This window comes from Paenibacillus alkaliterrae, assembly GCF_021532375.1.
Lineage (GTDB): Bacteria > Bacillota > Bacilli > Paenibacillales > Paenibacillaceae > Pristimantibacillus > Pristimantibacillus alkaliterrae.
The window spans coordinates 1-57671 of record NZ_JAKGAP010000004.1; the positions used below are offsets into that span (position 1 = coordinate 1).

At 49.2% G+C, this 57671-nt stretch carries 54 protein-coding genes and 1 pseudogene (1 of these 55 running past the window's edge); 13 read left to right on the plus strand and 42 right to left on the minus strand.

From position 1 onward, the window contains the following. Positions 1-553: 553 nt before the first annotated feature. The gene (locus L1N85_RS27040) at positions 554-688 is read left to right on the plus strand and encodes a hypothetical protein (RefSeq protein WP_268818114.1); all 135 of its coding nucleotides are present in this window, start codon (positions 554-556) and stop codon (positions 686-688) included. A 779-nt stretch (positions 689-1467) separates the two neighbouring features. On the opposite strand, the gene L1N85_RS02150 is transcribed toward L1N85_RS27040, so the two are convergent. Further along, on the minus strand, positions 1468-1641 hold the full coding sequence (locus tag L1N85_RS02150; protein WP_235234461.1) for a hypothetical protein: 174 nt from the start codon (positions 1639-1641) through the stop codon (positions 1468-1470). Then, positions 1625-2302, minus strand: coding sequence for a hypothetical protein (locus L1N85_RS02155; RefSeq protein ID WP_235234463.1), 678 nt, complete (start codon positions 2300-2302; stop codon positions 1625-1627). Before L1N85_RS02155 ends, L1N85_RS02150 begins: the two co-directional genes overlap by 17 nt. A 219-nt stretch (positions 2303-2521) precedes the next feature. On the opposite strand from L1N85_RS02155, the gene L1N85_RS02160 reads away from it, so the two are divergent. From L1N85_RS02160 to ilvD, 5 genes and pseudogenes are all read left to right on the plus strand, one after another. Continuing rightward, positions 2522-3004, plus strand: a complete 483-nt coding sequence (locus L1N85_RS02160; protein WP_235234465.1) for a transposase — start codon at positions 2522-2524, stop codon at positions 3002-3004. A 708-nt stretch (positions 3005-3712) separates the two neighbouring features. After that, complete coding sequence (locus L1N85_RS27815; RefSeq protein WP_407946306.1) at positions 3713-4249, plus strand: IS630 family transposase; 537 nt, start codon at positions 3713-3715, stop codon at positions 4247-4249. Between the two features lie 163 nt (positions 4250-4412). Next, positions 4413-4687 (plus strand): annotated as a pseudogene (locus L1N85_RS27820) (IS630 family transposase). Positions 4688-4916: 229 nt separating this feature from the next. Further along, entirely contained in the window at positions 4917-5168 is a 252-nt protein-coding gene (locus L1N85_RS02170; RefSeq protein WP_235234466.1) for a hypothetical protein, read from the plus strand. Positions 5169-5463: 295 nt separating this feature from the next. Then, complete coding sequence (ilvD, locus tag L1N85_RS02175; RefSeq protein ID WP_235234467.1) at positions 5464-7149, plus strand: dihydroxy-acid dehydratase; 1686 nt, start codon at positions 5464-5466, stop codon at positions 7147-7149. A gap of 63 nt (positions 7150-7212) precedes the next feature. Here the strand turns inward: ilvD and L1N85_RS02180 are convergent, their stop codons facing one another. Beyond that, positions 7213-8616 carry a polysaccharide deacetylase family protein gene (locus tag L1N85_RS02180; protein ID WP_235234469.1) on the minus strand — a complete coding sequence of 468 codons (1404 nt, stop codon included), beginning with the start codon at positions 8614-8616 and terminating at the stop codon, positions 7213-7215. A gap of 169 nt (positions 8617-8785) precedes the next feature. Here L1N85_RS02180 and ytvI point away from each other — a divergent pair, with 169 nt between their 5' ends. Continuing rightward, complete coding sequence (gene ytvI / locus L1N85_RS02185) at positions 8786-9940, plus strand: sporulation integral membrane protein YtvI (protein ID WP_235234472.1); 1155 nt, start codon at positions 8786-8788, stop codon at positions 9938-9940. Between the two features lie 86 nt (positions 9941-10026). Here the strand turns inward: ytvI and L1N85_RS02190 are convergent, their stop codons facing one another. The 15 genes from L1N85_RS02190 to cymR all read right to left on the minus strand — a co-directional run bounded on the left by L1N85_RS02190 (position 10027) and on the right by cymR (position 25850). Continuing rightward, positions 10027-11934, minus strand: coding sequence for a peptidoglycan D,D-transpeptidase FtsI family protein (locus L1N85_RS02190; RefSeq protein WP_235234473.1), 1908 nt, complete (start codon positions 11932-11934; stop codon positions 10027-10029). A gap of 120 nt (positions 11935-12054) precedes the next feature. Further along, positions 12055-14271 carry a methyl-accepting chemotaxis protein gene (locus tag L1N85_RS02195; RefSeq protein ID WP_235234474.1) on the minus strand — a complete coding sequence of 739 codons (2217 nt, stop codon included), beginning with the start codon at positions 14269-14271 and terminating at the stop codon, positions 12055-12057. 132 nt (positions 14272-14403) lie between these two features. Next, positions 14404-15666: a peptidase U32 family protein gene (locus L1N85_RS02200; RefSeq protein ID WP_235234476.1), complete on the minus strand. Its 1263-nt coding sequence runs from the start codon at positions 15664-15666 to the stop codon at positions 14404-14406. A gap of 18 nt (positions 15667-15684) precedes the next feature. Continuing rightward, on the minus strand, positions 15685-16617 hold the full coding sequence (locus L1N85_RS02205) for a peptidase U32 family protein (protein WP_235234478.1): 933 nt from the start codon (positions 16615-16617) through the stop codon (positions 15685-15687). 61 nt (positions 16618-16678) lie between these two features. Beyond that, the gene (gene mltG, locus L1N85_RS02210) at positions 16679-17710 is read right to left on the minus strand and encodes an endolytic transglycosylase MltG (RefSeq protein ID WP_235234610.1); all 1032 of its coding nucleotides are present in this window, start codon (positions 17708-17710) and stop codon (positions 16679-16681) included. Positions 17711-17930: 220 nt separating this feature from the next. Continuing rightward, complete coding sequence (locus L1N85_RS02215; RefSeq protein WP_235234479.1) at positions 17931-18242, minus strand: DUF1292 domain-containing protein; 312 nt, start codon at positions 18240-18242, stop codon at positions 17931-17933. Then, positions 18242-18541: a DUF1292 domain-containing protein gene (locus L1N85_RS02220; RefSeq protein WP_235234481.1), complete on the minus strand. Its 300-nt coding sequence runs from the start codon at positions 18539-18541 to the stop codon at positions 18242-18244. The genes L1N85_RS02215 and L1N85_RS02220 overlap by 1 nt, the downstream gene beginning before the upstream one ends. An 8-nt stretch (positions 18542-18549) precedes the next feature. Continuing rightward, on the minus strand, positions 18550-18966 hold the full coding sequence (gene ruvX / locus L1N85_RS02225) for a Holliday junction resolvase RuvX (protein WP_235234482.1): 417 nt from the start codon (positions 18964-18966) through the stop codon (positions 18550-18552). 3 nt (positions 18967-18969) lie between these two features. Then, on the minus strand, positions 18970-19251 hold the full coding sequence (locus L1N85_RS02230) for an IreB family regulatory phosphoprotein (RefSeq protein WP_235234484.1): 282 nt from the start codon (positions 19249-19251) through the stop codon (positions 18970-18972). A gap of 38 nt (positions 19252-19289) precedes the next feature. Then, entirely contained in the window at positions 19290-21923 is a 2634-nt protein-coding gene (gene alaS, locus L1N85_RS02235; RefSeq protein ID WP_235234485.1) for an alanine--tRNA ligase, read from the minus strand. Positions 21924-22274: 351 nt separating this feature from the next. Continuing rightward, positions 22275-23345 carry an AI-2E family transporter gene (locus L1N85_RS02240; protein ID WP_235234486.1) on the minus strand — a complete coding sequence of 357 codons (1071 nt, stop codon included), beginning with the start codon at positions 23343-23345 and terminating at the stop codon, positions 22275-22277. Between the two features lie 153 nt (positions 23346-23498). Next, a complete protein-coding gene (locus L1N85_RS02245) occupies positions 23499-23696 on the minus strand; it encodes a hypothetical protein (protein ID WP_235234488.1) in 198 nt (65 codons plus the stop codon). Positions 23697-23699: 3 nt separating this feature from the next. Beyond that, on the minus strand, positions 23700-24245 hold the full coding sequence (locus L1N85_RS02250) for a PRC-barrel domain-containing protein (protein ID WP_235234491.1): 546 nt from the start codon (positions 24243-24245) through the stop codon (positions 23700-23702). 17 nt (positions 24246-24262) lie between these two features. Next, complete coding sequence (locus L1N85_RS02255; RefSeq protein ID WP_235234494.1) at positions 24263-25417, minus strand: cysteine desulfurase family protein; 1155 nt, start codon at positions 25415-25417, stop codon at positions 24263-24265. Between the two features lie 13 nt (positions 25418-25430). Continuing rightward, positions 25431-25850 (minus strand): cysteine metabolism transcriptional regulator CymR, encoded by a 420-nt coding sequence (gene cymR, locus L1N85_RS02260; protein ID WP_235234495.1) that lies wholly within the window; start codon positions 25848-25850, stop codon positions 25431-25433. 162 nt (positions 25851-26012) lie between these two features. Here cymR and mnmA point away from each other — a divergent pair, with 162 nt between their 5' ends. Then, positions 26013-27146 carry a tRNA 2-thiouridine(34) synthase MnmA gene (gene mnmA, locus L1N85_RS02265; RefSeq protein WP_235234499.1) on the plus strand — a complete coding sequence of 378 codons (1134 nt, stop codon included), beginning with the start codon at positions 26013-26015 and terminating at the stop codon, positions 27144-27146. A gap of 77 nt (positions 27147-27223) precedes the next feature. Here mnmA and L1N85_RS02270 read toward each other — a convergent pair whose 3' ends face one another. Next, the gene (locus L1N85_RS02270) at positions 27224-28567 is read right to left on the minus strand and encodes a hemolysin family protein (protein ID WP_235234504.1); all 1344 of its coding nucleotides are present in this window, start codon (positions 28565-28567) and stop codon (positions 27224-27226) included. 374 nt (positions 28568-28941) lie between these two features. On the opposite strand from L1N85_RS02270, the gene L1N85_RS02275 reads away from it, so the two are divergent. Together L1N85_RS02275 and L1N85_RS02280 are read left to right on the plus strand one after the other, a co-directional pair. Further along, positions 28942-29523 (plus strand): copper resistance CopC family protein, encoded by a 582-nt coding sequence (locus L1N85_RS02275; RefSeq protein ID WP_235234505.1) that lies wholly within the window; start codon positions 28942-28944, stop codon positions 29521-29523. Then, positions 29523-30608: a copper resistance D family protein gene (locus L1N85_RS02280; protein ID WP_235234513.1), complete on the plus strand. Its 1086-nt coding sequence runs from the start codon at positions 29523-29525 to the stop codon at positions 30606-30608. Before L1N85_RS02275 ends, L1N85_RS02280 begins: the two co-directional genes overlap by 1 nt. A gap of 154 nt (positions 30609-30762) precedes the next feature. Here the strand turns inward: L1N85_RS02280 and L1N85_RS02285 are convergent, their stop codons facing one another. Then, on the minus strand, positions 30763-32073 hold the full coding sequence (locus tag L1N85_RS02285) for a replication-associated recombination protein A (protein ID WP_235234516.1): 1311 nt from the start codon (positions 32071-32073) through the stop codon (positions 30763-30765). A gap of 204 nt (positions 32074-32277) precedes the next feature. Between L1N85_RS02285 and tlp the strand changes: the two genes are divergently transcribed. Next, entirely contained in the window at positions 32278-32493 is a 216-nt protein-coding gene (tlp, locus tag L1N85_RS02290; protein ID WP_235234518.1) for a small acid-soluble spore protein Tlp, read from the plus strand. Between the two features lie 192 nt (positions 32494-32685). Here tlp and L1N85_RS02295 read toward each other — a convergent pair whose 3' ends face one another. From L1N85_RS02295 to L1N85_RS02355, 13 genes are all read right to left on the minus strand, one after another. Next, complete coding sequence (locus tag L1N85_RS02295) at positions 32686-33348, minus strand: YdeI/OmpD-associated family protein (RefSeq protein ID WP_235234519.1); 663 nt, start codon at positions 33346-33348, stop codon at positions 32686-32688. After that, complete coding sequence (locus L1N85_RS02300) at positions 33345-34100, minus strand: tRNA threonylcarbamoyladenosine dehydratase (RefSeq protein WP_235234520.1); 756 nt, start codon at positions 34098-34100, stop codon at positions 33345-33347. The genes L1N85_RS02295 and L1N85_RS02300 overlap by 4 nt, the downstream gene beginning before the upstream one ends. 29 nt (positions 34101-34129) lie before the next feature. Next, positions 34130-35944 (minus strand): aspartate--tRNA ligase, encoded by a 1815-nt coding sequence (gene aspS / locus L1N85_RS02305; RefSeq protein ID WP_235234521.1) that lies wholly within the window; start codon positions 35942-35944, stop codon positions 34130-34132. Positions 35945-35990: 46 nt separating this feature from the next. Then, complete coding sequence (gene hisS / locus L1N85_RS02310; RefSeq protein WP_235234523.1) at positions 35991-37238, minus strand: histidine--tRNA ligase; 1248 nt, start codon at positions 37236-37238, stop codon at positions 35991-35993. A 683-nt stretch (positions 37239-37921) separates the two neighbouring features. Further along, positions 37922-38089 carry a hypothetical protein gene (locus L1N85_RS02315; protein ID WP_235234525.1) on the minus strand — a complete coding sequence of 56 codons (168 nt, stop codon included), beginning with the start codon at positions 38087-38089 and terminating at the stop codon, positions 37922-37924. Between the two features lie 92 nt (positions 38090-38181). Further along, positions 38182-38625 carry a D-aminoacyl-tRNA deacylase gene (gene dtd, locus L1N85_RS02320; RefSeq protein ID WP_235234530.1) on the minus strand — a complete coding sequence of 148 codons (444 nt, stop codon included), beginning with the start codon at positions 38623-38625 and terminating at the stop codon, positions 38182-38184. 62 nt (positions 38626-38687) lie between these two features. Continuing rightward, positions 38688-40868: a RelA/SpoT family protein gene (locus L1N85_RS02325; protein ID WP_235234532.1), complete on the minus strand. Its 2181-nt coding sequence runs from the start codon at positions 40866-40868 to the stop codon at positions 38688-38690. 196 nt (positions 40869-41064) lie between these two features. Then, positions 41065-41595, minus strand: a complete 531-nt coding sequence (locus L1N85_RS02330; protein ID WP_235234537.1) for an adenine phosphoribosyltransferase — start codon at positions 41593-41595, stop codon at positions 41065-41067. 35 nt (positions 41596-41630) lie between these two features. After that, a complete protein-coding gene (gene recJ / locus L1N85_RS02335) occupies positions 41631-43658 on the minus strand; it encodes a single-stranded-DNA-specific exonuclease RecJ (protein ID WP_235234540.1) in 2028 nt (675 codons plus the stop codon). Positions 43659-43690: 32 nt separating this feature from the next. Further along, positions 43691-44608 (minus strand): cation diffusion facilitator family transporter, encoded by a 918-nt coding sequence (locus tag L1N85_RS02340; protein ID WP_235234545.1) that lies wholly within the window; start codon positions 44606-44608, stop codon positions 43691-43693. Positions 44609-44676: 68 nt separating this feature from the next. Further along, entirely contained in the window at positions 44677-45597 is a 921-nt protein-coding gene (gene secF, locus L1N85_RS02345) for a protein translocase subunit SecF (protein WP_235234547.1), read from the minus strand. Next, positions 45587-46819 carry a protein translocase subunit SecD gene (gene secD / locus L1N85_RS02350; RefSeq protein WP_235234548.1) on the minus strand — a complete coding sequence of 411 codons (1233 nt, stop codon included), beginning with the start codon at positions 46817-46819 and terminating at the stop codon, positions 45587-45589. Before secD ends, secF begins: the two co-directional genes overlap by 11 nt. Positions 46820-46902: 83 nt before the next feature. After that, a complete protein-coding gene (locus L1N85_RS02355; RefSeq protein ID WP_235234549.1) occupies positions 46903-47142 on the minus strand; it encodes a post-transcriptional regulator in 240 nt (79 codons plus the stop codon). 261 nt (positions 47143-47403) lie between these two features. On the opposite strand from L1N85_RS02355, the gene spoVB reads away from it, so the two are divergent. Further along, a complete protein-coding gene (gene spoVB / locus L1N85_RS02360) occupies positions 47404-48963 on the plus strand; it encodes a stage V sporulation protein B (RefSeq protein ID WP_235234551.1) in 1560 nt (519 codons plus the stop codon). A 50-nt stretch (positions 48964-49013) separates the two neighbouring features. Here spoVB and L1N85_RS02365 read toward each other — a convergent pair whose 3' ends face one another. Beyond that, complete coding sequence (locus tag L1N85_RS02365; protein ID WP_235234552.1) at positions 49014-49775, minus strand: DUF421 domain-containing protein; 762 nt, start codon at positions 49773-49775, stop codon at positions 49014-49016. A gap of 229 nt (positions 49776-50004) precedes the next feature. Here L1N85_RS02365 and L1N85_RS02370 point away from each other — a divergent pair, with 229 nt between their 5' ends. Continuing rightward, positions 50005-50397 (plus strand): TIGR04086 family membrane protein, encoded by a 393-nt coding sequence (locus L1N85_RS02370; protein WP_235234553.1) that lies wholly within the window; start codon positions 50005-50007, stop codon positions 50395-50397. Positions 50398-50449: 52 nt separating this feature from the next. On the opposite strand, the gene yajC is transcribed toward L1N85_RS02370, so the two are convergent. The 8 genes from yajC to L1N85_RS02410 form a co-directional block, all read right to left on the minus strand. Continuing rightward, entirely contained in the window at positions 50450-50761 is a 312-nt protein-coding gene (gene yajC / locus L1N85_RS02375) for a preprotein translocase subunit YajC (protein WP_235234556.1), read from the minus strand. Positions 50762-50775: 14 nt separating this feature from the next. After that, complete coding sequence (gene tgt, locus L1N85_RS02380) at positions 50776-51912, minus strand: tRNA guanosine(34) transglycosylase Tgt (RefSeq protein ID WP_328285140.1); 1137 nt, start codon at positions 51910-51912, stop codon at positions 50776-50778. A 19-nt stretch (positions 51913-51931) separates the two neighbouring features. After that, positions 51932-52978, minus strand: coding sequence for a tRNA preQ1(34) S-adenosylmethionine ribosyltransferase-isomerase QueA (gene queA, locus L1N85_RS02385; protein ID WP_235234564.1), 1047 nt, complete (start codon positions 52976-52978; stop codon positions 51932-51934). Positions 52979-52988: 10 nt separating this feature from the next. After that, complete coding sequence (locus tag L1N85_RS02390) at positions 52989-55112, minus strand: SpoIID/LytB domain-containing protein (RefSeq protein ID WP_235234566.1); 2124 nt, start codon at positions 55110-55112, stop codon at positions 52989-52991. Between the two features lie 58 nt (positions 55113-55170). Continuing rightward, a complete protein-coding gene (gene ruvB / locus L1N85_RS02395; RefSeq protein WP_235234568.1) occupies positions 55171-56172 on the minus strand; it encodes a Holliday junction branch migration DNA helicase RuvB in 1002 nt (333 codons plus the stop codon). 19 nt (positions 56173-56191) lie between these two features. Further along, complete coding sequence (gene ruvA, locus L1N85_RS02400) at positions 56192-56827, minus strand: Holliday junction branch migration protein RuvA (protein ID WP_235234574.1); 636 nt, start codon at positions 56825-56827, stop codon at positions 56192-56194. Next, positions 56824-57327, minus strand: coding sequence for a crossover junction endodeoxyribonuclease RuvC (gene ruvC / locus L1N85_RS02405; protein ID WP_235234575.1), 504 nt, complete (start codon positions 57325-57327; stop codon positions 56824-56826). Before ruvC ends, ruvA begins: the two co-directional genes overlap by 4 nt. 214 nt (positions 57328-57541) lie before the next feature. Further along, positions 57542-57671 carry the 3' portion of a small acid-soluble spore protein H gene (locus L1N85_RS02410; RefSeq protein WP_235234577.1) on the minus strand. 50 nt of this gene lie beyond the right edge of the window, so only the last 130 of its 180 coding nucleotides appear in the window; the start codon falls outside the window, past its right edge — the gene reads right to left on this strand; its stop codon occupies positions 57542-57544.

A 57671-nucleotide genomic window follows, 5' to 3' on the forward strand; every position in this document is an offset into this window, starting at 1 on the left:
CTATAGCCCGAAGCTGAATCTGATCGAAGGGCTCTGGGGCTGGCTTAAGGAATCGGTCATTAATAACGTCTTTTTTAATACAGTTCAGAAGATTCGCAAGGCTGTTCAAGGCTTCATCCATGAGATCAACAAAACACCCGAAGTGACCGTCGATAGGCTTTGTGTTCAATTATAAATCTCTATTGCCGGGTATATAGGTTTGCGAACGAGAGTTCATGAAGGTTTCTATTGTTGATAAATCATTAAGAGGGGATGAAGAATATTATTGTCCATATTGTTCTCACTTTGACAATACATTGGGTTTCAACACAGTCAATCAGCAGACGTATATTCAAGCTTATTTACAAACCGTTGTTGCTGAGATCATTAATAAGACAGATTCTGTTGACGGACGGAGACTGCCTTTTTCTCACTAATTGAAGATCTCGCCGATGCGGTAGAGACGAAGGCGATGGATGATAAAACGGCATTGCGCGATACACGCAACGGTAAGCTCGTCGATACGAATATCGTCGCGCCGACCCGCCAACACATTTTCAACTAGAGATTGGATATGGATGTGGATGGCGAGTCGAACTCCATCGGTGAAATTTTGCCGAAAGCGGTATCGGTTGCTAAACCGGAGTTTGCGCGCAGCGAGATGATTACGGTCGAGAAGACTTACAAGGTTGAACAGGAGGCCATTTAGAAGTTTAATCCGGTCAAAATCGTGCTGGTGACGAACACATTCAAAGAAAATAAATTAGGCTACGCAACAGGCAGTCAAGTCATGCCATATGCGGGAGGCACTCATCCATTCATGGAGGGCTCGCTCTTCATGATAACGGACTACGTATTGAAGCGAGCGGAATTAATTATCATATTTGGGTAACGCCTTACAAGAGGGATGAGTTTTATTCGGAGGGGAAATTTACGACCCATAATACAGATACCTACTTGGTCTATGGACGCAGCAAAACCGCAACATTGAGAACAAGGATACGGTTGTATGACTCACATCGGGAACGACGCATGTCATGAGGCGGAGTAATTTCCGATCATGCCTACGGAATGGGTAACGGCGATGATTAAGCGTAATAAGCATCCGTTTATTTGCCGACGGGGCATATGAACGGACTGTTTCTATTATCGTCGCGCTATATCGCTTGCTGGTTCGATGTCCTCCTAAAGCGCAGAAGAGCGAGGATAGAGAGAACAGGGCGATTTTAACCTGCGTGAAAATAAGCTTCGCATTCTGGCGAATCGCAAGAATGCCTTCCTAGGTCACCGGAGCGTGGTCTCGTCGGACGAAGAGGCTGGGCGACCTGTCAGCTTTCTTGTAGAAGTTCGGGCATTCGTGCAGCAGGTGTGCATTGCACAGCGCATGGCCTTGTCTGCAGGCTATCGCTACTATTACCTTCGCTATGAACCCTAGAGATAGTGCTTATGTTAGCCGCACAAAAAAAATTCACTTTATTCAGCGCCTAGTCATTTTTCTTTGGTTTTTCGCAAAGATAAAAGGAAAATCGTAAGAAGAACTAATGAAAGAACAATAAAAGCCAATCCTACATAGAAATGAAATCCTGATTGATTTAAAGTTTTGTATCCTCCTAAAAAAAATCCAAATATTGAGAATCCTATAAGACTATAATCTTTTTTCATACTGGTTTCCGCCTTTTATAGTGCTTGGGCTATAAGATTGAGCTTTCAAATAGTTGAATTTTATTTCCATCTCTCTTTTATTGCTCAATGAAGTTCTAACTCGTATCTTCCAAAGCTTACTTTTAGAAAAATGATTAATACTGAAACAACAAAAATATGATTTCTTATATTCACGTTCTTTAGTTGAAGCCTCAATAATAACAGGTATTATATCAAATATTTCGTCCTCTGAATATATTTCTAACAACATTAAAAAATCAAACTTGACATTTTCGAGATCACACCATATATTCACTAGTTCTTGCGAATTATTCAAATTATTTATTCTATTAAATGGATGGTACAGTTTGGATTCATTGGAATAAACCAAGTTTTCACAGCAAAATAAATCAGAAATGATAATTGAATTTACATTTTTAGTAATGTTTTCATTCGTAGAATAAATAACTTTATTTCTCATCATAAATTTTTTTCTAATATCCGGTATTATAATATTTTCATTTATTTTAATACAATAGAATTGATGTGAATTTATCTTACTATCATCCAATATCCATTTGTCTATTTCTTGTCTTAATAGGTTTACTTCAAAATCATCTGTTAAATAAGAAACACTGTTTATAGGTAAGTCATCATTTATAAAATCAAAAAGATGTTTCATAACTTCTCCTTTCTCAATGACCGGGAGACGAAAATTAATTATTTACTTGATTCTTGTAAAAACATTGTCATAGAAATCCATGGGTGAATAAGTCGGAAATCAGTTTTTCAACAGAACCTTTGTCGAAGCTGTAAAAATAAAAGGACATCGTACCGTTTCCAGCGAAATTGTTGGTCACCACAACACAACAGTTTCCAGAAAAGGGGATGTCCCAATTCCATGGTATTCGTACACGTAGCAATCGTCAAGTTTATTTTGTCTCTTCAGATGGGGTTTAGTAAACCTCAGATTCGCCATCTCATTTCCATCGTTAATGGCATTATTCTTTGTGAAGGACGCAAGAATATATCGACGATCCGCGAGGCTGCTGGTAAAGAGCGGCATCTCAGCTCGACTACTCGATTCTTGAATGAGTCGCCGTGGTCTGTGAATCACTTGCAAAAACAACGTATGGAACGAATCATGCAATCGATTCGGAAGCAGACAAGGAATCGTGGCAAGCGGATTGTCTATCTTCTATTATACGACACGTCATGCAAGAAAGAATCCACCACTCGCCGAATGGAAGGGCTGGACTTCCACTACTCTCATGAGAATGGAAAAAGTGTGTGGTCACATTGTATCGTCACAATGCATGTCGTCACCGAAGGGCAATCCTTTGCCGGGGATTATCGCCCGTATTTCCGTGAGAAGTATTATTAGTGGATATAAACAAATATTGGTTTATTTAAATGCGGTCACGGAAAGTGAAATTCTGCTGATAACAGCAGGCTGACTAGCGTTGCATAAAATCTAGGTACTTACGAAAATTCAATATTCAGAAAAATGATTTTTGAGGTGAAATGAAAAAGATCGGACAGTCCTCAAAGGTAGTCTGTTCATTTGGTTCAATTATACAGTTATGATCACTTTTATGCGATAATCATCCTTATCCATCAGGTCTCGGTTCGTTTTCATTGTCGTCCTCTCGACGTTCGACTGGGCTTTTTCTTCAGCTGCAGTATCCACTGACCGTACGGTTGCCACAATAGCTTGGTTAGCCAGCGAGTGAGTTGCAGCAGGCTATGACGGGTCTTCTTTTCCAGTTTAACCAGTGCGAGCAAGCAGAAGGTTGAGTTACAGAAGGGAAATTGTTCTTGTTTGGAGAAATTTATAGTTTAACAAAGGAAATAGCCTCTCGGAATTAAAGCCTGGCTAAAGGGATGAAAGTGGGGGCAACGATCCTTTGGAGCTGGAAAACCTGGAATATGAAAACCAATTTCAAAAAAGGGCAGACTACCCCAATTTTGAGATTTCGTTTTTTTAAAGACTATATATCCGGCAATAGATGGTTGGAATAATTTTCTGGACAGTGAGAGCTGAGTCGTATATCGTAAAATCATAACTCTATGAACCCGCGGGGTACGATAAATGAAACTGCCAAAACTCCTTCAAGAAGATCAGAACGATCCAGAAATTCAGGCGATTAAAGCGGCCATTAAGGCGAATAAGGACTTGAGAATGCACGAAAGATATCAAACGATCTTACTTGATCTGCATGGCGTGTCCAAGAAAGACACCAGCAAGATCATCGGACGTTCGCTTTCCACCGTCTACAATTACATTAACGCCTATCGTCAAGAAGGCATCAAGGGGTTGAGAATCGAAACGCCTCCGGGACGCCAGCGGTTTCTGAGCGCCGAACAAGAACAGCGCGTCTATCAAACGATTGTAAATCAGACACCTGCGGATGTGGGCTTTCCTGCCAAAATGAATTGGACTTCACCGATCATCCGAAAATGGATCGAACGAGAATTTGGCGTGTTGTACTCGGATCGTGGAACCCGAGAATTGCTATATCGATTGAAGCTTAGTTTTACGGTACCTACGTATACGTTGGCGAAGGCAGACCCAGCGAAGCAGGAAGCGTTTGTGCAGGAGTTCGAAGAATATAAAAAAAACTCCTGAACGGTGAAATTGATCGAATTCTGTTCATCGATGAGTCCATGATTCGTGACTACCAAGCGCTGTCCCGCACGTGGTTTCCCAAAGGGAAGCAGAAAATCGTCCCTACCTATGGAAGCATCATGGTGCCAAGCTGATCGGTTCTCTGGATTACGAAACAGGAGAAGTGTTTTGCACTCAGGAAATCCAATATACCGCTCAAGAATTTTTGTCTTTCCTGGAAAAACTGTTGAAGAAGTACGAGAATCAGAACATCGTTCTTGTACTGGATAATGCGAAAATTCATCACGCGGCGCTCATTCAACCGTTTTTGCAAGAGCATCAGTCTGTTCTCACCTTGCTGTATCTCCCTCCTATAGCCCGAAGTTGAATCTGATCGAAGGGCTCTGGGGCTGGCTTAAGGAATCGGTCATTAATAACGTCTTTTTTAATACAGTTTAGAAGATTCGCAAGGCTGTTCAAGGCTTCATCCATGAGATCAACAAAACACCCGAAGTGACCGTCGATAGGCTTTGTGTTCAATTATAAATCTCTATTGCCGGGTATATAGCATATAGTTCAAGCACCAAACGATCGAACTTTCAATTGTCATTCCAACGGAAATCTGGTAAAATAGAGACAAACAAATGTTCGCAACTTGCATCCACTTTGAATCGAAAGGATGTGCTCCATGAGTGAGGAATTGCTTTATCAGATTGTTGAAAAACTGAATGCCATTGAACTTCGACTGGATAATACAGCTACGAAGGACGATATCGCCAATATGGTTACCAAAGACGATATCGCTGAACTTCATCTCAAATTTGATGATATGGCGGCGAAAGTATCTCGAATAGATGCCAAATTAGAATCTACATTTGAGCAGGTCGTTCGAAATACAGAAATGATATCTTCTTTCATGGAAATAGCTGCAACAGTTTAAGAAAATACAACCGATATCAAACTGCTTAAAAAGCTGGTTGCCAATTACTAATCAAACAATCGCGCCATAATAAACGAAGAACCGCTGGAGAATACACTCCGGCGGTTCTTGCTGCTATAGAAACATACTCATGTTCATCGTTGATATAACCGTCTGATCCGGAATAATCGTCCGGGCGGCAAGCTTCCACTCGCAGTCTAGCCGCACGATGACGTCAGCCATTATAGCCAACGCTTGTCCGATGTGATAAAATTGAGAGTATCGGTATTTTATTAAGCATATAGGGGGCACATACATGGCGACCAAAAGAATGCGATCAGACATGATCAAAAAAGGATTCGACCGCGCACCGCATCGCAGCTTGCTGCGTGCCGCAGGCGTCAAAGAGGAAGACTTCGGCAAGCCGTTCATCGCGGTTTGCAACTCTTATATTGATATTATTCCCGGTCACGTTCATTTGCAGGAATTCGGCAAGCTCGTTAAAGAAGCGATTCGCGAAGCTGGCGGAGTCCCATTCGAATTTAACACCATTGGCGTCGATGACGGTATCGCAATGGGTCATATCGGAATGCGTTACTCGCTCGCAAGCCGTGAAATCATTGCAGACTCCATCGAAACGGTCGTTAACGCTCACTGGTTCGACGGTATGGTTTGCATTCCGAACTGCGACAAAATTACGCCGGGCATGATTATGGGCGCGCTTCGCGTCAATATCCCGACGATGCTTGTCAGCGGCGGACCTATGAAAGCAGGCAAAACGTCCGACGGCCGTTCGATCTCGCTTTCCAGCGTTTTCGAAGGCGTAGGGGCTCACCAAGCTGGCAAAATCAACGACGAGCAATTGCAAGAGCTCGAACAATTCGGTTGTCCGACATGCGGCTCCTGCTCCGGTATGTTTACGGCAAACTCGATGAACTGCTTGGCAGAAGGTCTCGGCCTTGCCTTGCCTGGCAACGGCACCATTCTAGCCGTTGCTCCTGAGCGCAAAGAGTTCGTTAAGGAAGCTGCCCGCCAGCTGATGAAAATTATTGACCTTGGCATTAAACCGCGGGATATCGTGACGAAGGATACGATCGACAACGCATTCGCGCTTGATATGGCGATGGGCGGCTCTACTAACACTGTGCTTCACACGCTTGCTATCGCGCATGAAGCAGGCATCGAATATCCAATCGAACGCATTAACGAAGTTGCTGAGCGCGTGCCTCACCTTGCCAAAATCGCTCCAGCCTCCGATTATCACATCGAGGATATGCATAATGCAGGCGGTGTCAGCGCCGTTCTGAACGAGCTGTTCAAGAAAGAAGGTGCTTTGAAGGGCGACTGCTTGACGGTTACGGGCAAGACGCTTCGCGAAAATGTTATCGGCTGCGAAATTCAAGATACGGACGTCATTCGTACGATCGACAATCCGCATACGGAGCGCGGCGGCTTGGCCGTCCTGTTCGGCAACCTTGCTCCAAACGGCGCCATTATCAAAACAGGCGCAGTTGACAAATCGGTTGGCGGCTACCACAAAGGACCTGCTATTTGCTTCGATTCCCAGGACGATGCCCTAGCCGGTATCGCAAACGGCAAAATCAAGGAAGGCCACGTCGTCGTTATTCGTTATGAAGGACCTCGCGGCGGTCCCGGTATGCCGGAAATGCTTGCCCCTACTTCGCAAATCGTCGGTATGGGACTTGGCGCGAAGGTTGCGCTTATTACGGACGGCCGCTTCTCCGGCGCATCCCGCGGAATCAGCATCGGACATGCTTCCCCAGAGGCTGCTGAAGGCGGTCCGATCGCATTCGTTCAAGACGGTGACATCATCGAAATCGACATGAACAACCGTACGATGGATCTTCTCATCAGCGACGAGGAGTTCGAGAAACGCCGCTCCGAATGGCCAGGCTTCGAGCTCAAGATCAAACGCGGCTACCTTGCGCGTTACGCTCACCTCGTTACATCCGCCAGCACTGGCGGCGTTATGAAAATGTAATTTTAAACAATAAAGGAGTGCAGGCCGATTGCAGCTTGCACTCCTTTTTTTGATACATAGCGATTAAATGGCTGTTGTTTTCGTACCCAGCTGCGCAGCTTCGTCGGCTGCTGCGCTTATGGTTCGTTCGACAGCAACGCTCATACGTTCGGCGCTCGCCTGTCTATTATTAGGCTGCAATGCGGCATAACCTCTGATGATCTCGACAGGCATTAACAGCATGCGCGGCGATATCGTCTCTCTTCGCTGCTTGCCTTTTGCCGTCTGCTGCTTCTTCGTTAACACTCGGATAAGTATCCGCAGGTAAACCCGCGTCGACCTGGCAAACCAGCCCTCAGGCAGCTTGTAAATTTCGAAGCCCAACCGGTCTGCACCGCGATGAATCATCGTGACTCCGTAGACCGCTTTAATGTCGCTTGCCTCCGCGTCCTCCGCAAGCTGATTTGCAAGCAGCGGGAGCGCTTGCTCCACCTCGCGCAGCATCCGAATGCCGGTAGCTACCGGCGATTTCGAGGTCGCAGCTATCGTTGACAGCTTTTTGTTATCGAAATGCAATTCTGCAATACGGTCGCCTTTAGTAACACTTCCACCCCCGGCGAGCTGAACCGATTTTCCATGATACGTAGTAATGCGATAATGAAAGGCCGGATCCCCAGCGTCGCCTACCGTTTTCAGCCGAAACACAACATGGAAGGCCCGCTCCCATAGCAGCCAGAGCGAAATGAGACCCTTCTTAATGAAGGAAGTATGAGCCGCTCTCGCAGCGTCGGTAAGCTTGATCATCTCCTCGATGCCAACGAAACGATAGCCGCGCTTCGTTCCTTCTTCCAAATAGATTTCCAATGCAATAAGCATATTACGAGGCGCATCCTTATCCGCTCCAAAGGTCGTTCCGCAGTCATGCAGCAGCATGACCTCTCCGGGTCTGAGCTTCTTCAGCATACGCTTCTTGAGGCGCTCCGCGCCGACGCGTATCCGCCAATCCCCGAACATGGCCGACCATAAAATAATTTGCAAATAACCTAAATTCGCATAGTCAAACACGTTTACAATTCCCCAAGGCGGTCGATAATAAGCCGAACGTACGCCCGTTGCATGCTCGATAATTTCGCCGGTCCGTTCTATTTGCTGCTTCACCGAGCGGGGACGCATTAGCCAATTCGATTTATGAACGTAATTATGAATGCCGATGATATGGCCCTCCGCCTTCATCCTCCGCAGCAGTTCTTCCTGCTGTTCCGCATGAGAGCCTACAACGAAAAAGGTCGCTTTCGCATTATAACGAGCGAGCAAATCAAGCAGCTGCGGCGTATAGACCGGATCAGGACCGTCATCGAACGTAAGGGAAATTTCCTTTTCAACGCGGCCCTTCTTAAAAACGCGAAAGCCGAAAGTACGGCTTATAAGGCCCGGGAGGAATGCATAAAACGTTGCGAAGTATATTCCCCACATCAGCAAATTTTCCATTTTGACTTCCCCACCGTTATATGATTTAGTCGACGATTGAGCAGCGGTGCAAAACAACAACAACAATAGCTTTAATTTTAGCATATTGCAATAAAAAATAGGCATCTTTTTTTGAACTGTAGTACAATCTTAATGGAAATATGATTTTGAAAAAAGAAGGAGTATTGCCATGCTGCCATTTTACAAAAAGTATTGGAGAACCGCTTTTGACATTGCGCTTATCGCGCTCACGGTATACTTAATTATGTATTCCTTCAGCTACTTATACCGGATCGCAACCCCGATATTTTTTTCCTTCCTAATTTATTTATGTATCGAACCGCTTGCGAGACGACTGAACAAGCTGGGCATGAAGAAATCGATCGCTTCGGGCATTTCCGTCCTGTTGTTCACGATCATTATACTCGGCGCCTTCTCGGGCGCTGCCTACCTATTGACGAAGCAAGGTACGGAGCTTGTCGCTAATTTCCCTAAATATCAGGAAATGCTGGCCGAACAAATCGCGAATATAACGGAAGATATTCAGATGCGCTTTGGATCTCTTCCACCGGATTTGGATTTGGTCGAACGTTCCAAGGATTTAATAGAAGGCGCAACCGCTACGCTCGCAGCCTTCGGACAGACGGTGCTGCTTAACATCGTCGGCTACGTCTCTTCCTTCTCGACCTTCGTTTTTAATTTCATCGTCGGCATTATATTGGCTTATTTCCTGAGCATAGAAATTACGGCCTGGAAAAAAACGGCGGATGACAAAACGCCAAATACGTTCAAAAAAGCGTTCTTCTTCCTGCGCAACAATGTATTTAAAGGAATTGCTCTTTACATAAAAGCGCAGGCGAAAATGATCGGTATTACGTTTATCGTAATATTGATCGCTTTGGTGCTGCTAGGCGTGGACAATGCTTTCATCATAGCGGTCGTAGCCGCCATCTTCGATATTTTGCCGCTGCTCGGCGTTGGCGCCGTGTTCATCCCATGGATCATTTATTTGGTCATCGTCGGTCAAATATCGCTTGCGATTTGGCTGTCTGCGCTCTTCCTAACGGTCGTGCTCACGCGCCAAATTCTTGAGCCGAAGATAACGGGCGACTCGTTAGGCGTATCCGCCTTCACCATGCTCGCGTTCATGATTGTTTCTTTGTCCCTATTCGGCGTTGCAGGCGTCATTCTGTCGCCGATCTTAATGATTCTGATCAAAGCGCTTTACGACCAAGGCTACTTCCACCGCTGGATTCATGCGCCGCAGGGTGAGTTCGATAGCCCTAATGAGGGAGAATCTTTTGTAGAAAGCCTCTCGAGACGTGAAGGAGAGAGGAAAGAATAAACGAGCGGTTCTAGAACATTTCCATTTCCCCTTCAAAGAAAGGCCGTCCTGTCATCTGCCATAGCAGACAACGGGACGGCCTTTTGTTAGCTATCCTGCCGTTTATTCAAGCGAGCGGCGATGTCCATGACGCCGCGGAAGAGCTTGGTCGCCTGGTTTGCGCTGCCAGGCGGCTGATTTTCCACGAGCACAGCAATGGCGTAGCGCGGCTGCTTAACCGGGCCGTAGCCCGCAAACCACTGGTGGTTTCGGGCGGCTCCGGCCCGTACCGTTTCGGCGGTGCCGGATTTCCCGGCTACCGCCCACAGCCCTTGGCGGATCGATCGACCGGTTCCATGGTCGACGACCGCCTCCATGCCGCGCAGCAGCGCATGGGCGGTGGCCGGCTTGATCCGGCCGCCGGTGCCCTGCGCGCGCTGCGCGGGCAGCTTCACCATCCGCTGGCCGCTGGCATAGCGGATCTCGCTCACGAGGCGCGGCTCCATTACGCGTCCTCTATTCAGCAGCGTTACGATCAAATTTGCCGCCTGAAGCGGCGACATCCTTACATCACGCTGCCCGATCCCGCTCTGCGCGAGCACGCCTCCGTCGACGGGGGCGGGTGACGCCGCTCGCTTCCGCTCCGTGCGCATCGCCGCTTCCTTACCACGCCGCTTCTGTACCGCCTCCGTCTCAGCTGCTTTCGCGGCAGGGGCAAACAGTGCCCCTGCCTCTTCCTCCTCCAATAAACGAAGCGGTCCCGCAAAAGGCCCGAAGGCCCGCTCCCGATGCCAGCCCGCCTTATGGGCGATGCCAAGCGCATTTGCCGTGCTCTGCAGCTCAAACGCATTCAAGCGCTCAGCTATCGTCGCGAAAGCGATATTGCATGATTGCGCCAAGCCCTCTTCCAGCGTCAGAAGACCATGGCCTCCTTCCTTCCAGCATGACAGGCCGTACTTCCCGTATTCGCCATCGCAAAAAAAAGTATCATGGCGGTCCGTCACACCCGCCTCCAATGCGGCAGCCTCCGTTACAAGCTTAAAAACGGAGCCCGGCGCCACCGCCTTAAGAGCATGGTTCTCCCATTCGCTTCCATCGGCCGACTGGAATTGGCCCGGCTTCAGCTTTGGCCGGGACACCATCGCGACTATATCGGCATTATCCGCATCCAGTACGACGATTGATCCCTCCCGAAGCCCTTGCGCATCCGCATAGGCCTCTATCTCATTTTGCAGCTTTAAATCAAGTGTAGTGATCGCCTTCAAAGGATAATACCGATTGCCCGGTTGCGTAAGCCGCAAGTCGAGCCCATGCAGCGGAGCATTGCGTCCATCCATAAAATAGGAGACTGAGGTGCTGCCAACACCGCGAAGCAGCATATCGAGCGACTTCTCAAGCCCAGCCCCGCCTACTTGCTCCGTAAGCTTCCTCTTCCCGCTCACAAGCTCATCGGGATGCTCAGCCATTAGCCACTCAGGGTGCTGGCTCGTAAAACCAATGACATGCTTAGCTTCAAAATCAGGCAAATATCGATTGCGGTACGGGAGTACACGAATCCCGTTTAGCCCCAGCCTCTTTATTTGCCGGACCTGTTCATCACTCAGTCTAACGGGCCCTTTATTTCCGTCAGTCTGCCAAAATATCGGTTCTCGTACCGCATCCCATCTTTGAGTCAATTGCTCCGCAGTCACCCCTAGCAGTGCGCTAAGCTTTGCCAACTCCTCCTTTTCGCCGCGCGCATCTCCGCGAACAGGAAACAGGGCGACAGTCGAATAAGTCTCCCCCGTAATCGGCAAGCCGTATCGATCATAAAAATCGCCCCGTCCCGTATCCAGCACCAAATTGCGCTGACGCTGCATCACCGAAAGCCGCTGCCAGCCGCCCTGGCTGCTGCTTCTTGAATAAACCGCTGCCGAAGAGCTTCCCGGCATAAGCTGAAGCCACGCGAGACGTCCTATATACAGCAGCATCACCATGCTGATTAATAATGCTGCAACCCAAATCCTCTTAAACATGCCATTTCACCACTTTCCTCTCATCATTATTTCCTTCCCGTCCTTCCGTTCAAACCTCCACCTGCTCTGCGGATATAAAAAAAAGCCGTTCAGCATCAATCACTGAACAGCTCATCCATTTTATTCAATTTTGAATTGAGACAGCGAATTCTTAAGCTCGCGCGAGACCGCATCCAGCTTCTCGGACAAGCGTACCATGCCGTCGCTGATGCTAAGCTGCTCGGAGCTCAGAGAAGCGACTTCCTCGGAGGTTGCCGACGATTCTTCCGCAACGGCGCTGACATTCGTCATCGCTTCCGATAAGACCGACTGCGATTGATCAAGCTGGCTAATCGAATCCGTAACGAGCTCCAGCCTCTCGGCGAATTGTCCCATCTGGCCCTGTACCGTCAAGAAAATTTGATTCGCTTCCTTAACCGATCCAATCTGTTCTTGGAACAACGGATACGCATCCGACAGAACATGCACCGTCTCATCAATCTCGCCTCTAATTTTTTCTGTAATTTGTCCGACTACGTCAATGGACTGCCGGGATTGATCCGCAAGCTTACGGATTTCGTCGGCTACCACCATGAACCCTTTGCCCGCTGCCCCTGCGCGTGCCGCCTCAATCGTAGCGTTCAAGGACAAAATATTCGTTTGCTTCGTCAAGTTATTAAGCACATCCAATATTTTGACGATCGATCCCGTGCTTTCCTTCAGCGCATCGACCTTCTCGACCATGGAACGCGTCATTTCTTCCGTCATTCCCGTCTTTTGGATAAGAACGCCCATATATGCGGTACCCTGCTCGCTGGCCTTCTCTACCTCGCTTGCCGAGCGTACCATCTGCTGATTCGCATCGATTACTTTTTTCATTTGTACGTCGATGTTGCCCGTAAGATCGGTCCCTCTCTCAGCTTCAACCGCAAGGCTGGTAGCTCCGCCTGCAATTTCTTCGGTCGCAACCGCGATTTCCTTCGCAGATAATGCGGTTTTCCGCGACGCTTCCGTGAGGTCCGTTGCCGTTAGCAGCACATCCTCTGCGGAACGCGTCGTTTGGACGGCAAGCGCTTTAATTTGCGACATCATCAGGTTAAAGCTCTCAGAAAGCTCGCCGATCTCATCCTGGCGTTTCTTCATCGTGGAGCGAACGGTCAGGTTGCCGCCCGCGCCTTCATTCATCAAATTCCGAAGCTTAACTAACGGCTGTGCAATGGTCAAAATAACAAGCGCACCGATTGCGATCGCAATTAACGCCGCGACGAACACCGTAATCCAGGTCATCGTTTGAATAGCCTTCGCATCCTTGACGAGCTCATTAACCGGCACTGTGCCTATAAGCTTCCAGTCCATCGTTTCGAACGTTTTGTAAGCTGCCAGTACATCCGTGCCGTCCGTGGACGCAACTTTTAGAGAGCCATTATGGGCCATGTCTCCTTCTGTGGGCAAGCTTACTTTAGCCGGCTTACCGATCAGCTCCGTATTAGGAGAAGCGATATAATTGCCGTTCGAGTCAACAATCGACATCTCGCTTTCTTGACCGAGAACTACGTCGGCATAACGATTGCTTAATGAATCCAATTGAATTTCCATCAATAAAACATAAGAGGCTTCATTCGACATACTGTCTTTAATTATGCGGCTGACGCCGATGCTTGGATTAGCAGCAGTTCCAGCCAGACCTTCAGCCTGAGGCGCAATCCAATTTGTTTTTCCAGCCTTCTCGATCGTTTGGGTATACCACTCGGACTTCATGAGCTTTTCTGCATTGCTGGCAGCAGCCGAGCCGGCAGTTACAACGCTTAATTCCGGATTAATCGGCAGCAAAATCAAACCCGTAATCGTGTTATTGCCCATCACGTAGTTTTGCATCTTTTCGCTAAGTTTACGCGAGGCTTCAAACTTGTTGTAATCGTCTTTGCTGTCCAGCATAGACCTTACAGTTTCATGGAAATCTTTATCGATTAAAATTTGAAGCGTCAAATCCTCATACGTTTTATAAATGACATCCAAATTATTAGCCACTTGATTGACGGTCTGGAAGCTGGCATCGGATACCTTGCTTTCAACGATCTCCTTCGATTTCGAATAAGCCATAAGTCCTACTGTCAAGACACATGCGATAATGCTGCAAAAAATAATGGCAAAAAGCTTCATGCCGACAGACTTTATCGGGTTTGACAGCTTCGAATCCTTTACGGTATCCGATAAAGCGATAGCCGCCTGGGAAACTGCCTTCATGCCTGATTGCGCTTTCATGGAAAGAGCGGTTTTGCCGTTATTTTCCGCGCTCTGATGACTTTCATTGCTTTCCTTCTTCGACTTCATCGCTTTGTTTTCATCTGCATTTTTCATTGGGAAAGACACCGCCTTTAGCAATCTATTATTTTTATATCGGCAGACTCTTGTCAATTTATAATAATAAATGCATAAAAAAAGAGCCTTATTTTATTGGAAAAATAAGGATCTGGCAGCGCAGCATATATTTTATTTATTTCCGACCTTTTTGCGCATCATATCCATCGGCTTTACCGGCTTTAGGGTGCGAATCCGGATGTGCTGCAACGGATGGCGGGCCGCGTCGAGCGATTGACCTTCCGCATCGGTCAATTCCGTCACCGTCTGCTTGAAGAAGATGCCCTTTGGACCTACAAACTCGATCTCTTGCCCCAGCTTGAAATGATTGCGCTGCTGCACGGTAGCGAAGCCTGTTTTCGCATTGTAATCAAGTACGACTCCGGCAAAATCATAAGGAGCCGCTTTTTCTTCCGGCTCGTAAATATGATCCTCCGAGCCCGGCGTATCCAGGAAAAATCCCGTATTAAGCGGACGATTAGCCGCCTTATTAATCTCTTCTATCCATTCCTGCTTCAGCTCAAAATGCTCCGGGTCAGCGAAATAAGCGTCAATCGCTTGACGATACACATTGACGACAGTAGCCACATAATGGATGCTTTTCATTCTGCCCTCAATCTTGAAGCTGTCCACGCCAACCTCGATCAGTTCCGGTAAATACTCGATCATGCACAAATCCTTGGAGCCCATCGTGAACTTATCCTCTTCCTCCGGGTACAGCGGCATATCATCCACAAACAGATCGTATTTCCAGCGGCAGGATTGCGAACAGCCGCCGCGGTTGGAATCCCGATCCGTAAAATGATTGGACAGCACGCAGCGTCCGGAGAATGAGGAGCACATGGCTCCATGAATGAATGCTTCGATTTCAATATCGACATGCTTTTTAATTTCAGCAATGTCCTTGAAGCTCGTTTCGCGGGCCAGCACGACGCGCGGCAAGCCCTCGTATTTCCAAAACTGCACCGCCTGCCAGTTGAGCGTCGATTGCTGGGTGCTGAGATGCACCTCCAGCTTTGGCGCTGCGCGCTGCGCCGTCTCGATGATTGCCGGATCGGCAGCGATGATAGCGGCTATTCCCGCATCTTCAAGTCCGCGCAAATAATCCTCTAAACCTTCTACATCCTCGTTATGCGCATAAATATTCGTTGCGACGAACACCTTTGCCCCGTATCGGTTAGCGAACTCCACGCCTTCCTTCATTTCCTCGAAGCTAAAGTTGTCTGCGTTGGAACGCAGGCCATATTTCTGGCCGCCGATATATACGGCATCCGCGCCATAATGAACTGCGAATTTCAGCTTTTCCAAATTGCCGGCCGGAGCGAGCAACTCGGGCTTATCCAGACGATGCCGTTTGCCTTGGTAGCGCGGGGCCGTCTTCTCTGTTGTCGTCATTCTCTCTACCTCCTGCTCTCAATACACTTGCTCTTTGAAAAAGAAACCGTAGCTTAGCTCGCGATTAGGATCCTGTACTGCCTGAATCGATTCCAGCCACTCCTCCTGGAACTCATAGCCATTTGGATCTGCCAGGTATGCATCGATGGCCTGGCGATAAGCGCGAATAACGATTTCGTTGTATTCGATTGATTTCATAAGGCCTTCCACTTTCAGGCTGTGTACGCCTGCTTCCATCAGCTCCTGCAGATTCTCGACCATGCAAATATCGTCTGAGCTCATAATATGCGTTCCGTTCGCATCCTCGTATATCGGGTAACGTTCATCCTGCCGCTCAGCTTCCATCACATATAAGCCGCGCTCCTTGTCCTTCCGTGCCAAACGGTCCGGCTCTGACTGATGAGTCATATAGCTATTCACAAGCGAACGCTTGGAATGATAAATATTGGTCATTCCGTGCACCTGTACCTGCACCTCGAGCTCCGTATTCGAAATGGTTTCCACGACCTGCTCCATATTAAGCTCGCGAGCCAGCACGTATCTTGCGGCCCCTCTGCGTCCCCAATAATTTGCCGTGACGTAATTCGTAGAGGTCATCTCTGCATTCCAGTGCAAGGCCATGCCGTGCGCATGCGCACGCGCTGACATAAGAACGGCTGGATCACCGAAAACAATAGCGTCTACGCCTGCTTCCGCAAGTGAAGCCACATAGGCATCCAAAGACTCGACCGCATCGTTATCCATCAAATTATTCACTGCCGCATAAATCCGAACGCCTCCGGACTTCGCGGCCTTAACCGCTTCAGCCATGCGATCCAGGCTGAATTCTCCAGCTAACCGCATCCCGTAACGGGCTTCGCCAATAACAAATGCGTCTGCTCCTGCAGCAATGAGACGCTCCAGTTCCTCCATCGACGCAGCGGTAGCTAACAATTCAGGCTTATACGTCATTTTATTAATCCTCCTTATTCCGTTCCGCTTAAAGGCCCGCAAGCTTGTCCGCTTACCCTGCCTACTGGTTGCTCTTATCTATATTTCTCAAATGCTCGGAGTAGGTCTTCGCGAACAGATGCGTCTGCGTTCCGTCCTTTTTGGTTACATAGAACATATACTCCGTTTCCTCCGGATACAGTACCGCTTGAATCGATGCTAAGCTCGGGCTTGCAATCGGACCTGGCGGCAGGCCGTCAACCTCGTAAGTATTGTAAGGGCTCTCTACCTTCAAATCCTTGTTGTACAGCCTTTCCTTCGGTTTATCCAGCAAATATTGAATCGTCGCATCGATTTGGAGCCTCATGCCTTCCTTAATCCGATTATGAATGACTCCAGCCACCAGCGCACGCTCCTCGTCTACGACAACCTCCCGCTCAACGAGCGAAGCGATCGTGATAAGCTCATGCAGACTCATGCCCTTCTCCTCCAGCACGTCCAGCCAGCCCTCTGGAAGCTCGCCAAGCTTGCGATCAAGCTCCGAGACCATTCGTTTGATGATATCTTCTTCGGTACTGCCCGTCTTCATCTCATAGGTTTCCGGAAACAGGTACCCCTCCAGACGCTGATGCAGCTTATCATTCTCAGGAATGGAGCGTACCGCCTCAGCATCTCCCCAAGCGGATTGGGCTGCTATTAATGCAATGAATTTATTCTTATCGATTAAGCTCTCAGCAGCTAGCTTATCCGCAATTTGCAGCACCGTAAAACCTTCAGGTATCGTAAAGCGAATCGTTTCAGCCGCCACCGTGTCGCCGGCATTCAGCTTTGCAATGATCGCGTCATTTTCCATCCCCGGGTTAAGCTCATATTGGCCCGCTTGAAACCGTGAGCCCTGATCATGCAGCTTCAAGTAATATTTGAAAATAAATGAGTTCTTGATAATGCCATGCTGTTCAAGCAAATCGGCGACGTCATTTGCGGATGATCCCCTCGTAACTTCAATCTTGCGCATATCGCCCGCCTTTGCAGGCTGAAGACTGCTCCAAACGTATAAAGCGATGCTTCCTGCGCCGATGATCATAATGCCGAGCAAGCTTAAAACAACCCACATCGTAATGCGGCCGCGCTTTGGGCCCGCTTCTTGATAATCGTTATGATCTGACTGCTGTGATGACTTGTCCAACTTTAGACCCCCTATTATCCTTCTATAATAGCTTTCGTTCGCTAATCGCAGACGAATACGGCTGATCCCGACTTTTAACAGGTCAGCCTAGAACAAAAGAGCGGTGATAAGCCGCCCTTTTGTCTACTGCATATCCACTTGTCGCCTCTTATGGCCGTTCGTTGTCCGTAAACAATAAATCATCATATGCCTCGGAAGCTGCTTCCCACTCTTCATCGTCCTCAATCGTTTCGAGCTGCGGCTCGCCGCCCGCGTGAACAACGCGGAACAGCTCTACCTCATCTTCCCCGCGCATGATATCGGATTGAAGCGCTGCATAAATATGATCGCCGAGCTGAAACTCGGCCTTAATATCGTATATCTCTGCGCCGCCGTCTTCTGCGATTAACTGAATGTCTTTGCCGAATGCTTCTTTCAAGCTGTTCAGCTCCTTAGGTGACTGATGCTCCGTGCCGGACATTAGTTTTGTTCCTCCATCTCGCCGAGCAGAGTGTTGAATGTCTCCTCGACCATACTCCATTCTTCCTCATCCTCGATCGTATATAGCTTTAGATCATCGCCTTCTTCTTCATAACGGAAAGCATATACTTCATCTTCTTCATCATCATTTTCGCTTGTCAGCGGGACAACCATCATATATTTCTGATCGGAACCATCAACCTCAAACTTCATGATGACCTCGAATTCCTCTTCATTGCCTTCTTCATCCGGAATATAAATAATTTCCGGCTCTTCGAATTCCAAATCTTCATTTGTCATGGTTACCCTCACCTTTTCGCTTTAGAATCGAGATAATTTTGCAAAATAAGCGTCGCCGCCATTTTGTCTACGACAAGCTTTCGCTTCTTTCGGCTGACATCCGCTTCGATAAGCGTACGCTCAGCTGCTACTGTTGTCAGCCTTTCATCCCAAAGGTGAACAGGCAAGTTTAGTTTTTGCCGCAGCTCTTCTGCAAATGCCATGCAAATTTCGCCACGCGGACCAATTGTACCGTTCATATTCTTCGGCAAGCCTACGACGATTTCGCTAACCTCATGCTCTTTCACAAGATCGGCTATTCGGTCAAATTCACCTCTGTCACGCCTGCGATCAACGACTCCGGTACCTTGCGCGGTCCAGCGAAACGCATCGCTTACGGCGACGCCAATATGGCGGTCGCCGTAATCTAATCCCATTAATCTCATTGCTCAACCGGCTCCTGACCCTTTGTTATGTTTCTTGTGGCTCAAATAAAACCGGACAAGCTCTTCGATTAATTCGTCTCGTTCCTTCTTGCGAATTAAACTTCTGGCGTTGTTATGCCGCGGAATATACGCGGGGTCTCCGGACAGCAAGTACCCAACGATCTGGTTAATCGGATTATACTCTTTCTCTAGGAGCGCTTCATGCACGGACAGCAGAATGTCTTGAGAAGATTCAACCCCTTCCGCCTTCACGTTAAATTTCATTGTTTGATCCATGGAACTCATTGCCAGCACCTCGCTTTCCAAACCGCTATTCTTCTCTATCATATCACATTTGCTTGACCGAGAACCAGTTCTTCCGCAAGTTTCAATGCCTCATCCAGCTTAGATGTTTCCTTGCCGCCTGCTTGCGCCATATCGGGACGTCCGCCGCCGCTGCCGCCGCAGTGTACAGCCGCTTCTTTTACGATTTTGCCGGCATGGAAGCCCTTCTTCACGAGATCAGGAGATACGGCAGCCGCCAAGTTCACTTTATCTTCAGCGATTGCGCCAAGCACGATAATGCTCGATTCGAGCTTCAGCTTCAGCTCATCGACGATTCCGCGAAGCGCGTCCATCGACGGCGCGCTTACTTTGGCGCACAATACGGTAATATCGCCGACGGTTTTCGCGTTTGCTTCCAATGAGCCCGCTTCAATTCGGCTCAGCTTGGCTTGCAGTGACTCATTCTCGCGCGAGAGCTCCTTCACTTGACCGAACAAAGCCTCGATCCGTTTAGGCACATCCGCTGTGTGCGATTTCAATAAGGAAGCCGATTGCTTAAAGAGATCAAGCTGGCCCTCCAAATAATGATATGCATGCTTGCCTGTAACGGCTTCGATTCGACGAACGCCCGAACCGATGCCGCTTTCGCTTAGCAGCTTGAATAATCCGATTTGCGACGTATTGCCGACATGACAGCCCCCGCACAGCTCAAGGCTGTAACTTCCTACCTGCACGACACGCACCTCGTCGCCGTATTTCTCGCCGAACAATGCCATAGCGCCCATTGCTTTCGCTTCATTTAATGTTTTCGTATCGATCGAAACGGTGGTTCCAAGCCAGATCTGCTCATTAACGCGACGCTCGATGGCAGCAAGCTCATCCGCCGTGATGCTGCCAAAGTGAGAGAAGTCAAACCGCAACCGTTCTGCTTCTACAAGAGACCCTGCCTGATTAACGTGTTCGCCAAGCACCTCTTTGAGCGCTTTATGAAGCAAATGCGTAGCCGTGTGGTTTTTGATGACATCCTCGCGTACCGATCTCGTTACGATCGCTTCAGCTGCTTCGCCGGTACGTACCGTACCTGCTGTCACAACCGCATGATGAACGCTCTGTCCATGCGGAGCTTTCGTAACATCCTCAACCTCCAAAGTGAAGCCGCTGCCTGAAATCGTTCCTATGTCGCCGGTTTGCCCTCCGCTTTCCGCATAGAAAGGCGTACGGTCCAATATTACGATGATGCTGCTGCCCTCTTCCGCCGAATCAACGAACGCATCGTCTTGAACGATCGCTATGATTTGGGATTGTGTTACCAATTCATTATAGCCAACAAATTCGCTTTTAACCGTAAAATCGCCAAGCGGGCCGCCTTGAATCTTCATGCTGCCCGTCTCTTGGCGAGCCGCGCGCGCGCGTTCGCGCTGCGCTTCCATAGCGGCATCGAAACCGGTGCGATCTACGGCCATGCCGTTCTCCAAAGCGAAGTCTTCCGTCAGGTCAAATGGAAAGCCGTACGTATCATACAACCGGAAAGCGTCATCGCCGTTAATTTCCTTTCTGCCCGCTTTGACTGCAGCAGCAACCAGCTCGGACAGCATAGCCAGTCCTTCGGACAACGTCTCATGAAATCGCTCTTCCTCCGTACGGATAACGCGCTCGATAAACTCACGCTTCTCTACGACCTCCGGATAGTAAACGCCCATAACCTCGCCAACGACTGTCGTCAGACCGTGAAGAAACGGACGATCGATGCCGATCGTTTTCCCATAACGGACCGCGCGGCGCAGCAAGCGGCGAATAATATAACCGCGGCCTTCATTAGAAGGCATAACGCCGTCGCCGACCGCGAACGCAACCGTCCGAATATGATCGGCAATGACTTTAAGCGCGACGTCATGCTCTTCATTTTTGTTGTAGCTTACTTTCGCGATTTCGCATGTACGATCGATAATTGGACGGAAAAGATCGGTATCGAAATTGGAATCTACATCCTGCAAAATAGAAGCGAAACGTTCAAGTCCGGCGCCTGTGTCGATATTTTTGCTCGGAAGCGGTGTATAGCTGCCATCCTTGTTATGATTAAATTCCGAGAAAACGATGTTCCACACTTCGAGGAAACGTTCGTTCTCGCCGCCCGGCCAGCATTCCGGATCGGACAGATCTCCATATTTGTCGCCGCGGTCATAGAAAATTTCGGTGCAAGGTCCGCAAGGGCCTTCGCCGATATCCCAGAAATTTTCATTCAGCTTATAAATCCGCTCTGCAGGCAGACCGATTTTTTTGTTCCAGAGGCCGAACGCTTCCTCATCCTCAGGATATACCGTTACAGAAAGGCGCTCCGGGTCGAAGCCTATCCATTGCGGGCTCGTTAAAAACTCCCAGCCCCAAGTAACCGCGTCCTCCTTGAAGTAGTCCCCTATCGAGAAGTTGCCGAGCATTTCAAAAAACGTGTGGTGGCGGCGGGTCTTGCCGACATTTTCGATATCGTTCGTGCGAATGCACTTCTGCGAATTCGTAATCCGTGGATTGTCTGGAATGACGCGCCCGTCGAAATAAGGCTTAAGCGGCGCCATGCCTGCATTTATCCATAGAAGAGACGGATCGTTATGCGGAACGAGCGATGCGCTTGGTTCCATTTTATGGCCTTTGCTTTCAAAAAAAGCGAGCCATTTTGCTCGGATTTCACTTGCTTTCATTATTATGAGCCTCCTTCAAATTATAAAACGCAAAAAACGCCCCTGTCATAGACAGGGACGAAATCATTCGCGGTACCACCCTGGTTATTACGCTGCTTCGTGAAGCAGGCGCAATCGCCTTCATTGGACGTTAACGGGTCCACCCGGTGAAGTTCGTTCACACTCCGAAAAGAGCTTTCGGCCACCCTTCGTCATAAAAGCCTTCTCAACCGACGCTGAAAGCTCTATAAGGAGCAATCGCGAAGAGACCTTCTCTCTGGCTAACGGACAATGGCTTACTTCATTTCGTCAACGCTTTATCCAAATATACACTATATTATTTTAAAATTATAGCTACACCCCTTGCGCCTGTCAAATAATCTTTCGCCGCACATAATAGGCAAACATATGCTGGACAATGACCTTGCAGGCAGCGAAGATCGGCACGGCCAAAATCATGCCGATGATCCCGGCAATCTCCCCGCCGACAAGCAATGCAAATATAATTGCCAAAGGATGCATATGCAGCGTTCGCCCGACGACCTGCGGCGAAATGACGTTCCCCTCAAGGATTTGACACAGCGTGTTGACGATGGCTACGAGAATAACCATTTTAAGCGAGACGGTTGAAGCCATTAATATAGCGGGCGCCGCGCCAAAGAACGGGCCCAAATATGGAATGACGTTCGTTATGGCTACAATGCCCGCTAACAGAAGTGCATAAGGCATTCCGATCAGCAGATAACCGCAATAAGCCAATATGCCGACGATGACGCAAACGAGAAACTGTCCCCTAATGTAGCTGCCAAGCGCGGCATCGATATCCTTCAGCAGCCTGACCGTATTTTTGCGATGAGACTTCGGCACGTACGTAATAACCGTTCGCTCGAATACGTCGAAGTCCTTTAATATATAAAAGGCAAGAAACGGAATAATGAACGCAATGAAAACGGCGTTTAACATCGATCCGATATTGTTTACGAAGGTAAACAGGCTCTCGGAGAGCTTTTTCTCAATATTCATCAAGGATTTGTTTATCCCGCTGCGAATGCTTTCCGGTAAAAACGAGGTGTTATTAATATCCGAAACGATGTTTTGCGCACGCATAGACAGCTCCGGCACATGCCGGTTAAACTCCTGCACCTGATCGATTACCATCGGGATCAAATTGACAAGCAGCACTGTAATGACCGCACAAAATACAGCATAGATGAGCAGCACCGCGATCGTTCTCGGCACCTTGCGCTCGTGAAGCAGCGTGACGACCGGATTAAGTACGTAAGAAATGATCATAGCGATAATAAATGGCGCAAGCACGGCCCTTAGAAATACATACACATTTACGATAAGCGGCTTAATCTGCAGCATGAGATATACAGCAATTAAACCTAAAATGATGTAGACCAGCCATACAAATAGACGGCTCTTCGTAAAGCGTTCCACCGTCCTCACCCCCGAGCCAGCTTTTTCCCCCTCTGTCCGAAAGGACAAAGCGGAACTAGTTCAGTATATGTACAAGCGGTGAAAATCATCCTAAAGCAACAAAAAAAGACGGCCGCGGCCGTCTTTCCGTATGCATGTTTATTCAACACGACGTCAGTTGACGTGTACTTGCGGTATTTCCTCTTCAAAAAACAAGTCGTCGAGCGAGCTTAACGTGCCGTCCTCTTCCACTTGGTAAACCGACATTTTGTCGCCGTTGACTGTCAGTTCAATAAAGCATCCCCAGCAATAAAACTGATGGGAACCAATTTTCCCTATATCTTTCGAATTGCAATTCGGACATCTCATCATCTTTCATTTCTCCCTATCGATTGAATTGGAAGCTGCGACAGGCTCCAATTCCGCTTCACTGACAGCAGGAACAATAATCGCGTCTTCCCCGAGTAACACGGTATCCGGATCACTCGGCGCCTTCAACCATTTACGCCCCTCCATCAGATCCGAAACAAAACCGTCCGTAAGCTCGTAGCCTACTATTTGTGTACCCTGATTTGGGTAAAAATAAACATCCGATACGCGTCCAAGCTGAATGCCTTGGACAGTCATAACTGGCAGATCTCTTAATTTCACTAATCCAGTGTAAAAGGAACGCAGCAATTGCTTCGGCTTCATCCGAACGATCGCATCTTCGCTTGCTATGATGACGGTGTCCTCTCCGCAAGATAACACGTCGGACCACTCCACTATTTTCACAGAAGTAGCAAACCATTTTGCAGTGTCCAGAATGATTCCCTTAAGCTGCCAATGCTCGTCAAACCAAGCATCCTTGACGGTCCCGACCAGCCTGCCGGAATGGATCACAATAACGGGAAGCCCAATAAGCTGTTGAAGTTTGATCACGCCTAGACGGAATCCTCCTAGTAGTTATTACGAATACGCCTCACGACCGTTCCAACGATATATGCGGCGTCTTCTAATTCCTTCACAGTATTCCCCAATCCGAAGCTAAATCTTACAGCCGATTGAATTTGCTCTTCCGGTAAATGCATTGCGCGCAAAACATGTGACCGTTCGAGCGCGCCGGAAGTGCAGGCCGAGCCGCTTGCTGCCGCAATGCCTTCCATGTCGAGGTTCATCAGCATGGCTTCCGTATCGACACCGGTAAAGCTAATGTTAACGATATGCGGCAATCGATTCTGTTCATTGCCGTTTACGATAATCGGTACGTCCACATTCGTCATTAGCAGCTCTATCCATCTCTTACGAAGCTCGTCCATAAAAAGTTGCTTTTTTTGGCGATCGTTCACACAAATGTCAACAGCTTCGGCAAAACCAGCAATGCCGGCTACGTTTTCCGTGCCTGCGCGCCGCTTTCTTTCCTGCGAGCCTCCGTACTGTATCGCTTCAAGCAGCGTTCCGCTGGCCACGTATAATGCGCCTACGCCCTGCGGTCCGTTTATTTTGTGAGCGGAGAAGCTCATCAAATCAACCGGCAGCTCGCGGAGGTTCAAATCCAAGTGACCCAGTGTTTGCACCGCATCTACATGAAACAAAGCGCCGCCCGCCTTGACGATTTCTCCGATTTCCCCGATAGGCTGGATCGTACCGACCTCGTTGTTGCCGTGCATAATACTCACTAGACCTGTTTCCGGCGTCATGGATTCCCTCACATGCTCCGGTGACGTAAGGCCGCTGCTATCGACCGGCAGCACGGTCAGAGCGAATCCTTCTTCTTTCTTTAGCCACTCGCATGTATGAAGAACAGCGTGATGTTCGCCCGCTGAAGTTATAATATGGGATTTGCCTCGTTTACGCTGCGCTCTTGCAGCTCCGATCAATGCGGCATTATCGCTCTCCGTGCCTCCTGAGGTGAAGAGCAGCTCTGCAGGTTTACAGCAAAGTGCGGCCGAAATCCGGTCACGCGAACGGTTCAACTGCTGCTTCGCCGCTCTGCCGTAGGCATGCATGCTGGATGAATTGCCGCCAGGCCCTTGCATGAGCTCGAGCATCGTTCTGACGACGTCTGGATGCATTGGTGTCGTGGCGGCATGATCAAAATAATAAGTTCTCATCGGTCAGCTTCCTTTAAATATAAAACATGTAGCTATCAGGTTTTCCTTCATCTTCGAACGAAATGAGATCAGCCAGCGTAGTTGAATCTAACACCTCAGCGATGCTGTCGCGAATTCGCAGCCATAATTGGCGCTTCGCCGGATCGTCCTCCTCCGTAAAATCGACAGGAGAGATCGGACCTTCCAATATACGGATGATATCGCCGGAGGTAATGCTCTCCGGTTCCTTTGACAAAATGTACCCGCCGTAGGCGCCCCTGATGCTCTTTACCAAACCGGCATTCCTCAGCGGTGCGACTAATTGCTCCAAATAGTGTTCGGAAAGCTGATTCCGTTCAGCGATGCTCTTAAGCGAAGTCGGGCCTTCTCCAAACTTAGCCGCCAGCTCCATCATAATCGTTAAGCCGTAGCGGCCTTTCGTCGATATTTTCAATGTGACACCTCTTTATATGTTTTTAATCCACTGTATTCCCATTTCACTTATATGTTAACATATCCCGTATGAAACATGTGCAAAAAGGTTGACATCTTCAAGATAAAATTTTCAGCGTATGATACAATGATAAGTGTTTGATTTAACAAGGCGGTGCTAATAATGGATAAACCTAAAGCTTCGACTAGAGTTGTCGTTGGCATGTCAGGAGGCGTTGACTCCTCCGTCACCGCGCTGCTGCTTAAGCAGCAAGGCTACGACGTGATCGGCATATTTATGAAAAACTGGGACGATACCGACGAGTTCGGTCATTGCACGGCGGAAGAGGATTCGGAAGATGTCCGCCGCGTATGCGATCAAATCGGCATTCCCTACTATACCGTAAACTTTGAACGGCAATATTATGACAAGGTATTCACCTACTTCCTTGATGAATACAAGCGGGGCCGCACGCCGAATCCCGATGTCATGTGCAACCGGGAAATCAAGTTCGGCGATTTTCTGCAGCGCGCTTTGGAGCTTGGCGCCGATTATTTGGCGACCGGCCATTATGCCCGCGTCGAGCGTACGCCGGAAGGCGAAACGAAGCTGCTTCGCGGCGTAGATTCGAATAAGGATCAAACCTATTTCCTAAGCGCCCTTAATCAGAAGCAGCTTGCGAAGGCGATGTTCCCGATCGGTCATCTGCCGAAGCCGGAAGTACGCCGGATAGCCGAGGAGGCTGGGCTGTATACAGCTAAGAAGAAAGACAGCACGGGCGTATGCTTTATCGGCGAACGCAATTTCAAGACCTTCCTGAGCGGCTACTTGCCGGCGCAGTCGGGCGATATGATCGATATCCGCAGCGGGGAGAAGAAGGGCCGCCATGACGGACTTATGTACTACACGCTTGGCCAACGCCAAGGACTTGGCATCGGAGGATCTGGATCAGGCGAGCCTTGGTTCGTAGCCGAAAAGGATTTAGAGCGCAACCTGTTGTACGTCGTGCAGGGCGAGCAGCATCCGAGCCTGTATTCGGTGAGCTTGACCGCGACCGGAATGAACTGGATCGTTCCCTCTTCCTATGCGGGACCGCTTCGCTGTACTGCGAAATTCCGTTACCGTCAGCAGGATCAGGGTGTTACCGTTACGATGATGGAGGACGGTTCTGCCCATATCGTATTCGACAAGCCGCAGAAAGCCGTCACTCCGGGGCAAGCGGTCGTACTTTACGATGGTGATATTTGCTTAGGCGGCGGTACGATAGACACCGTTCAAAAAATAGATGCTTCAGCTTTTCTTACTCAACAGACTTAAAAAACGTTAATAAGGCTGTCCGGCGCACTCGTTAAATGCGTTGGAACAGCCTTGTTCTTATTATGGGGTTACGCTGTTCACGAGCCGAATTTCTGTTCCGTTCGCGCTTCTGGCCGACCTTCAATCCGCTCAACGATAATTCGGGAAATGCGCAAATGATCCGTTTCCTCGATAATAAACGCATATTCGCTGGAATATGGAATACGTTGATGATTAGCCGGAGGAATTTCGATTTTTGAATAAATCCATCCTCCAATCGTATCGTAATCATCCGTCTCGATATCGAGACCGAAAAAACTGTTCACCTCTTCAATGAGCATCAGTCCGCTGATCGAATACGTATTCTCATCCTTTTTTTCAAGCTGCTCCCGTTCCTCGTCAAATTCATCTTGAATCTCTCCAACGATTTCCTCCATAATATCCTCGAGGGTCACCAGTCCGGATGTACCGCCGTATTCATCAATCAATATCGCGATTTGCGATTTGCGTTTCTGCATCAGCTTGAGAAGCGTGCTGATTTGCATAGACTCCGGCACGGTCGTTACCGGCCTTGTTATTTGTCTAATGTCATGCAAGCTTTGATTCATGTCCTTCAGCAAATCTTTAATGTGAACGAAGCCAATAATGTTATCCTTATCGTTCTCGCATACGGGATAACGGGTCAGCATTTGCTCCAAAGCAATTTCCTTATTGCCTGCAAGCGGCAGGTTTGTGTTTAAACAGATCATTTCCGTACGCGGGATCATGATCTCCCTGGCATTCGTTTCGGTAAAGTCGAAAATATTATCTACGAGTGTAAGCTCCGTATTGTCTATGAGTCCATTTTTATGGCTTTCCTTCATCAGAATCCGAATTTCGTCCTCGGTGTGCGCGGAATCCTTCACTGTCGCAGGCTCGATGCCGATTATTTTGAGAAGCTGATTTGCCGTACCGTTTAACGCCCAAATGAATGGATACATTATTTTGTAAAAGTAAATGAGAGGCGCGGCCGTAAGCAGCGTAATGGTTTCCGATTTGCGAATGGCAACGGTTTTCGGGGCTGATTCTCCAAGCACGATATGAAGCACCGTTATGATGGTAAAGGCCAGTATGAAGGATACGGTGTGAATGAAAAGATTGTTGCGGAATCCGAAGCTGAGAAATATCGGCTCAATCACTCTCGCGATTGCAGGCTCGCCGATCCAGCCAAGCCCCAGCGAAGCTAGCGTAATCCCAAGCTGGCATGCCGGCAAATAAGCATCCAGATGACTGGTCAAATGGGATGCAAGCTTCGCCCTGGAATGCCCTTCCAATGCCAGTTCATCCAGCCTGCTGTCTCTTACCTTCACCATCGCAAATTGTGCCGCTACAAAAAAGCCGTTCATAAATACTAAAAACAAAATAAGCGCCAACGATAAACTGAGCGGTAATGGGTCACCCAACGAATTCCTGTCAATCGCTGCCGTTCTGCCTGTGGAGCGATGACAGGCGCACCTCCTTTTGGAACAAAGATATGGCGATCTTTGTGTAATGTGCCGACTCTCCATGATGCCGCGCCGCCGCGTCGAACGGTCCTGATGCCAAAAGAATTTCATGACTGTATTTATTTGTATTCGCTACAGGCTATCCATTATACGCCCTTTTTTGGCGGTTTATAGCGATTTTCATGCGGCACAAAACGGTTGCTTTTCGCAAAAGTTCATAAAGCTGCAACGATTTGATCAGCTATTTATAAGATTCCGGCTTAGTTAATCTGGTATAATGCAATCAGCTTGCTAAGAAAGATAGATGCTAAAATAAAGTAGGAGGTTTACGGATGAAACGAATACTGCTTATCTGCTTAGCTATGCTATGGCTCGTGCCAGGTGCTGCGATGGCGCACTCGACATTAGAAAGTGCAGTACCTGCGCAGGATGCGACGATCAACGCCTCTCCAGAACGCATTGAGTTGACTTTTAATACAAAAATCGAGAAGCTGAGCAATTTCAAATTACTAAACGCTGCCGGTAAGGAGCTTGATACGGAAAAAGCGATTGTGGACGGGGCAACGATGAGCGGTGCTGTTCCAGCAACACTGGCAAATGGTGATTATACCGTCAAATGGACCATTATCGGAGCAGACGGCCATTCTGTCGAGGGAAATTATTCATTTACGGTCGATGCCCCGGTTGAAACTGCGGAGCCTTCTCCAGAATCGGAATCAACCGCGGAAACGACTGAAGATCCGGCTGCCGGGACGCCTGAAGCGACAGCTGGCGAGGAAGATACCACTAATCTCAATAGAGAAAATGCTTTAGCCCCTGTTGATGGGAAAGCTGTAAACTACATGCCTGCCATTATAATTGGCGGAATTATTGCGATTGCTGCACTCGTGCTGTTTTTACGGAGGCGCAAATAATGATCTATATCAGCGAAGGCCTTCTATATGTTTGCTTCGCTATTTTATCGGGAGCCCTGCTGCTTCGGCTCGTGCCGGTGGATAGAAGGCCTTCTGTACATGCGCCGAACGCCTTGCTTCTCGCATGCGCGATAGCGATTCCAATTTTGTCCTATGCACCGATTCATCAATTAGCTCTTTTATTTGTCAAAGATTTTGACATGACGTACGGTGCTGTTCTAAAAAGCATCCTGCTTGATATTAATACGGGTAAAGCATGGGTCTGGACAGCAATCGGCTCGGCGGGTCTGGCTTTTTTACTTGGGCTCAAATCGTTTCGAAATGACAAACATACGCCTAAGGTAGCCTTATTCATAACGTTTCTGCTCATCATTTGGTTAGGCTATGCGAGCCACGCATCATCGCTGTATGGGTTTAGAGGACTGATTACGCACGCTTCCCATTTCCTTGCTGTAAGCGTATGGATAGGCATATTGCTCGTCATTAGCTGGTTTTCCAAGGACAATGCCAATTGGCAAACGTTTCTTCGTTGGTTTTCGCCTGTGGCTGTCGCTTCGGTGCTCGTAACCTTGATTGCCGGACTTGTCCTGATGTCATTCACGACACCTGATTATATAAACGCTTGGATGCTGCCTTATGGACAGATGCTGCTAATGAAGCATTTGCTCATTGCACCTCTGCTTTTGTTCGCTTACTCAAATGGATTTCTATACAAAAAGTTAGCTATCCGCAACCCGGCCTTTAACCCGAAGCGCTGGCTTCAGGCTGAAAGCTTGATCGCCCTTCTTGTGCTGTCTGCAACTGGCGTGCTGGGGCAGCAAACGCCGCCGCATTCCGTCAAAGAGACGCTGCAAACCGTTTCGCCGTCGCCTTTATTCACGGGGCTGTACAAAGGAAGCTTCAGTCCGGATGTTTCGCTGCAATTCACTTTGCATATGGAAAGTATACTCATGCTTGCAGCGGCAGCTTTAATGGCAGGCGGACTCCTCTGGATGTACCGCGCCGATCGGCTTATCCCTGCTTTTATCATGGGGATTCTGACCGCTGTATTCGGCTATTTTGGCTTAATGTTCTCAATTGCTTGATATAACCAAACCTTCAAAGGCTTCTATCCAAACCTTCAAAGGCTTTCGAACTGCGGGACACGCTGAAAGCTTGGTGCACTCGGGGGAGGGGGACCTAAGTAGCGGAAGGAAATTCCCAAATGACGTGATATGGTCGAGGGTCAGCTCCTTGCTGCTAATCTTTTCCTTTACGCTTCTGCTGATTTTGCCTGATTTTGTCTTCCATGCCTTGTTCAGTCGCCTTGTAAAAAGTCATACTGCCCAGCGCGTCGGGCAAATATTGCTGTTTCACGAAATGATTCGGAAAATCATGCGGATATTTATAGCCTTCATGGCCGAGCTGCTCTGCGCCGCGATAATGAGTGTCTCGCAAGTGAAGCGGCACCTGCGCTCCGCCGGCGCGCTCGATCGCGGCCTCCGCATTGCCGATCGCAATTGCGGCGGCATTCGATTTCGGGCTTTCTACCGCGAACAGAATCGCTTGTGAAATGTTGTACTTGGCCTCCGGCCAGCCGATTTTATGATAAGCATCCATCGCGGTTACAGCCTGAATCATCGCTTGAGGATTCGCTAGTCCGATATCCTCGCTGCATGCGACGATAAGTCTGCGTATAAAGGTCATCGGATCCATGCCCAGCTTCTCGACGGCGTATAAGAACCAAAACAAGGCTGCATCGCTTGAGCCTCTTACACTCTTGTGAAACGCTGACAATACATCGTATTGCGTCGACAGATCCGCTCGGATGCTGGGCTTTCGGATTGATTCCTGCGCAACCTCTAACGTAATCTTGACGGAGCCGTCGTGCTCGGACGGAGTCGTTACTGCAGCAAGCTCCACTGCGTTGAGAGCGCGTCTAATATCACCGCCCGCCATCGCTGCAATATGCCTTAGCGCGTCCTCATCCACTTGAAGATCCATGAAACCCAAACCGCGCTCCCGATCGTTCAGCGCTCTTCGCATCGCTTCGTAGGCATGCTCCTCGCCGAGCGGCTGCAATTGAAACAGGGTGGAACGAGACAGCAGCGCCCCATTCACATGATGAAACGGATTTTCCGTCGTCGCCCCAATGAAAATAATAATTCCCTGCTCAACGGCAGGCAGCAATGCGTCTTGGCGAGCGGTATTGAAGCGATGGACCTCATCCAGGAAGAGAATCGTTTTTTTCCCATACATCGCTTTATTGGTGCGTGCCAGATCGATAACCTCGCGAACATCCTTCACCGATGCATCAACCGCGTTAAGCTTCACGAATTCTCCTGCCGTCCGCAGTGAAATTATATTCGCAAGCGTAGTTTTACCGCAGCCTGGCGGGCCATACAGGAGAACGGATGATACTTGATCGCCCTCTATCGCCCTTCTAAGCAATTTCCCCTCGCCGATTATATGCTCTTGCCCGATATATTCATCAAGCGTCCGCGGCCGCATACGATCCGCTAACAATCTCGCGCGCGGAGCCTCAGCCTCTTGATACGAAAATAAATCCATTTTGCTCCCCAACCTTTTCCCATCTATATAACCGATCATAGCATACAAGCACATTTGTTCGCCACACAAGCTGAAGGTCTTAGCCTTCGCTTCGTCTCATTTACAGCCTACCTGATTTCAGTAGTTGTCTATTTTTTGTGGTCATAAATTTCATCGATACGGGTCATCATATTTAGGTATCTACGATTAATTGGAGGGATTTCGATGGCCAAACCGGACAACCGAGCGGATAATGCCGTTCATCTGAAGCAACATATTAACAACACCGAAGCCAATTTAAAGGAAGCAGAAGATTACTTGGATGAACATGCAAGTGAAATTTCTGCTGATGAGAAGCAGTCGATCGAATCTAAAAATGAACGGCGCAAACAAAGCATAGATGGGTTCGAAGCGGAATTGCAAGACGAAACACAGCAGTAAAAGGAAAGCGGCCGCACAGGACCTTGTAAGGCCGCTTTTTATTTATCGTCCATTACCGCTTTCTTCAGAACTGGATTTGTACAGTTCACAGCGACCTTTGGGCAGATCCGCGGATAATACTCAGCAAAAAAAAGCCGTTTCAGAGAAAGCGGCGGCGCTCTTCTCATGAAACGGTTTAATTGATGTGCTCGTTTATTTCTCAAACGGAGACTTCAAGCCCCGCTCCAGCTTATCGATCGCTGCGGTCACGCGGTTAGTACGCGTCTCCTCCCGCTTAGCCTCGATGATCCACTTGATAAAGTCGCGCCGCTTAGCAGCTGTCAGGCTGCCGCGGAAGAAATCATCCGCAACTGAGGAAGTCTTCAGAGCGATGGCCAAATCATCTGGCAATGGAAGCTCATCTGCAGGCGAATTGGACGCACGACCGCTGTTTAAAGCCGCAATGGAAGCTGATGCCGTACGCTTCTTAGGAGCGGTGCCTTCCGGACGATAACGCATGGACGACCAAGTATCGTCCACTGAGATCATCGCCACGCCTTCCATGTTCAGCTTCAGCATTTGCTTCCAGCCTGTATCGCGGTTAATGTCAGTCTTGATCTTGGACGAGCCCTTCGGATACGTGATCCATAGCATGCCGTCATTCTTTACAGCGTTTACTGCTGCTGGAGCATGCTCCTCTAGTTCTGCCATCGATAAGACGAACAGCATTACAAAGTCATACTGCCCTCCCTTATCCAAGACCGTTGTTTCAGCAGTAAGACCAAGCTCCTCCAAATAATCATCGGAAGGCGCCTTGAGTACCAACGCCTTCATCTCTGGCGACAATCTCAGCTTTTTCACTAATGCCTCGTTCATAGCTCGATTCCGCCCGATTCCAGCAGATCCTTTACAACGACGCTTACCATGATAAGGCCAGCTACCGGAGGTACGAAGGCGTTGCTCGCAGGAGGCTGCTTCGCTTTCCGAATTTCAGGAGCATTTGCCGGTACGATGCGCTCAGTGACATCCACGCGCGGCTTCATGGGCAGCTCGGACGAGAAGACGACCTTTACGCCCCGCTTAATGCCGTCCTTGCGAAGCTTCGTTCGCACGACTCGCGCAACCGGGTCTGTGTGCGTCTTGGAAATATCGACAACCTGGAACTTCGTCGGATCCATTTTGTTCGCGGCGCCCATGCTCGATATGATCGGAATTTTCCGTTCCAAGCATTGCTTGATCAAATGAACCTTGTAAATTATTGTATCCGAAGCATCTACGACGTAATCGAGCGGGTAAGCAAATAGCTGCTCGTAAGTTTCTTCCGTATAGAACATACGGAGCGCCACGACGTCGCATTCCGGATTAATGAGCTTGATTCGGTCGCGCATAAGGTCTGTTTTCGGCTGTCCAACCGTCGTCGTCAACGCATGAACCTGACGATTGACGTTCGTAATGTCGACTACATCTTTGTCGATCAGAATGATTCGTCCTACGCCCGTACGCGCCAACGCCTCAGCCGCAATGCCGCCTACGCCGCCGATGCCGAGCACGGCAACCGTGCTCCCCTTCATCAGCTGTAATCCTTCCGGCCCGATGGCCAGCTCCGTACGTGAAAATTGGTGAAGCATCCGGCTGCCGCCTCCTTTGCTTATTCCGCTTACTTATCGCTATTGTCTACTGCTGCGCTCGCTGCCGCAACTGGCTGCTTCGGCTTAATGACCGTGCGGATATGAAGCTGCTCAAGCTGCGATAGCTCAACCTCGGACGGAGCGTCGCAGAGCAAGTCAGTCGCGCTGGCCGTTTTCGGAAATGCGATCGTTTCACGCAGGTTCGTACGACCGGTAAGAAGCATGACCAGACGGTCGAAACCGAATGCAATGCCGCCATGCGGAGGTGTTCCATATTCGAAAGCGTCCAGCAGGAAGCCGAATTTCTCTTGCGCTTCCTCCATGCTGAAGCCTAGAGCCTTGAACATTTGCTCTTGTACTTCACGCTTGTAAATTCGCATCGAGCCGCCGCCTACTTCATAGCCGTTCAAAACGAGATCGTACGCTTGCGCGCGGATTTGTCCCGGATCTGTTTCGAAGTAGTGAAGATCTTCCTCGTTCGGCCGCGTGAACGGGTGATGCTCAGCTACATAACGTTTTGCATCCTCATCCCAGCCGAGCAGAGGGAAATCGACTACCCAAGCGAATTTGAATTTCGACTCATCAATCAGACCAAGATCCTTGCCGAGCTTTGAACGGAGGTTGCCAAGCACATCGGCAACTACCTTCTTCTTATCGGCAGAAAAAGTGAGCAAATCTCCTTCTTCAACCTGCAGGCGCTCCGTCAACGCGGCAATCTCTTCCGGCTTCAGGAATTTAACGATCGGTCCGCGCCATTCGCCGTCCTTCACCGTAATCCACGCAAGACCTTTGCCTCCGTAACGAGCTGCGAACGGCTGCAAATCGTCAAGCTCCTTGCGGCTCCAGCTCGCACAGCCCTTAGCGTTCAACGCTTTTACAACGCCTCCGCTTGCCGCTACGCTAGCGAATACCTTCACGTCGCTGCCCGATACAATATCGGTAATATCTTCGATTTCAAGACCAAACCGGAGATCTGGTTTGTCTGAGCCGTATTTGTTCATCGCATCCGAGTACGTGATCCGTTGAAACGGAAGCTCCAGCTCCACGCCAACCGTCTCGCGAAGAAGCTTAGCCGTTAATTGCTCCATCAACGCAAGCAATTGGTCCTGCGATAGAAATGAAGTCTCGATGTCGACCTGCGTAAATTCCGGCTGACGGTCTGCACGAAGATCCTCATCGCGGAAGCAGCGGGCGATTTGGTAATAACGCTCTATACCGCCAACCATTAGCAGCTGCTTGAAAATTTGCGGCGATTGCGGCAATGCGAAGAACTCACCTTCATGCACGCGGCTCGGTACCAAGTAATCGCGGGCGCCTTCCGGCGTGCTTTTCGTCAGTATTGGCGTTTCCACATCGATAAAGCCTTCTCCGTCGAGGAAATCGCGGAACACCTTCGCCGCTTTCGAGCGAAGCAGAAGCGTACGCTGCATTTCCGGGCGGCGCAAATCCAAATACCGGTATTTCAAACGCAGCGACTCATCTACTTCGACGCCGTCTTCGATAGGAAACGGCGGCGTTTTTGCGGCGTTCATGACTTCAATGTTCGTTACGCGCACTTCGATTTCGCCTGTTGCCAGATTAGCATTGTAGGTTTCGGCATCACGTTCAACGACCGTACCTTGAATCGCAAGCACGTACTCGTTACGGGCGCGGTCTGCGATTGCAAGCGCATCGCCCGAGAAATCCGGGTTAAATACCGTTTGTACGATTCCGGAACGATCGCGAAGATCGATAAATAGTACGCCGCCGAGATCGCGGCGGCGCTGTACCCAGCCGTTCAAAGTAACGGTTTGACCAACGTCCGCTTTCGTTAGCAGGCCGCAGTGATGAGTCTTCAACAACATAATTTTCATGCTCCTTATTTAATTAGAATGGTTTATTTGGTGATTCTTAACCGCTAATTTCGTCGGCTAGCTTATCTAGCGCCACGAAGCGCTGCTCGCCCTTTGTCATATCCTTAAGCGCGATTTCGCCCCGCGCAAGCTCGTCATCGCCGAGTATAGCCGTGTAACGTGCCTGAAGCCGGTCTGCCGACTTCATCTGCGCCTTCATCTTGCGTCCGAGATAATCGCGCTCCGCCTTGATGCCCCGCTGTCTAAGCTGATAAACGAGCTTCGTTACCTCTCGTTCAGCCGCATCGCCCAGAGCGACAAGATAAACGTCGACCTGATTAAAAGCGGGCAATTCGGTTTCTTGATGCTGCAGCAGTAAAATCGTTCTTTCAAGACCGAGGCCAAGGCCGACGCCCGGCTGATCGGGACCGCCGATTTCAGCCACGAGACCGTTATAACGTCCGCCGCCTCCAACCGTATCGATCGCTCCGATCCCTTCGGCTTTGTATTCAAAAGCCGTATGCGTGTAGTAGTCCAGACCGCGTACGAGACGGTGGTTAATCGTGAACGGAATGCCCATATCGCTTAAGTACATTTGCACCTTGTTGAAATGAATTTGGCATTCCTCGTCCAGGCTGTCCAGAATAGACGGCGCTTCTGCAAAATGTTCCTGATCAACCTTGCAATCCAGCACCCGCAGCGGATTGCGGTCCATCCGGGACTGGCAATCCTTGCAGAGCAGCTCCCGCTTCGGCTCCAGGAAAGCAAGCAGGCGCTCGCGGAAAGCGGCGCGAACGGCGGAAGTACCGACCGAGTTGACCTCCACGCGTACGCCCTTCAAACCTACCTCCGTATAGAACGTATAGCCAAGCGCGATAACCTCCGCATCCAGTGCGGGATCTGCAGATCCCAAAGCCTCAATACCGAATTGATGAAGCTGGCGGTAACGTCCGGCCTGTGGACGCTCATAACGGAACATCGGACCGATGTAATACAGCTTAGAAACATCCGGTTCGCCATACAGCTTATTTTCCACATAGGATCTGACAACGCCCGCTGTACCTTCCGGACGAAGCGTAAGGCTGCGATTGCCGCGGTCGGTAAAGGTATACATCTCTTTCTCGACGATATCCGTCGTTTCGCCTACTCCGCGTTGGAATAACTCTGTCGATTCAAAAATCGGCGTTCTAATTTCACGGAAGTTATAGCGCTGGCAGATGTCGCGAGCCTTTTGCTCGACGTATTGCCATCTCTCTACCGCGCCGGGCAATATATCCTGCGTGCCCGGCATTTTTTGAAATGCCATCTTATAAAACCTCCTGCCCCCGTATAAGAACTGGTTAATCTTCGGAAAACACAAAAAACTCCCGTTCCTAACGACTTGCGCCGAAAGGGACGAGAGTATAGCTCCCGTGGTACCACCCACATTCCGAGCCTGCATCCGATGCAGAAGCTCGCTTCAAACGGTTAACGTCCGTCATCCGCAGTCCGGCTACTTCAGTTCGATCCGGCATGCTCGTCGCTTGCCCGATTCAACTGATCATTCACCGTCTGTTCTCCGGGAGGTCTATTCATTCCACCAATATAAGGATGCTTGCAGCCGAATGGCATCCCTCTCTGAGTATAACGCGCAGAATTACTTTGTCCCATCAATGAATCCATATCATTCATACTGACTGTTAATTTTACCTTTCGAAAAGAGGAAAGTCAAGGCGGATCTGCCTACTCTGAAAAAAGGCAGAAAAAAACCTACAAAACCAGTTTGCAGGTCCAAAAGTAAAATATATTTTTAAAAAGGGGGTCGAGATTTATTATAGGTCAACGATATTAAAAAAAAGTTAGAGTTTGATTACAAAAATATTACAATTTCGTAAGCGTTTTTATGACAGACTGGTTTTATTTTATATGGCCTTCGTCGTTCTTTATCTGTGCGTGCAACATAGACAGCCGCCCGGTCAGCCCACCTGGGCGGCGCTATCCTTCATGAGGTTAATGGCCAATATTATCGCGGCGAGGATGATGAGGGAAGCCCATCCACTCTTCAGCGGCTTCCATGTCTTCCTCCAGCTCCTCCATTACCCTTGCTTCTCTGCGATCAGGGTGCAGCAGGCTCCTGGAGAAACGCTCCATGCTTTGTTCTTTGCGTGATTGATGCATTCGCAGTAGTCCTCCAATATAGCATAAAGCACGCGCCGGTTCTTTGAAGCGCCAGCACAGCTTTATGTATATTGTTACCCGCAATCGCCTTCTTAAGCGCCGCTTTCCAAAATTAATGTGACCGGACCTGAATTAATGAATTCAACGTCCATCATCGCGCCGAAACGTCCCGTTTCGACTACAAGTCCAAGCGAGCGCAGCGTGTCGTTTAACTTAAGGTAAAGCTGCTCCGCATGCTCCGGTCTGGCCGCGGCCATAAAATTCGGCCGCCTGCCTTTGCGGCAATCTCCGTACAATGTGAATTGCGATACCGACAGCAACTGCCCACCGATATCGGTTACCGAATGATTCATTTTGCCTGCTTCATCCTCAAAAATGCGCAAACCGGCTATTTTGTCAGCCATCCAGCGAACATCAGCTTCCGTATCCTCATGCGTGATGCCGACTAGCAGCACAAGACCGAATTCAATTGCGCCAACAGGCTCACCGTCAATGAAGACCTTTGCCTGCTTGCTGCGCTGTACAACAACCTTCACTGCTATAAACCTCCGATACCCGTTTCATGCATTACCGTCATTTCCGAATTTGCGCTTCGTGATTACTGCATAATTCGCTGTACGGAATAAATGTCCTGAACCCGCTTTATTTTCTCAACGACCGACGATAGATGATCGATGTTGCGAATGAGCACCGTCATATGGATAAGCGCCATTTTATTTTTAACCGAACGACCCGTAACGGCCGAAATATTCGTTTTACTCTCGGACACGGCCTGCAGCACTTCATTCAGCAGCCCTCTGCGGTCATTTCCCGTAATCTCAATGTCCACACTGTAGTTGGCCTCGATGGAATCTTCCCATTCCACCTCGATGACGCGTTCGCCCTCTTCCCCTTGATCGCCGAACGGGATGTTCGTGCAATCCATCCGGTGAACGGATACGCCGCGCCCGCGCGTAATATAACCGACGATCGAATCCCCTGGCACCGGGTTGCAGCAGCGTGCAAACCTGACGAGCAAATTGTCGACGCCTCTCACCGTTACGCCTTGATTTGGCCTTGTACGCCGATTTCCCGGCGATTTAATTTCCTTCACTTCGGCAGTTAACTCAAGCTGGTTCGCAAGCTCCGCTTCCTTGCGCATCTTCTCGGTCAGCTTTGTGCATATTTGCGCCGCCGTAATGCCTCCGAAGCCGATAGCCGACATCATATCCTCGATATCGTTAAAGGCAAACTTCGACGCGGCTTCCTGCAGCTTATCGTCATGCAGCCATGCGGACGGCTCCAGCCCGAGCCGTTTCAGCTCGCGCTCAATCATGTCCCGACCCTTCGCTACATTCTCCTCGCGCTTCTCCTTCTTGAACCACTGCCTGATCTTGCTGCGGGCATGAGAGGATTGAGCGATTTTCACCCAGTCCTGGCTCGGCCCGTATGAATGCTTCGAGGTTAATATTTCAATGATATCACCCGTCTTCAGCTTATGGTCAAGCGGGACAATCCTGCTGTTCACCTTCGCGCCTATCGTACGATTGCCGATCTCCGTATGAATGCGGTAGGCAAAATCAAGCGGAACGGAGCCGGCAGGAAGCTCGATAACCTCGCCGCTAGGCGTGAAGACGAAAACCAAATCGGCAAAAAAGTCCATTTTGAGCGATTCCATAAATTCGGATGCGTCGCGCGCCTCATGCTGGAGCTCCAATATTTCGCGGAACCAGGACATTTTGTCCTCAAAGCTGCCTCCAGGCACGAGCGAGCCTTCCTTGTAGGCCCAATGCGCCGCGATTCCGTACTCGGATGTTCTGTGCATATCCCATGTCCGAATCTGCACCTCGGTCGGCTCTCCGTTAGGACCGATAACGGTCGTATGAAGAGACTGATACATATTCGCCTTCGGCATGGCAATATAATCCTTAAAGCGGCCCGGCATCGGCTTCCATAACGTATGAATGATGCCCAGTGTCGCATAACAGTCTTTTATATTATCGACAATGATACGAATAGCGAGCAAATCATAAATTTCGGTGAACTGCTTGTTTCGATCGGTCATTTTTTTGTAAATGCTGTACAAATGTTTAGGGCGTCCGGAAATATCGCCCTCGATGCCCATTTCATCCAGCTTCTCAGTAATGCGCGAAATAACATCCTCAATAAACTGCTCGCGTTCCGCGCGTTTCTTCTTCATAAGATTCGCGATACGGTAATATTGCTGCGGATTCAAATAGCGAAGCGCGATGTCTTCCATTTCCCACTTAATAGCCGAAATACCAAGACGATGCGCGATCGGGCAAAATATTTCCAACGTTTCGTATGCGATGCGGCGCTGAGCTTCCTCCGATTGAAACTTGAGCGTGCGCATGTTATGCAGCCGATCCGCAAGCTTGATCAGAATTACGCGAATATCCTGCGCCATCGCGACAAACATTTTGCGGTAATTTTCGTTCTGCTGCTCTTCCTTGGAACGAAATTTAATTTTTTCGAGCTTCGTTAAACCATCTACCAGCATCGCACACGTTTCGCCAAATTTTGCACGAACGGTCTGCAAATCCACTGTCGTATCCTCAACGACATCATGAAGCAGTGCCGCGATTATCGACAGCACGTCCATTTGCATATCAACAAGTATATCAGCAACCGCAACGGGATGTAATATATAGGGTTCTCCCGATTTCCGCACTTGTCCGTGATGGGCTTGATCCGCGAAATCATAGGCTTCCTGGATGCGTTTAAGGTCCTGCTCTTTCATATAGGCGGATGCCTTCTCGAGTAAATGCTCAATGCCCATGAAACGTCCCTTTCCAAGCGTAAACGGCTGCTAACCCATTCATGCGTTTTCCGAGTTTTTATAATATTATGCCTGTAATAACGTCACCGCGTCAACTCCCGGAGCCTTTCATTGATAAAATAAAACCGCCTGCCTTCGCACGTTATGTGCGGAAGGAGTCAGGCGGTTCGTACAGTCGCGAGTCATGCAGCTTTAATTATTCGTAAGTCATTAGTGAAAATACATCTATACCTTCGAGCTTATCGCGTCCATCCAAATAAGCCAGCTCGATCAAGAAAGCCGCTCCGACTACCTCGCCGCCGAGCTGGCGAACCAGATTAATCGAGGTTGCAATCGTTCCCCCAGTCGCAAGCAAATCGTCAGCGATCAATACGCGCTGACCCGGCGCAATGGCGTCCTTGTGCATCGCAAGCTGATCCTTGCCATACTCGAGATCGTAATTAGCCGTAATTGTTTCTCCCGGCAATTTACCGCTCTTGCGAATCGGCGCGAAGCCTACCCCAAGCGCTAACGCGAGCGGCGCTCCTACTACAAAACCGCGAGCCTCCGGACCTGCGATAACATCGATTTTCATATGCTGTACGGCTGCGCGCATCTCTTCGATGACCGCCCGGTATGCGCCCCCGTCCTTCAGCAGCGTCGTAATGTCTTTGAAACGGATGCCTGGCTGCGGGAAATCAGGAATAACCCGGATGTAATCTTTAAAATTGTATGGTGTGTTGGACACGTATTCTCAACCTTTCCATTTCAACATCATTATTATTATTTCATGCCTTGCGCCGATAAATGCGATTGCCCGGATTTTTGCTTTGCGTCCCTGTATTTCTCCGAGGTTGATAAATCTCGTTTCTGAGGTGAAGCCGCTGCAATCATGTAACCGTCGTTGATGGTTATAAATTGCAGTTCCGCGAATATGTCCAGCATAAGCTGTATAGTGCCGGCGGTGAAACCGCTTTGCTTCGACAGACGTTTCGCAAGCCCTTGTACCGGAGCCTCGCCAAGCTTCCTAAGCTGTTGATAAATGATCCCGAAATGATCCCGTTCAGGGAATGAGGCATCGCGCTCCGGATCAAAATGAAGATCATGCAGCTGCAGCTGCGGCTTCCGGCTGCCATTCCAAACGTTTACGGACAGTTCGCCTATCGCATCAATTTTTCCGCCGGGCTGCAATTTTTCCGCCATCATGCCCATGCCAAAGCCTATTCCGTCCAATAATCGGCGGCCGCTGCCTAATGATAATTTCAAATGCTTCGAGTCCTTGCCGATCGTTCGCTTATCCGCAAGCTCTGCTCCTTGAAAGAGCAGACGCGGTGAAGGATTGCCCATTCCAAACGGTTCGAGCAGCGATAGCTCTGAGATCGTTTCCAACGTGGCCTCGTCAACGGAACACAGAAGATCGACAGCCGTTTTTGGAATCCAGTCATCGCCGGACAGCCATTCGATCGCAAGCTCGCCAAGGCGCCGCTCGAAGTTCTGCAAATGGTCGCGGTGAAGGCTCATGCCCGCAGCCGCTTGATGCCCTCCATAATGCTCCAGAAGCTCATTACAAGCCGTTAGCGCTGCATGGATATCAAAGCCGTCTATGGAGCGTGCGGAGCCTTTGCACATACCGGACTGTTCGTCTATGCCAAGTATTATGACCGGCTTATAATTGTGTTCAAGCAGCTTCGAGGCTACAATCCCGATGACTCCGACGTTCCAGCTCTCGGCAGCAAGAACGATGACAGGCGGCGCTTCTGCGCCTGCCGCTTCCGCAGCTTCGCATTTAACGCGCCATAGCTGCTCAGCCTCCTTAACGATACTTTCCACGACGCGCTGCCGTTCCTTATTAAGGCTGTCAAGACCGATGGCAGCCAATATGGCATTATCGTAATTTTCGGCTGTAAGCAGCTCAACCGCCCGTTTGGCATGATCCAATCTGCCCGCAGCATTGATTCGCGGTGCCATACCGAATGCAACGCCAGTTGCCGTTATCGCTTCTAATTCCATACCGCCCGCTTCCGATAGTGCGCGGAATCCGATTCTGGCATCGTTTTGCAATCTTTCCAGACCATAGCGAACCATAATCCGATTTTCATCCGTGAGCGGCATCAAATCCGCTATGGTACCTAAGCTTGCGATATCCGTCCATTCGAGAGGCGGACGATCTAGCAAGGCATGCGCTAATTTAAAAGCGACTCCGACGCCTGCCAGACCCTTGAAGGGATAGCCGCAGCCCGCTTGCTTCGGATTAACGACCGCGCAGGCGTTCGGAATTTGCTCGGGCGGCTCATGATGATCGGTCACGACCACATCGATGCCCAGCTCCTTCGCATACGCAATCTCGTCAAAAGCACTGATACCCGTATCGACCGTTACAATTAATTTCACGCCATCCCCGGCGGCAAGCTCAATCGCTTTGCGATTTAAGCCATAACCTTCAAGAGCCCGATGCGGAATATAGTAGTCAAAATGGCATTGCAACGTACGAAACAAATGGACGAGCAAGGATGTGCTCGATACGCCGTCAGCATCGTAATCGCCATAAATTCTAATTTTCTCGTTATTCGAAACCGCCGATCGAATCCGGTCAACAGCTTCCCTCATACCAAGCAGCAAATACGGGTCGTGGAAGTGCTCCTGGCCTCCGCGTAAAAAACGTTCCGCCGCTTCCATTTCGTCATACCCTCTCTGGACAAGCAATCGCGCTACCAGAGGAGGCACGCTAAGCTTAGAGGCTAACAGCCCCGCTTTATTCTCATACGTCTCATTCCACGGCGCGACCGCCCATCGTGTCTTCCTATGAATCATCCTGCTTCCTCCTCACCTGCTGTTTGCAGCTCTTATTGCAACAGTGTCGGCATCTGCTCCTGATTCGGATCATGATTGGACTTGTACGGATAACCGGGATCGTAAGGCTCAACATAAATCGATACATCCGTGATATGAATAAACCGTTTCATCACGAGCTGCTTGACCCGTTTTGCAACCTCTTGTCCTTCGAGAACGGAAATACGCGGATTAACGCTTATGACCATTTCCGCAATGACGTAATGACCATGCTCCTTAGCCCGAATCGATTGCACGGTAATGACGCCTTCGACACGCTGCACGAGCTGCTTCATTTCGTCAGCGTCTTCCTCGCCGGTATCCGCCTGACTTGACTTGCGTACTGTGGCTGCAGCCATTTTGAAACCGTTATTTACAACGATAACCGCAATCACAAGCGCAGCAGCCGGATCAAAATAATATAACACAGGAACAGCCAGCAGTTTACCAATAACTGACACTCCGGCTCCGACTAGTGCAGCCAATGAGCAGTATAGTCCTGACAAACGATCCTTTGAAGGAAAAAAAAGCAGTTGAATGATAAGGCCTGCAGCTAGAGCCGCAACCGAGCTCCAATGCGGCGAATCGGTGACGCGATCTGCGATAACTCGAATAGCCGAAATGCCGATTTCTAGCCCAATGATGAGAAGGATGACGGACAAAAGGATACTCGTCGCCATCTCCCCTTTTGAATCTTCCGATTCTGCCGCCGAGCTTGCTTTCTTCAACTTGCGAAATCTGCCTGCTCTAAGTTCTGACAATGAGGTTGCGGCAGCAGCGGCCTCCGCGGCCGTGCGAAACGCATCCGCAAGCAGCCCTTTACTTCCCGACAACCACCCTATTATACCTTTGAAAAGTGCCAGCAGCATGTTCCCCCATAAGCCGGCCCATTTTGCGGACTCAGCTTTTGCATAACGCTGTGCGGTTGACATTTGGAACCTCCTAAAAGGTTTGCGTAGCAAACCTACTTCGTAAGCATTTGCTTAGGGTTTGCTATTGATTATGGTTGAGTCGAAATCTTAGAAACCGTTTTTGGCTTCTGTTTGCCTTTAAGCAGCAGCCATAGCGGGCTTGCGATACAGATTGAAGAATAAGCACCGCTTGCCAGACCGATAATTTTCGCAAGCGCGAACAGCTTGATCGATTCACTGCCAAATGCGTACAAACAAACGGCCACGATAATAACGGCTAGCACGGTATAAATATTACGCGCCATTGTTTGCCAAATGCTCGCATTTACCATTTCAGCAAGCTGATCACGGTTTTTGTACTGACCAAAACGCAAGTTTTCACGTATCCGGTCAAAAATAACGATTTTATCATTGATTGAATAGCCGATCGTCGTCAATACCGCCGCGATAAACGGCAGGTCAACCTCTAAACGGAAAATAGAAAATACCGCCACAACAACAAAGGCATCATACAAAATCGCTATGTTGGCAGCAACGGCAAAGCGCCACTCAAATCGGAACATGACGTAAATCATAATCGCCAAGCTGGCGATGAGAATCGCCCATATCGTTTTGATGCCCAGCTCCTGCGCCATATCAGGCGATACGACGTTGACCTCAGCGGATACTTGATCGCCGTACTTCGCTTTAAACGCATTTTGGATTTCAACGATTTTCGCTTGCGTGAGAACCTCATCGAATCGTGCGGATACGCGATCGTTACCAGTGCCTCCGACTGTTGGAATAATTCCCTCAAAACCAGCTTGCGCCAAAATCTCTTTTGCTTCCTGCTGTGTTGCCTGCTTGCCAATGGAAATATCCATATTCGTGCCGGCCTTGAAATCAACCCCGAAGTTGAGATTGAAAATAAGCAGCGACAATATGCCGGCTGCAGTCAATGCGATTGAGAACAGAAAGAACTTATTGCGGTTCCCTACAAAATCATAACGAATTTTGGTATTAAAGTTCACGAATTTCTGCCTCCTTCACTCCGTAGTAGCTAGGTTTTGTAAATAAATTGCTGCGAATCAGCAGCATAATCAGCAATCGGGACAGGAAAATGTTCGTAATCATACTTACAAGAATACTGAATATCATCGTAAGCGCAAAGCCCCGAATAGCGCCATTACCAATGTAATACAAGACGGCACTCGCAATGATATTCGTAATATTCGCATCCATAATCGTACGGAAGGAGTTTTTCGAGCCAGCCTTCAACGAAGACAACAAGCTTTTTCCGCTGCGGATCTCTTCTTTAATTCGCTCATACATAATGATGTTGGCATCAATCGCCATACCGATACCGAGGACGAAGGCCGCAATACCAGGCAGCGTCAGTGTGGCATTCATCAAATTAAAGACAAGGATTAACAGCCACGTATACGTAATAACCGTAATCGCTGCAATAATCCCTGGAATTCGGAACAACATAACAAGGAATACTAAAATGATAACCGTTCCGATAACGCCTGCTTGAACAGTATCCTTCAATGATTCCAAACCGAGCTTAGCGCCTACGCTTTGCGTATATTTCTCGGTAAGCTTGAGAGGAAGCGATCCAAGATTGATCATATCTCTTAGCTCTTTGGCTTCATCTGTCGTATAATCGCCGGAGATTTGAGCTGAACCGCCGGGTATAGGGAAATTAACGGATGGTCTCGATAACTCTTCTTCATCTAAATATATAGCCAAATATTGGCCTGTTAATCTGCCGGTTATCTCTTCGAATTTGGCGGCGTCTTTGAGCTCGATCGTAACAAATGGCTTGCCGAGGTCATCGTAACCTATTCCTGCCCCGTTTTGCTTAAAGTCATTGCCGGCAAGCTCAACCTTTCCATCCGGACCGCGGAAGGTCAGTTGAATCGGTTTTGCGAGAATTTCTCTCACTTCGTCCTCGTTCTCAACGCCTGCAAGCCTCAAACGAATCCGATTCGAGCCTTCAGTCGTAATTTCCGGTTCTACGATCCCGATCGCATCGACACGTTCTTCAAGGCTTCTAGCCGTTTCTTTCAACGACTCCGGCGTAACCGCTTCTCCGCCCTCGAGCGGCGTAGCTTCATACAAAACCTCGAATCCGCCCTTTAAATCAAGGCCTAGCCGAACATCTTTTACCAGTGATGGGCTTGTCCAAGCGATAACGCCAAACATGATGACAATGATCGCAAGGAAGGCAACTATTCTCTTCCCGAACATACGTCTGAATCCCCCTTATGATCTCAATATTCCTATTATACAGACGGCACAAAAACGAGTCAAAAAAAAAGAACCCTCTCCATTTAGAATTGGGTTCCCTTATAAGCGCTCAGCGTCATAAAATTCATAAATCTCGTCACCTTCAGCGATAAAATATCATTAACGATCTCATGCAGCTCGGGCTGGCCTTTCTTGATATATTTCTCGTTGACGCATTCCCAAACTTCCTTGCCCGTAACCTGCTCATATCCAATCAGCCGGAATTCCTCCGCTTTGCTTTCGCACAGCTCCTCGATTACACGGTTAAGCTCTTCGTCTTCCATGCTGTCCTACCTCCCAGAAGCTGAGACTTTACGACCATAAAGTTAGTCCGTAAGCGTCGGCCTTCATCACTCTCTTGGTTGTATTCGATATGATCAGGCGATATTCCTGCCCGGAACCGCAATAATCATTAAAAATGACTGACATTGAATCGGACATGCCGCGCATAAAGATGATAATACCCGGCCTGTCTCACAGCTTCGTCTTATTCTATTTGCAGGAGGGGTTCAGCTATTTCAAGAAAGAGATGAGGGCCATTTATTATGACGAAGCAAACATTTATTAAGGGTGCTATGATATTGCTTGCCGCAGGAATCATTACTCGGCTGCTCGGTTTTGTTCCGCGCATTGCGCTCCCGCGTATTATGGGCGCGGAAGGAGTCGGTCTGTACCAGCTAAGCTTTCCTTTTCTTACCGTCATGCTGACGATCATAACGGGTGGCATCCCGCTCGCAGTAGCCAAGTGGATAGCAGAAGCAGAGACGCAAGGCGACACAGCTCGCGTTAAATACATTTTCCGGGCTGCAATGGGTTTAGTCGTCTTGATCGGTATCTTCATGACTGCTGCTATGCTATTTTTTGCCCCGTGGATCACGACGCATGTACTTCCCGATCCGCGCGTATACCCAACATTTCTTGCCATGACGCCGCTTCTGCTGATTATCGGAATCTCCTCGGTATACCGGGGTTATTTCCAAGGAAAACAAAATATGATCCCGAGCGCCGTATCGCAAATTACGGAAACCGTACTCCGTATCATTGCCTCACTCACTTTTGCTTACTTATTGATGCCATTAGGAGTCGAATGGGCCGCTGCAGGAGCCATGCTGGGGGTCGTCGTTGGTGAAATCGGCGGTCTGGCCGTTATATTGTGGAAATATTACCGAGATAAACATAACGGCAAAAAAACGAAAGCGGCCGATACGCTAAATATTCCAAATAAAAGAACACCTGTCCTAAGAAGATTACTTGGTTTATCAGTACCCGTCACAGGCAGTAAAATGGTAGGCTCCTTCTCCTATCTGCTCGAAACCATCTTCACGGCCAGGAGCTTAGTCGCCGCCGGGATCGCTTCCGGCGTCGCGACCGCACAGTACGGGGCGCTGCAAGGTATGATCGTTCCGCTTGTCCTGCTTCCGACAGCGCTCACGTATTCGTTAGCCGTTTCGCTCGTGCCCTCCTTATCGGAAGCAGCAGCTAAAGGCGATAACGCCTTAATTCACAAGCGGCTTCATCAGTCGATGAGGCTATCCCTTGTTTCGGGGGCACCCTTTGTCGTTATTATGGCTTTATTTGCAGAACCGATATGCCGCCTCCTTTACGATCACGCAGAGATTGCGCCCATGCTGCAGCTGATCGCACCGGTCGGCATATTCATTTATTTGCAGGCCCCCCTGCAAGCTACCCTTCAGGCGTTGGATAAGGCGGGAACGGCCCTTATTAATACGTTGATCGGAGCGGCTGTCAAGCTCATCCTCATCGTTCAGCTTGCCTCGGATCCGGATTTTGGCATTTACGGCGCATTGATTGCCATTAACGTCAACATCGTGCTCGTTACCCTCTTACATGCCATTAGCGTTCTAAGGTTTATCGGCTTTCATATGAAGCTGTTCGACTTCGTTAAGGTTGGAGCTGCCATGGTCATTATGGGGGCGGCCGCTCAGTTCACGATGAATCAACGGCCGTTACCTTCGGAATGGATTAATTTAATACTTGCCTGCGCAGCTAGCGTAACTGTTTATCTTATACTCATGATTATGACCAAAATTATCGACCGGCATGATGTGATTCGAATTCCTCTATTTGGAAAATGGTTTAAATAAGCAGCATATTTCCAATAATAAAACCGCGGTTCAGAAAGGGAAGCCCCTTCCTAGAAACGCGGTTTTCTATCGTGCTTATCTACAAACAGCTTACCCTTATGATCAATCGTGCAGAAGAAAACGTCCTTGAAATCGGTAACGCCTTCCTCCTGCAGCACGTTTTTGAGCCAAAATCTCGTCTTCTCCAGCTTCTCCAAATTACCGTCCTGAACCTTACCGTCCATAATAAGCGGGATCGGCAAAATTTCAAACCGGAATTTAGGAGGAATAATCTTCGGTCCGGCGCCACGTTTAAGCATATCCTCGGGGGCTGCGGTCTCTCCTTCACCTGAATCGCTGCTTTCTTCTTCCGAGCAGCTCGCATTCTCCTTCGGAATGACGGACAGCTTTCCGCTTGTTTCCAGGATCGCAAACTCTACATCGGACACAGTACTAATTTTATTTTCGCGAAGCTGCAGCATAAGATCATCCAAATTGTAGCGCTGCTTGCGCATCACTTCACTATTTAGCTTGCCTTTGTCAATGATCACGCTTGGCTTTCCATCGAACAAAAGTCTCAGCTTGCGGCTTTTCATCATCATAAAAGCACTTCCCAATTGAATGATTAGCAGCAAAACCATTGGCAAAATGCCTTCCCACATCGGACGATTCATATCCTCAAGCACGATAACTGCGATTTCCGCGATCATAATGGAAATAACAAGGTCAAACACTGACAGTTTACCGATCTCTCGCTTACCCATAAAGCGCATGATCAGAAATACGACGAAATAAATGATCACCGTCCGGATCAACAGGCTCCAAAACTCCAAAGGAAACCGCCTCCTCGACATTGTCATACCAGCTGATGTCAGCTGTATTTGTCTGTACAGATATTCTCACCTGCCGGTAGCGACATCATACGAGAAGCTTTACACGAATATATGGCAATGAAGACTCCGACAAAAAATAAAACAATCTTTTGAACGGTTATGGTTGTACTATTTCACCCGGCTTGACCATATGGTTAAGTAATACATGCCTGTCACAGGGGGGAATTTGATGAGTTCGGTAAAACAAGCTCCTAGACCGCCTTTAATCGCTTCACCATTACTTGCAGGAGTGCTCTTTTCGATTATTTGGCTTGCAGCCGGCGCACTGCTGCTGTCTCTGTTTTTGCATTTTTCCGAAATGAAGGAAAGCAGTCTTCCTGCCTATGCCTTCTCTATTCATGCCGTTTCCGCGTTAGCCGGAGGCTTTACGGCTGGCAAGCGTTCGGAAAGCAAAGGCTGGTATAATGGCTCCCTGCTTGGATTATTGTACGGCACGATCATTATAATCGTTAGCTTCCTTGCCTCAAATACATCATTGTCCTGGCACAGCGCTTCACTTCTAGGCGCAGCGTTGCTTGCCGGCGCACTCGGCGGCATGATCGGCGTTAATTTGAAAAAATAAAAAAACGGCTGACATGCGAGGATGTCAGCCGTTTTTTTATGCTTTCATTCTATTACTCTTTTTCTAAAGATGGAGCAGAGTTAATAATGGTATTGATTGCACTTCGCTCGAATGTCATTTTTGTTGTATCATTTACGCGAAGCACGACCGTATCATCTGTTAACTCCACTACCGTACCATGCAATCCGCCAATCGTCGAAATTTTATCGCCTTTTTTCAATTGGTTGAGCATGGAAGTACGCTGCTTTTGTTTCTTCTGCTGCGGACGGATAAGCAGGAAATAAAATACCGCGAACATAAGAATAAACGGCCAAATCATTCCAATAATACCGCCTGCACCTGTTGTTTCAGCTGCTAGCCACATCGAAATCCCCCCTTTCAAAACCCTTTCTCATTATCGAACAGGCCGTAGCTTGTGAAGAAGGAATTCCGGAAATCGAGCAGCCGGTCTTCCATGATCGCTTGCCGAACGTCCCGCATGAGTTGAAGCAAGAAGTGCAAATTGTGATAAGTCGTCAGCCGCATGCCGAACGTCTCATCAGCTTTTATCAAATGCCGGATATAGGCTCTTGAATAGTTCGTGCAGGTGTAGCAGGAGCACTCCGGATCCAAAGGCCCAAAATCTTCGGCGTATTTCGCATTGCGAATAACCAATCTGCCCTGGCTCGTCATCGTTGTCCCATTACGGGCTATACGCGTCGGAAGAACACAGTCAAACATATCAATTCCGCGGATAGCTCCTTCGATTAACGCATCCGGCGAACCTACCCCCATTAAATAACGAGGTTTGCCTGCAGGCAAGATCGGAACCGTATAGTCTAGCACCTCATACATCAAATGCTTAGGCTCGCCTACGCTCAGTCCACCAATAGCATACCCCGGGAAATCCATGGAAGTCAAATCGTTTGCACTCTGAATTCGTAAATCTTTGTACATACCGCCTTGAACAATGGCAAACAGACCTTGATCATGCGGTCTCGCATGGGCTTCCAAGCATCGTTCCGCCCAGCGAGTCGTTCTTTCGAGCGATTTCTTAACGTATTCATGCTCGGCCGGGAACGGCGGGCATTCGTCAAAAGCCATCATAATATCAGAGCCCAGCGCATTTTGAATCTCCATCGCTACCTCCGGCGATAGAAACTTTTTGTCGCCATTGAGATGGGACCGGAAATGTACACCTTCCTCGGTAATTTTACGCATTTCACTTAAGCTAAATACTTGAAAGCCGCCGCTGTCGGTAAGAATCGGTCTGTCCCAGTTCATGAACTTATGCAAACCGCCGGCTTTCTTTACGATTTCATGCCCCGGTCGAAGGAATAAATGGTAGGTGTTGCTCAAAATAATGTGAGCGTCCATCGTCTTCAGCTCTTCCGGACTCATTGTCTTCACCGTTGCTTGCGTGCCTACCGGCATAAAGGCCGGCGTCTCAATAACGCCATGCGGCGTGTGAACTTTACCGAGCCTGGCTCCCGATTGTTTGCATTGTTTGATTAATTCATATTTTACAGCCACTATTCACGCTTCCTATTCCTAATTAGTAAATAAACATGGCGTCGCCGAAGCTGAAAAATCGATATTCCTTCGCGATCGCTTCCTCATATGCCCGCATGACAGCGTCGCGGCCGGCAATCGCGCTTACGAGCATTACCAGCGTTGATTTTGGCAAATGAAAATTGGTAAGCAGTGCATCGACAAGCTTAAACTCGTAGCCTGGAAAAATAAAGATCGACGTCCAGCCGTTACATGCTTCAAGGGGCTGGCCTTCAAAGCGAGCTGCGACAGTCTCAATCGTCCGCGAAGAGGTTGTTCCAACCGCAATAATACGCGACCCGCTCTCCTTGGCTTCATTCAGGATTCGAGCATTGCGCTCATCCAGCTCATAGAATTCCGCATGCATCTCGTGATCCTCGACCCGTTCTACGGACATCGGACGGAAGGTCCCGAGGCCAACATGCAGCGTGACATAGGCTAGCTTGACGCCCTTAGCCTGGAGCTTCTGAAGAAATTCATCCGTAAAATGAAGACCCGCCGTCGGTGCGGCAGCCGAGCCCGCGTGCTTCGAATAGACCGTTTGGTACCGCTCGCGTTCCTCTAGTCTTTCTTTGATGTAAGGAGGCAGAGGCATTTCTCCAAGGCGGTCAAGCAGTTCCTGGAAGATCCCTTCATATTCAAACCTAATCGTGCGTCCGCCCATCTCGCCTTCCTGTTCGATGACGGCGCGAAGCAGCGGATTTCCGCTCCCATCGTCTCCGAATGAAAGCTGCGTCCCGACCTTCAGCCTTTTGGCCGGCTTGCCGAGCGCGTCCCAACGGTCACCTTCAAGCTGCTTCAAGAGAAGCAGCTCGATCTTCGCTCCGGTGTCGCTCTTCATTCCGGTTAAACGAGCCGGAATAACTCTTGTGTCGTTTAATACGAGCACATCTCCTGCCTTCACGAACTGTTCCAAGTCGGTAAACGAATGATGCGTAATTGCCCCTGTCCGTTTATTTAGGGCTAGCAATCTGGAGGCCGTACGGTCCAGCAGCGGCGTCTGAGCAATTAAATGCTCAGGTAATTCAAAGTCAAACCAATCTACGTTCATATCGTTTCAATCATTCCTTAGCGATGATTACATCTTTGTAATAGTATTTCAATATATATTGATAGTCATACCCTTGCCGGGCAAGGCTTAACGCACCATATTGAGATAAACCGAGACCATGTCCGTTTCCAGTTCCGATGAATCGGAACGAAGGCTCCTTCGTTGCCGCACGAACGTTTCCTTCTCCGTCCAAAATAAACAGGTCAGCATCGGCTGCCTCCGCTACCTTGCCGCCTGCGCTAATCGTAAATACCGGCGCGTTGTTTGCCGGCTTTGAAGCTTTCGCATTGTCGGCGCCAATAATGGCAACCTTCGCCGTTTCTTCAATTTCAAACAATGTACTCGGGAGCGAGCCTTGTACGCCTAGCGTTCCGCGGAGTGAATCAGGGTTCTTAACCTCTATCCTCTGTCCATTCGCTGCAATTTCAACCGCGCGGCCTGAGGCGCCGCGCTCACTTACCTGCAGCGAGCTAACGGGATCTGTAAGCTTCTTTAGCGCTCTGGCATTAATAGCGGTCAGCATCTCCTCTCCCGTATAAGGGCCTCTAATCCAAGACATCGAATTAGATTCAACAGTTTTCTCTAGCGCGATGACCTCGTTCCCTCTGTTTACTTGAGCGATTAGCGGTATCGTATCCTGGATAATCGGATGCTTGCGAACCTTCGTCCCGTCGGTATTGACCACCATGATCGAACTTCCAGCCGTCGACTTCCTGCTCGTTTGATCGATCAAATCTTCTCGGATGTAACCAATCTCGCCACTTTGAAGCACAACACGGTACCAGTGATAAATCCCTTCCTCCGAGGAGTGGTCAGGACTGCTTACCGGCTGTAAATAAGGAACCGCATTATTCCATATTTCTTTCGCGTCGGCCGTCATTCCCCCGCTATTCGAAGAGAACAGCGCCTCGATGAGTTTGCCATTGTAAAGCGCCACCTCGCCAGCCGTTTCATCTACGGCTGCAATAGTCGAGGCGCGTTCAGAGCCTGTCCCATAATAAGCTTGGCTTAATGTCGTATCCACGACATGGGCGATCTGGAAACCGAATCCCTTGTATAACGCATAGGTTCTAGCGGCTACCGCTTGTGCCTTCAATGCCTCCGAGGGCCATGAAGGATACATTTCTACCCCGACGACGGAATATAAATATTGCTCGAAAGGCAATTCGTTCACCACAGCCATCCGGCCGTTCAGCACGCTAAGCTCGAATGAACCCCGATACGTCCGGTTGCTTCTTTCGGTTAGCTGAATCGGCTCTTGGCCTGCTGGAGCGACCGATACCTTTACATCGCCCCCTCCAAATGAGTAGAGCTCTATGCTGCTCTCCGCTTTTGCGCTGACGGAATGATCATTTTTCAGCAGCATATACGGCGATTTCGAATCCGCATTTTTCAAGCTTTCTCCGCCCGATGCTTTGGCGGCAGCCGATTTAACAATTTGCAGCTCCGCATCGCTTACGGCAGAGCCTACCATGACGGAGTAGCTCATGGAGCCCTCCTGGGGCAAACGGACCGCAACGTATGCATCCAAGCCTGCGGCACCGAAGGCGTTTGCCGCGGTTACGGCTGCCGCTTTGCTGGCATACGTTCCGCTTTCCAGGTGCAGCGGACCTTGAAGCGTCGATTTATGGCTCCCAATGAGCTTGGACAACTCGTTGTCCGCCGCCCATTTCTGCTGGGCGGCGGATGCTTCGGCTGCCGTCATATATGTACCTTCAAAAACCTGATAGATAATGGATTTATTTTTTGATACCGAGTTTAAATACGCCGATCCCTTGGCAGCTTGAACGCGCTTAAAAACGGCTAATGCCGAACCGAAATTACTCGTCTCGAACAGCTTCACCTTATAATCGTCGACCGCAAACCGGATCTGCGAGGAAGCCCCCGTGTTAAACCAGCTGCTGACGCCGTCCGGCAGCCGGGTTCCGACTTGCAATCCTCCCTTGGAAGAGAATGTTGCCGCAGGCGTCGTTGCCGTATAGTTTTTGGACGGTAATTGTAAAAATAACGCCACGCGAATATGATCCAGCTTCGGTGCAGCTGCCTGCGTAGACTTTGCTGTCCATGTCGAAGCAAGAAGGATCATCGTTATGGACAGAATGATGAATCGCTTTAGTGTACGTTTAGTTGCCATGTTCGTTATTCTCCCCTCTGTCTGGCGAACGCTTGCACCCGTTGATCGATTAGCTCAACTACCTCCCCGGCATAGGAATACCTATATGGCGGTACGCGCTTTCCGTTGCGATTCGACCTCGCGGCGTTCGCTGCAAAAAACCGATTTGCATCAAATAAGGCTCGTACACATCCTCAATTGTTTGCCCCTCTTCACCTATCGTCGCCGCTATTGTATCGAGTCCGACCGGTCGACCGGCAAAGGTAGTCATCATCGCATGCAGCATTTTGTGGTCAATGCTATCAAGCCCCATCGGATCAACCTGCAGCAGCTCAAGCGCCGACCTGGCGATATCATGCGTAATAACGCCATCGCCGCGAACCTGCGCGAAGTCGCGCACCCGCTTCAGCAAACGATTCGCAATACGGGGAGTGCCGCGTGATCGCATCGCAATTTCCGAAGCAGCTTCTCCCACGGTGCTGACATTCAAAATTTCCGATGCTCTCTCAACGATGAAGGCAAGCTCGTCGACCGTATAAAATTCCAAGCGGCTGACGACTCCGAAACGGTCGCGAAGCGGCGCAGACAGCAGCCCCGCCCTCGTTGTAGCTCCGATTAGGGTGAATGGCGGCAAATCAAGCCGTACGGAACGGGCGCTTGGCCCTTTTCCAATCATGATGTCGAGAGCAAAATCCTCCATTGCAGGATAAAGCACCTCCTCCACGGTACGATGCAAGCGATGAATCTCATCGATAAACAGTACATCGCCTTCTTGCAGGTTCGTTAATAAGGCAGCGAGATCACCGGGACGTTCGATAGCCGGGCCCGATGTCGTGCGCAGACTGACGCCCAGCTCATTGGCAATAATGTTCGACAAGGTTGTTTTCCCAAGTCCCGGCGGTCCGTATAAGAGAACATGATCCAGTGCTTCCTTGCGCATTTTTGCCGCTTCGATGTAAATCTTCAAATTTTCCTTGACCTGCGTCTGACCGATGTATTCGGCCAAATATCGGGGACGCAGACTGAGCTCTACCGCTTGATCTTCCATCATAAGGTTCGCGGAAATGATTCTATCATCCATCCTTGCTCATCTCCTTCCGTCAACCTTTAAACAGCTGCTGCAAAGCCCGCTTCATCAAAGAATCGACTGTTTCCTCCGCCGTTACGCTATGCTGCAAGCCGTTCCAAGCTATGTCCAGCTCGGCAGCCGTATAGCCAAGCGCGGCAAGCGCCTCGCGCGCTTCCTGCCATGCCGTACCTGCTCCTTGTCCCGAATTTTTGCTGGAGGAGAGGTCAAGCGCTGCGCCGGCAGCAGTCAGCAGCCCTCCGTCCAGTCCTGCGCCTATCAGCTTGTCCTTGAGGTCAAGAATCATCCGCTGCGCCGTTTTCTTACCGATGCCGGGCAGCTTGGACAGAAATGCGATGTTTTCCTGTTGAATGGCAGCGATGACTGCATCCGGCCGTGCCCCCGACAAAATACCTAACGCAACGCGCGGTCCAATGCCCGAAACCTCGAGCAGTTTACGGAAAAGCGTCTGCTCCTCCCTCGTCTCGAAGCCAAACAATAAAATAGCATCCTCGCGGACGTTATAGTGAATATAGACGGTTACCGGCTCTTCTTTCTTAGCGAAAGCATACGGATTAGGAGTAAATACGCGATACCCTGTATCTCTGACATCCAGAACGATATATTCGGTTTCATAATGAACGACAAGACCTCTTAAAAAATCAATCACGAACGCTTCACCTCATTTATTTTGTTAGTCAGGACAGCGGAGTGCGCATGACAAATGGCCACGGCAAGCGCATCGGCAACGTCGTCAGGCTTCGGCACGGCTGAAAGCTTGAGAAACATCTTAACCATTTCCTGCACCTGCTTCTTCTCCGCTTTACCGTAGCCTACAACGGCCTGCTTCACTTGAAGCGGCGTATATTCCCCGATCGATAAACCGCGCTGTGCAGCGGCCAATATAATCGCGCCTCTAGCCTGAGCTACATCAAAGGCCGTCGTCACGTTCCGATTAAAAAAAAGCTTCTCCACCGCAACGGCATCGGGCTTATATTTATCCATCAAGGCGCCAGCGGACTCGTAAACCTGCAGCAAACGCTGCTCTGGCGGCGTATGTGCTTCTGTCGTTATGGCCCCGTATTGCACGGGAGTAAGCTTATGTCCTATTTTATCTATAAATCCAAAACCAACAATGGCAATGCCGGGGTCAATACCAAGAACGCGCAAACCGCCAACTCCTAAATAGTTTTCTGAAGCAAAACTTACTTCGTAATCATACGCTTATTCGAAAGCATCCCATCCATTATAGCAAAAGATGGCGAGAATGAGAACGCGCGTTTGATATTTCGAAAATGGGCACAAAAAGAGACCCGAAAGACGCACTTTTTTCAAAGTGTTTATCTTTCGGGTCACCGTTCATTTCGTTCCTGTCCCAATTGCTCTAATGCTCTAGCAAGCTATGTATCGGCACCTCTTGTTCATGTTCCGACTCATTGAGGGGATAAATTCTTGCTGTTTCTTTGTCATGATCGACATGTTGTATATAGATAGGTATTCCCTGGTAAGTTACA

Coding starts and splice junctions, on each gene's coding strand:
- L1N85_RS27040 (WP_268818114.1), top strand. CDS start 554: ATGGATGTGGATGGCGAGTCGAACTCCATCGGTGAAATTTTGCCGAAA.
- L1N85_RS02150 (WP_235234461.1), bottom strand. CDS start 1,641: ATGAAAAAAGATTATAGTCTTATAGGATTCTCAATATTTGGATTTTTT.
- L1N85_RS02155 (WP_235234463.1), bottom strand. CDS start 2,302: ATGAAACATCTTTTTGATTTTATAAATGATGACTTACCTATAAACAGT.
- L1N85_RS02160 (WP_235234465.1), top strand. CDS start 2,522: ATGGTATTCGTACACGTAGCAATCGTCAAGTTTATTTTGTCTCTTCAG.
- L1N85_RS27815 (WP_407946306.1), top strand. CDS start 3,713: ATGAAACTGCCAAAACTCCTTCAAGAAGATCAGAACGATCCAGAAATT.
- L1N85_RS02170 (WP_235234466.1), top strand. CDS start 4,917: ATGAGTGAGGAATTGCTTTATCAGATTGTTGAAAAACTGAATGCCATT.
- ilvD (WP_235234467.1), top strand. CDS start 5,464: ATGGCGACCAAAAGAATGCGATCAGACATGATCAAAAAAGGATTCGAC.
- L1N85_RS02180 (WP_235234469.1), bottom strand. CDS start 8,616: ATGGAAAATTTGCTGATGTGGGGAATATACTTCGCAACGTTTTATGCA.
- ytvI (WP_235234472.1), top strand. CDS start 8,786: ATGCTGCCATTTTACAAAAAGTATTGGAGAACCGCTTTTGACATTGCG.
- L1N85_RS02190 (WP_235234473.1), bottom strand. CDS start 11,934: ATGTTTAAGAGGATTTGGGTTGCAGCATTATTAATCAGCATGGTGATG.
- L1N85_RS02195 (WP_235234474.1), bottom strand. CDS start 14,271: ATGAAAAATGCAGATGAAAACAAAGCGATGAAGTCGAAGAAGGAAAGC.
- L1N85_RS02200 (WP_235234476.1), bottom strand. CDS start 15,666: ATGACGACAACAGAGAAGACGGCCCCGCGCTACCAAGGCAAACGGCAT.
- L1N85_RS02205 (WP_235234478.1), bottom strand. CDS start 16,617: ATGACGTATAAGCCTGAATTGTTAGCTACCGCTGCGTCGATGGAGGAA.
- mltG (WP_235234610.1), bottom strand. CDS start 17,710: ATGTGGGTTGTTTTAAGCTTGCTCGGCATTATGATCATCGGCGCAGGA.
- L1N85_RS02215 (WP_235234479.1), bottom strand. CDS start 18,242: ATGTCCGGCACGGAGCATCAGTCACCTAAGGAGCTGAACAGCTTGAAA.
- L1N85_RS02220 (WP_235234481.1), bottom strand. CDS start 18,541: ATGACAAATGAAGATTTGGAATTCGAAGAGCCGGAAATTATTTATATT.
- ruvX (WP_235234482.1), bottom strand. CDS start 18,966: ATGAGATTAATGGGATTAGATTACGGCGACCGCCATATTGGCGTCGCC.
- L1N85_RS02230 (WP_235234484.1), bottom strand. CDS start 19,251: ATGAGTTCCATGGATCAAACAATGAAATTTAACGTGAAGGCGGAAGGG.
- alaS (WP_235234485.1), bottom strand. CDS start 21,923: ATGAAAGCAAGTGAAATCCGAGCAAAATGGCTCGCTTTTTTTGAAAGC.
- L1N85_RS02245 (WP_235234488.1), bottom strand. CDS start 23,696: ATGATGAGATGTCCGAATTGCAATTCGAAAGATATAGGGAAAATTGGT.
- L1N85_RS02255 (WP_235234494.1), bottom strand. CDS start 25,417: ATGAGAACTTATTATTTTGATCATGCCGCCACGACACCAATGCATCCA.
- mnmA (WP_235234499.1), top strand. CDS start 26,013: ATGGATAAACCTAAAGCTTCGACTAGAGTTGTCGTTGGCATGTCAGGA.
- L1N85_RS02275 (WP_235234505.1), top strand. CDS start 28,942: ATGAAACGAATACTGCTTATCTGCTTAGCTATGCTATGGCTCGTGCCA.
- L1N85_RS02280 (WP_235234513.1), top strand. CDS start 29,523: ATGATCTATATCAGCGAAGGCCTTCTATATGTTTGCTTCGCTATTTTA.
- L1N85_RS02285 (WP_235234516.1), bottom strand. CDS start 32,073: ATGGATTTATTTTCGTATCAAGAGGCTGAGGCTCCGCGCGCGAGATTG.
- tlp (WP_235234518.1), top strand. CDS start 32,278: ATGGCCAAACCGGACAACCGAGCGGATAATGCCGTTCATCTGAAGCAA.
- L1N85_RS02295 (WP_235234519.1), bottom strand. CDS start 33,348: ATGAACGAGGCATTAGTGAAAAAGCTGAGATTGTCGCCAGAGATGAAG.
- L1N85_RS02300 (WP_235234520.1), bottom strand. CDS start 34,100: ATGCTTCACCAATTTTCACGTACGGAGCTGGCCATCGGGCCGGAAGGA.
- aspS (WP_235234521.1), bottom strand. CDS start 35,944: ATGTTGTTGAAGACTCATCACTGCGGCCTGCTAACGAAAGCGGACGTT.
- hisS (WP_235234523.1), bottom strand. CDS start 37,238: ATGGCATTTCAAAAAATGCCGGGCACGCAGGATATATTGCCCGGCGCG.
- L1N85_RS02315 (WP_235234525.1), bottom strand. CDS start 38,089: ATGCATCAATCACGCAAAGAACAAAGCATGGAGCGTTTCTCCAGGAGC.
- L1N85_RS02325 (WP_235234532.1), bottom strand. CDS start 40,868: ATGGGCATTGAGCATTTACTCGAGAAGGCATCCGCCTATATGAAAGAG.
- recJ (WP_235234540.1), bottom strand. CDS start 43,658: ATGATTCATAGGAAGACACGATGGGCGGTCGCGCCGTGGAATGAGACG.
- L1N85_RS02340 (WP_235234545.1), bottom strand. CDS start 44,608: ATGTCAACCGCACAGCGTTATGCAAAAGCTGAGTCCGCAAAATGGGCC.
- secD (WP_235234548.1), bottom strand. CDS start 46,819: ATGTTCGGGAAGAGAATAGTTGCCTTCCTTGCGATCATTGTCATCATG.
- L1N85_RS02355 (WP_235234549.1), bottom strand. CDS start 47,142: ATGGAAGACGAAGAGCTTAACCGTGTAATCGAGGAGCTGTGCGAAAGC.
- spoVB (WP_235234551.1), top strand. CDS start 47,404: ATGACGAAGCAAACATTTATTAAGGGTGCTATGATATTGCTTGCCGCA.
- L1N85_RS02370 (WP_235234553.1), top strand. CDS start 50,005: ATGAGTTCGGTAAAACAAGCTCCTAGACCGCCTTTAATCGCTTCACCA.
- yajC (WP_235234556.1), bottom strand. CDS start 50,761: ATGTGGCTAGCAGCTGAAACAACAGGTGCAGGCGGTATTATTGGAATG.
- queA (WP_235234564.1), bottom strand. CDS start 52,978: ATGAACGTAGATTGGTTTGACTTTGAATTACCTGAGCATTTAATTGCT.
- L1N85_RS02390 (WP_235234566.1), bottom strand. CDS start 55,112: ATGGCAACTAAACGTACACTAAAGCGATTCATCATTCTGTCCATAACG.
- ruvB (WP_235234568.1), bottom strand. CDS start 56,172: ATGGATGATAGAATCATTTCCGCGAACCTTATGATGGAAGATCAAGCG.